Consider the following 57,671-nt stretch of genomic DNA (forward strand, 5'->3'; position numbering starts at 1 on the left):
CTCAGTACACAAATAGCAGCACTACCTTTTATGATGAATACAGCTTTGAAAGCACACTTGATGCAGAGGCAATGTATTTATTTAACGAAGGCAGCCTTGAACATGCGTACTCTCATTTTGGTGCACATTTTAGCACTCAACAAAATGTAGAGGGTGTGCGCTTTTGTGTATGGGCGCCTAATGCTGCAAGTGTCTCTATTATTGGTGAGTTTAATTTTTGGCAAGCTAATCGCCACTTTATGCGTTTTCATCCTGCAAGTGGTGTATGGGAGTTATTCGTACCAGGCCTTAAAGCCGACATGTGCTACAAATTTGCTATTACCGCTCAAAGTGGAGAAGTACTCGAAAAAGCCGACCCCTATGCATTTAAAATGCAACAAGCCCCGGGTACTGCAAGTGTACTGCAGTATAAACCAGAACCTATAACGCTCGGCGCTCAGGCACTTCAAAACCGACAAAAGCGTAATCATATTGATGCGCCAATTAGTATTTATGAAGTGCATTTAGGCTCATGGCAACGCGCTGAAAACAACCGCTATTTAAGTTACACAGAGCTTGCCGACAAACTCGTTAGCTACGCCCTTGAAATGAATTTTACTCACCTGCAACTTATGCCAATAAGTGAATACCCGTTTGATGGTTCGTGGGGCTATCAGCCTGTTGGATTATTTGCACCTACCAGCCGCTTTGGCGACTACAACAGCTTTAAATACTTTGTAGAGCAGTGCCACAAAGCTAATTTAGGTATTTTACTTGATTGGGTACCAGGGCATTTTCCAAGCGATCCGCATGGCTTACATCGATTCGATGGCACTCATTTATATGAGCATGCCGATAAGCGCCAAGGTTTTCATCCTGATTGGAATACCTACATTTATAACTACGACCGCCCTGAAGTTAAAAGCTTTTTGATTTCAAATGCTATGTATTGGTTACATCAATTTGGTTTAGATGGTCTGCGTGTAGATGCCGTAGCTTCTATGTTGTATTTAGATTACAGCCGAAAAGAAGGCGAGTGGATTGCTAATTGTTACGGCGGGCGCGAAAACTTAGGTGCGATTGAGTGCCTAAAGCAAGTCAATATGCGCAGCTATAAAAACAACCCAGGCATTATGATGGTGGCAGAGGAGTCAACAGCGTGGCCGGGTGTCACCCAAAGTGTTGAGCACAACGGTTTAGGTTTTGGTTATAAGTGGAATATGGGTTGGATGAACGATAGTTTGCATTACATGCAGCACGACCCGCTTTATCGTCAGCATCATCATCATGAAATGACATTTTCGATGGTATACGCTTTTAGTGAAAACTATATATTGCCATTAAGCCACGATGAAGTAGTACACGGTAAAGGATCGTTAATTGAAAAAATGCCAGGCGATGATTGGCAGAAATTTGCAAATTTACGCGCTTACTACGCATTTATGTGGGCACACCCGGGTAAAAAACTCTTGTTTATGGGCGGTGAAATTGCACAGCGAAAAGAGTGGGGACATGATCATTCTATCGATTGGCATTTACTTGAGCACCAAAGCCATAACGGTATAAAGCACACCGTAAAAGCGCTCAATACTGTTTATAAAAACCAACCCGCGTTGTATGAGTTAGATTCGAGCGCGGCTGGTTTTACCTGGATAGATAACAATAATAATCAGCAGAGCATTTTAAGCTTTGTTCGCTATGCTAAAAACGCAAAAGACTTTGTGGTTGTTATTGCTAATTTTACCCCCGCGTCATATGAAAACTACGTTATTGGCGTACCGAGTAAAGGGCGTTATAAAGTTGTTTTAAATACAGACGATACTCAGTTTTTTGGCTCTGGCGTTGAAGTAACTAAAGATTCATCGCAGATAGTTCAGGCAATAAATGAATCAAATCATGGCTTTAAACACAGTATTTCAATTGCCATTGGTGGCTTAACAACTATTTACTTACAAAAGGTTGATGATGAGTAACCAATTTGATGTAGCCCCCGGTAATGTAGAACCGCTAGGTTCTAGTGTTATTAATAATGGGGTTAACTTCGCGCTTTATGCGCCAGGTGCAAGCCAAGCCTATGTGTGTTTGTTTGATAAAAGTGGCCATTCAGAAATTCTAAAAATGGCGATGAATATTAACGAAGGGGGTATTTGGAGTATTCATATTTCGCCATTAAGCGCCGGCGCACTTTATGGCTTTAGAGTTGAGGGTGAATATAACCCTAAAAATGGTCAACTATTTAACGAAAATAAACTACTGATAGACCCATACGCAAAAGACTTGTTTGGTGAGTTTACATGGAGCGAACGCCATTATGGGCAAATGCCAATTGGCACTAAAAGCACCGTAAATAATGCGATTGATATACCTAAGTCAAAAGTAGCACCCCCTACGTTGTATGCGCATAAAAAGCCAAACCACCGTTGGTCAAACACGGTTATTTACGAGTGCCATGTTAAAGGCACAACGTGTCGTCATCCTAAAATACCTAAATCTCTACAAGGAAAGTTTTTAGGGTTAAGCCACCCAAGCTTTATTGAGCATTTACAAAGCTTTGGCATTACAGCAGTTGAGCTTTTACCTGTTCATTCTTTTATTAGTGAGCAATTTTTAACAGGAAAAGGGCTGCAAAACTATTGGGGTTATAACACGCTTAACTTTTTTACCCCCCATAAAGACTATTTAGTAAACGACGATATAAACGAATTTAAGCAAATGGTGCGCGAGCTTCATGCTGCCGACATAGAAGTTATTTTAGATGTTGTCTATAACCATACCGCAGAGGCGGGGGCCGATGGCCCTATATTATCGCTAAGAGGCTTTGATAACTTAGCGTATTACCGCACAGTAGAGGGTCAGCCTAATGTATATATAAACGATACCGGCTGTGGAAATACCATAAATATTGATCACCCTAAAACGCTGCAACTTGTACTTGATAGCCTTCGTTATTGGGTTGAGGTAATGGGAGTTGATGGTTTTAGGTTTGATTTAGCGACCATTTTAGGGCGCTCAAAAGCAGGCTTTAGCTCTGCACATACTTTTTTACAAGCAGTAGCCCAAGACCCTGTGCTGAATAAGGTTAAGCTAATAAGTGAGCCTTGGGATATAGGTCCTGGTGGCTATCAGCTTGGGGCATTTCCGCCGCCATGGCGAGAATGGAACGATCAATACCGCGATGTAATTAGACGTTTTTGGCAAAGTGAAACGGGCATTATTGCCAACGTTGCAAAACGTTTGCATGGATCGTTTGATATTTTTGAGCATAGCCAACGTGGTCCACTTAATAGCATTAACTTTATAACGAGTCATGATGGTTTCACGCTTGCCGATTTAGTGAGTTATGAAGAAAAGCATAACGAAGCTAATGGTGAGCAAAACAGAGATGGGCACAGTGCAAATCATTCGTTCAACTGTGGAGTAGAAGGCTTTACCAGTGACTCAAAAATAAACGCACTGCGTTTGCAACAACAAAAGAACTTTTTACTTACTTTAATACTCTCAAAAGGTGTACCCATGATTGCCGCTGGCAGCGAAATGGCGCACTCTCAAGGGGGTAATAACAATGCTTATTGCCAAAATAATCGCACTAGCTGGCTTGCCTGGAAAGATTCTCAGCTTAATCATTCGCTAACACGATTTATTGACGATGCTTTAAAAATTAGACGCGCGCACAGTGCGTTCAAACACAGTGTATTTTTAGATGATATAGACGAGCGTTTTACCGTTAAGTGGTTTACTGAACAAGGTAAAACCATGACCGACGCTCATTGGCATGAAGATACCAGACAGTTTTTAATGTATAGCTTACTTGATAAGCAAAACAATCGTGCATTACTGATGGTATTTAATGCCAGTAAAAAAACAGTTTTTTGCCAAATGCCGCCTTCGCCTATTAATGCGCCGTGGCAAATGGTTTTATCAAGTGTAAATAATGCATCTGTGAGTAGTAATGAAGATGCGATGGTTGAAATTTCAGCACAAAGTAGTTGGGTTTTTAGTGCTAATTTAGAGGATGTAAGTCATGGCTAAGCAAAGTGAACAAGTGTGTGTAGTAAAGGGCTGGCAAGAAGGTCCTGTTATAGATGAAAGTACGCTTAAAGATGACTTAACACGGCATTTTTATTATACCCTAGGTCGCGATAAGGTCGGCGAATCAAGACTGTATTTATACCATGCTTTAGCGCTGACTATTCGCGACAGACTTGTTGCCCGCTGCAGAGAAACGAATCAACAAATTAAGCAAGAGAAACGCCGCAAAACGGCTTACCTTTCTCTTGAGTTTTTAATGGGACGTGCGCTGGGTAATGCAATACTAAACCTAGATTTAGACGACCAAGTTGCTGCTGCATTACAAGAATACTGCACAACAGTAGAAACGCTTGAAGATGCCGAGCACGACGCAGGTTTAGGTAACGGTGGTTTAGGCCGCCTAGCTGCTTGTTTTTTAGATAGCTGTGCAAGTCTAGCGTTACCTGTCATTGGTTATGGCCTTCGTTACGAATACGGGATGTTTAACCAATCAATTAAAGATGGTAACCAAATTGAGCAACCAGATAACTGGCTGCGCGAAGGGCACCCATGGGAGCTAAGCGCGCCAGAGCATGCAAAACGTGTGAAATTTGGCGGCTACGTGCAAAGTTACACAGATAAATTCGGCCGAGAGCATCGTCAATGGATGAGTTCACAAGATGTATTAGCTGTACCTTACGATGTACCTGTCCCAGGTTATAAAAACAATGTTGTAAATACGCTACGCTTATGGAAATCAGAAGCGACAGATGAATTTAATTTGACCGAATTTAATGCAGGCAGTTACTCAGAAGCCGTCGCACAAAAAAACCTAGCTGAACAAATTACCATGGTGCTGTATCCAAACGACAGCAGCGAAAATGGTAAAGAGCTTAGATTGCGCCAACAATACTTTTTATCATCTGCGAGTATTCAGGACGTAGTTGATCAGTGGGTTTCCCAACATGGCGAGAACTTTAGCGACTTTGCTGATTTTCATGTTTTTCAGTTAAACGACACGCACCCAAGTATTGCTGTTGCAGAGCTGATGCGTATTTTAATTGATGATTACGAACTTGATTGGAACGATGCTTGGCAAATCACCACCAAAACGATGGCCTACACAAATCATACGCTACTTCCTGAAGCGCTTGAAAAGTGGTCTGTTTCGTTGTTTTCAAAATTATTACCACGCATTTTAGAAATAGTTTACGAGATAAATGCACGCTTTTTAGCACAAGTTGCACAGCAATGGCCGGGTGATGTTAATAAACAGCGTGCATTGTCGTTGATTGAAGAGGGCGATGAGCCGCAAATTCGTATGGCTTACTTAGCCATTGTAGGTAGTTACTCTGTAAATGGCGTAGCAGCACTGCATACCGAACTGTTAAAAGCGGGTTTATTTAAAGAGTTTTACGCGCTTTGGCCAGATAAGTTTAATAACAAAACAAATGGTGTTACACCAAGACGTTGGCTTGCACATTGTAATCCCGTCTTAAGTAAATTAATCAGCGAAAAAATTGGTCATGACTGGGTTAAAAACTTTTCAACAATTAGCGATCTACGTCGCTTTTACGACGACAAAGCATTTCATGGGCAATGGCAAAATGCTAAACGCGAAAACAAACAGCGTTTAGTTGATTTAGTTAAGGCGCGCTGCGATGTTGATTTTGACGTATCGATGATGTTTGACGTACAAGTAAAACGTATTCACGAATACAAACGTCAGCTATTAAACATACTTCATGTGATTCATTTATATGACCGTATTCGCCGTGGTGATACCCAAGGGCTTGTTCCTCGCTGTGTTTTATTAGGTGGTAAAGCAGCACCGGGTTATTACATGGCTAAAAAAATTATTAAGCTTATTAATAACGTGGCAGAGGTTATAAATAAAGACCCGTTAGCAGCCCCGTATTTACGCGTCGCCTTTTTACCTAATTACAACGTAACCGCTATGGAAGTTATTTGTCCTGCAACCGATTTGTCAGAGCAAGTATCTACCGCAGGCAAAGAAGCGTCTGGTACTGGCAACATGAAGTTTATGATGAATGGTGCATTGACGATCGGCACGCTGGATGGTGCAAACATTGAAATTAGAGACGCCGTTGGTGCAGACAACTTCTTTTTGTTTGGGGCACAAGCGCATCAAATTGATGATATTAAATCGCGTTACAATCCTGAGCATTTAATCGCGCAAAATAGCGATTTAAATAATGTAATGCAACTACTCGAAAGCGGCCATTTTAACTTGTTTGAACCATGCTTATTTGACGATATTACAAATGCAATTAAGAGCCCGCACGATCCATGGCTTGTTGCGCACGATTTTGAAAGTTATGTAGCAGCTCAAAAAGAAGTTGATAAAGCTTACGCAGATCAAACCTACTGGACACAAATGAGTATTTTAAATACGGCAGCCAGTGGAATGTTTTCAAGTGATAGAACCATAAGCCAATACAGTGAAGACATTTGGCATTTAGAACCCCTCAATATTAGTGAAACAGACTTAACGACAACTAAAAGCCATGCCACTAACAGCCTAGACTAAATGGAGAGAGTATTATGCCCAATTATGCAAATCGCTACATAAGTAGCCTAACCAGAGAAACTTACGCGTTAATACTGGCAGGCGGACGCGGTTCTCGCCTGCATGAGCTAACCGATTGGCGAGCAAAGCCAGCAGTTTACTTTGGTGGTAAACATCGAATTATCGATTTTCCACTATCAAACTGCATTAACTCGGGTGTGAGACGTGTTGGTATTGCTACACAATATAAATCACATTCATTAATACGTCATGTAAACCGCGCGTGGGGGCACTTTAAAAAAGAGCTAGGAGAGTCGGTTGAAATACTACCTGCATCTCAGCGCCAAGGTGATGATTGGTATTGTGGAACCGCAGATGCTGTTTTTCAAAACATAGATATTATTCGTCACGAGCTTCCTAAATATGTGATGATTTTGTCTGGAGATCATGTGTACCGTATGGACTATGGTGCTTTATTGGCTGAACATGTGCAAAAAGGCGCAGATATGACTGTGTGTTGTATTGAAGTCCCAGTAGAGGAAGCCGCAGACACGTTTGGTGTAATGACCGTTGATGAAGAAAACAGAGTGTGTCGTTTTGATGAAAAACCAGCAATGCCTAGCTCCGTACCCGGCAAGCCAGGTACATGTTTAGCATCAATGGGGAATTACATTTTTAATACTGAATTTTTGTTTGAGCAACTTAAAAAAGATTCTGAAAACGAAGGCTCTGGCCGAGATTTTGGTCACGATATTATTCCAGCGATTATAGAAGAGCATAATGTATTTGCTTTCCCATTTAGAGATCCAAATCAAGAAGGGCAGCCTTATTGGCGCGATGTAGGTACGCTAGATTCGTTCTGGGAGGCTAATATGGAATTGGTAATGCCAGAACCACAACTTGATTTATACGACCCAACGTGGCCAATATGGACATATCAAGAGCAACTACCACCTGCTAAGTTTATTTTTGATGACGAAGATAGACGTGGTATGGCTTTAGACTCAACAGTCTCGGGTGGGTGTATTATTTCGGGCTCTGCGGTTAGAAAGTCACTCTTGTTTTCTAATGTCCACGTTCGCTCATTTTGTACCATTGAGCAGTCGGTAATTTTACCCGGTGCGGTTATAAATCGAGGTTGTAAAATTAAGCGTGCGATTATAGATAGGAGCTGTGAAATACCGGCAGGTCTCGAAATCGGTTTTGACAAAAAAACAGATGAAGAAAACGGCTTTAGAGTATCTAAGAAAGGCATCGTTCTTGTTACTCGTGATATGCTCACTGAGCTTGCAAAAAAGTTAGAGCGCCAAGCGCGTGAGAATAAAAAGCTAGCGTAAAACACGTTAAATATTAAGCACGACAACAAAGCTTGCTCATTTATGAGCAAGCCCACACAGGTTAAAGGAAGTAGTAAATTAATGCATGTATTAATGGTTGCAGCAGAAAATGACGCGTTACCAGGCGCAAAAGTAGGCGGTGTGGCAGATGTAGTACGCGATGCCCCAAGGGCGCTCGCAAAGCAAGGTATAACGGTTGACGTTGTTATTCCTGACTACGGGTTTGAGCCGCTTGAGCGTATTTATATAGGTGAAGTAACCGTTGCATTTAATGCTCAACCCCATGTATTAACAGTTTTTCAAGTACAACAAGCCCAAAATAACGTAAGCCAAATTGTTATTAGCCACCCGCTATTTAGTGAATCAGGCAGTGTATATTGTAACGATGCACCGGGGAGGCCTTTTGCAACTGATGCGACAAAATTTGCTTTATTTAATGCAGCTGTCTGCGAAGCATTATTACAAGGTGTATTAAAGCGCCCTACAGCGCTACATTTGCATGATTGGCACAGCGCCTGCGTTGCAGTTTTACTTAAGTTTGAGCCACGTTATAGCTCACTTAATACCTTACCCATTGCCTACACAGTGCATAATATTGCACTGCAAGGTATAAGACCTTTTAAACACGACGACTCAAGCTTAGAGGCATGGTTTCCGTCACTTAGTTATAATGGCCAGCAACTATGCGACCCGCGTTACCCTCATTGCTTTAATCCTATGCGCAGTGCAATAAATCTTTGCGATAAAATACATGTTGTATCACCAACCTACAGCCAAGAGGTTCTTGAACCTAGTAATTACGAGCATGGTTTTTTTGGTGGCGAAGGGCTTGAGCAAGATCTGCAAAATGCAGCAAGCCAAGGTAAGCTTGTCGGTATTTTAAATGGCTGCGAATATCCAAGCAATGCACTTGAAGGCGCAACTCTCGCTGATTTTTATAGCCAAGCAGAGAACACTTTATTTACTTGGATGGCATATAGCGAGCAGTTACAAAGCGGCTACTATATTGCCCACCAACGACTACAGCAATTTAAAGCAACGGTTAATAATGGCCCATTAATCACAAGCGTTGGCCGACTTACAGAGCAAAAAGTGTTGTTATTGTGCCAGCAGGTTAATGAGGCTTTAGCTATTGATAAAGTGTGCCAAGTCATTAATGAATATAACGGCAGACTTATTATTCTAGGCTCGGGTGATAAAGAGCTCGAAAGCATATTTACCAAAGCAATGGCGCGTAATTCTAATCTTTTATTTTTGAAGGGCTATGGTCAAGGTGTTGGCGATTTAATGTATCAACTAGGTGACTTATTCTTAATGCCAAGTTCGTTTGAACCTTGTGGTATTAGCCAAATGCTAGCAATGCGTGCGGGGCAACCCTGTTTAGTTCACAGTGTTGGCGGATTAAAAGATACAGTTAAACACCACGAAAATGGTTTTAGCTTTAATGGAGATACGTTAGTAACGCAAACGAGTAATTTAATTAGCTGTTTAGACGAAACTCTCTTAATTAAAAAGCAAAATCCTAAAAAGTGGCATAAAATTAAGCACAGCGCAGAGCAAATGCGTTTTTCGTGGCCACAAGTGGCAACTGATTATATAACAACCTTATACCGGTAAATCGTTGCTGTACTTTAAAGTTTAGTGACAAATGTACCTGCTTAGGGTTTAATTACTTAGTATTATATAAAAACTAAGAAGTAGGTAATGTGTCTGTATTTGTTGCAAGGCAAGCAATATTCAATCGAAGTAAAAAAGTAGTAGCCTATGAGCTACTTTTTCGTGATAGTCCAAAAAATTATTTTCCAGATATTGCAGAAGGCCAAGCAACAGCAAGGCTTATTATGGAAAATCAATTAAATTTAGGTACACGCCATATTACATCAGGCAAAAAAGCACTTATTAATATAGGACCTGAATCATTAAAACTCGATTTATGTGCTTTCCTACCTTGCCAAGACGTTGTGATTGAGTTACTCGAAACCATAGAACCCACCGACGATAACTATGAACTATGCCGAGGTTTATTTCATAGTAACTACAAACTCGCACTCGATGACTTTGTATATAAACCACAGTGGGATCGTTTTTTAAAGCTTGTGAAGCTCATTAAATTTGATATTGCAATTACACCTCTTAGCGAAATACAGCCAATAATTAATAAGTTACAAGCGCATAAACAAATAAAAATACTAGCCGAAAAAATAGAAACACAAGAAGACTATAAGCTCGCCTTTGATATGGGGTTTGATTATTTTCAAGGCTATTTTTTTGCAAAACCTACCATGATCAAACAAAATGACATTGATTATAATTATGGTTTAGTCGTCGCTATTTACGCCGAAATAATGAAAAACAGTCCAGATATAAAAGCTATATCTGGACTGTTTGAGCTTGATGCTGCACTTGCATATAAATTACTGCGTTTAATTAACAGCGGTGTTTTTCCTATACAAAGCCAAATATCGTCATTAAAGCAAGCGCTTGTGTATTTAGGCCATGAACGCCTTAAAAAGTTTGTGAGCCTTATTGTTACTGCTCATACAGCGGGTAAAAAGCCTGCAGAGCTAATGCAAGTGTGTGTTGTACGTGCTCGTTTTTGTGAGTTGTTAGCAAAAAAGGTTAATAAGAGCCAGTCAGGCGAAGCATTTTTAACTGGGTTATTTTCACTGCTAGATGCAATCCTTGATCAACCAATGAGCTTACTTGTTGAAAAACTACCTTTCCCTGATGAAATAAAAACGGCATTATTAGGGGATAAAAACACACTTTATTATATTTTAAACGTTGTTAAAGCATACGAAACAGGAAGCTGGTGGGCACTTGAACAAGCTGTACTTTTGCTAAATATAGACAGTGCTATACTTCCTCCACTTTACCAGCAGTCAGTCGATTGGGCTGACAGTTATAAGAATAATATTTAACGGATACAGCTTTAATGCGCAATTATAATATGGACTTTATTCGCGGCGTTGCCGTGCTTGGCCTAGTTTACATGAATGCTTACGCCTTCGGCCTTTTTGAATACGGGTATACCTCTTTAACTAATCCTCCTGTTAGCGACTCAATTATTCACACCTTTAGCAGTTTGTTTGTAGACGGGCGTTTTAGAACACTGTTTAGTTTGCTTTTTGGTGCCGGGCTTTATATTCAGTGGCAACGTTATAAGTCTGAATTGCAGTTAAAAAGCAGGCTCTATTGGTTAATCCTCTTTGGTTTAGCGCATGGTTTTTTACTTTGGGCAGGTGATATTTTATTTGTTTACGGTGTATCTGGCTGGTTTGTTATTAAATATTTAGAGAGTGATAGCGCTGTTCTTTTAAAAAGAGGACTTGAGTTTATTTTGTTATCGGGTGTAGCTACTGTGCTTATTGTATCTAGCGTACCCGATGAAGTGATTTACCGCGATTCAGCACAGTTTATAGATTTATATAACCCACACTATATTGATTACTTTATTAGTAACCTCGCCATGAACACATTGATGCTTGTTATGGTGCCAATAATGACAATGTGGATGTGCGTGGGCCTTATGCTCATTGGCATTTATTTATATAAACAAGGCGTTTTTAGTAAAGGCTTAACGACTCAGCAATTAATAGTTTGCGGTGCAATGCCCCTTGTTTTTTGTGGAATCAGGCTTTATGCATCACAGCTTAATGGCAGCTTAGGATATGGGGTGCAAGAATTTGTAAATATGTTTGCGGCCCTAGGTATGGCTACGCTGTATATTCATTTAATTGTTAAATTTTGCAATAACAGCGCACACGTCGGCACGCTTATTCAACAAGCAGGGCGCTTAGCATTTACTTTATATATTAGCCAAACACTCATACAACTGTTGTTATATAAAGTGCTATTTACCCACTGGGTGCTCAGTTTTGATCGTATTGACTACTGGTTAGTTGCAACGGCATTAGTTGCGCTGCAGCTTATATTTACCTTTTTATACAGTCGCTATTTTAATCAAGGTCCGCTTGAATGTGTATGGCGTAAATTAACTAAAGTAAAAATTAGTGCTTAAACGCCTATAAATAGTAAATTAGGGGCGAAAAAATAGTGTGGGTGGTTTACACTACTCGCCTTAAAAATTACTACGCTATAAGTGCCATGACCGAATTAAAACGTTTAAATAAATTTATTAGTGAAACAGGATTTTGTTCACGCCGCGAAGCCGATAAATATATTGAGCAAGGTCGTGTCAGCGTTAATGGCTACTCACCAGAAATGGGCGTAAAAGTAGCCGCTACCGATGTTGTATTAATTGATGGTAAGCCGCTTAAAGCCACGCCAAAGCGCGTTTACATTGCCTACAATAAACCCGTTGGTATAACGTGTACTACCGAAAGTAAAATTCAAAGTAATATTATTCGCGCGGTAAATTATCCTACGCGTATATTCCCAATAGGGCGCTTAGATAGACCGTCTGAAGGGCTTATATTTTTAACTAACGAAGGCGATATCGTTAATAAAATTTTACGTGCGGGCAATAATCACGAAAAAGAATACGTTGTTACGGTAGATAAACCGCTTAATCGTCAGTTTGTTACAAAAATGGCGAATGGCGTGCCTATTTTAGATACCGTTACTAAAGAATGTAAAGTAACGCAAAGTGGCCCCAAAGAATTTAAAATAGTACTTACTCAAGGTTTAAACCGTCAAATACGCCGCATGTGTGAATACTTAGGCTACGAAGTTGTAACCTTAAAACGTACGCGCATAATGAACGTAACACTTAAAGGTTTAAAAGTAGGGCAGTGGCGTCACTTGTCAGATATTGAAATGGCGCAAATAAACGATTCGATTTCTGATTCTGGCAAAACCCAAGAGCACTCGCTTGATACTAATAAGCAATCAGAAAATAATGCACCTTTAGCACCTAAAAAACGTGATTTTCAGGGCGAAAACCCACGACGCTTTAATAATGGTGATCGAAATAATGAGCGTAGTACTGAGCGAAATACAAATCGTAACTCTGAGCGCAGCAACGCTAACACAGAGCGCAAAAATGAGCGCAGTAATACTCCTTACCAAAAGCGTTCTACAACGTATGTGGGTAAGCCAAAAAGCATTAAAGAGAACAAGTCGTCTAATGCTAAATCAGACTCAAAACCAAGCTCGGACCGCATTCTCAGTCTAAAAAAATAATGTGCAGCTAAGTGGTATTCTACTACCACTGTATTTCTTGTACTATATGACCAAGTGGGCTTTTAACGCCCACTAAGTTTACGTTGTTATTTCGTAAACCCACCAATCTACCTTTATCTAAATACCATCTAAAAGTGTGCTTTTTATAGCTTTTTAAATCTAGTACAGTCAGTTTTGCGCAACTGTATTCATAATCAGTTGGACAAGTACCTACTTCGAGTAACTGATATTCTTGCTGCCATATATTATCGCTGTATTTATTAGCCAGTAACTTTACTGAAATACATACTGACGTCCACAACCATAAGTAAATTAAAATAGGTAAACCGATTGGTATAAATACTGAACGGAATTTCCCGTGCTCAACAATATAATCTTTAACCGTATGTTTAAATTCAAAGTTATTATTGTATTTTTTATATAGGTGCTTAAATAAAGCAACCGATAACACGATCGTCATTATTGGAAATAACGTAAATGTTAAAGTGTCGTATATACCGTTGGGGATAAAAGCGGGATCGGCTTGTTCATCCCATGCAAGTAAAACCAGTGGAGGTGCTGTTACTAAAAGTAATAAGGCGCTGTTGAATAGTTGTTTAAAGGTCACAGGGGATTCACTTATAAAATGCTGCTTGTATAAAGCCCAAATTAGCGCTTAATGTTTAGCTATTGAATGCTAAAGCCAATATAAAATAAGAGTATACCTAAATAAATTGCAATCGCCGATAATGCGTTTTTAGAGCGCAGGCGTTTAGCTATATCGCGTGTGCCATCAACCATACCGGAAATAACCAGTAGTATGCCCCCTGTAAAACGGTAGTTGTTTAAGTTCACGTTACCACTATCGTCAGTTATAAAGCGTAAATAACCAAAAAGTATAAAAAGACTGCCTGCTATTAGTACTGCAATTTTAAAGTTTTCCAAGGCTTTTCCATAATATTGAGTTAGATATTAAAACGCCACTGAGTCTAGTCAGTGGCATTTAACTATATTACGAATTTAGTATTTATCCATATTTACTTTGCAAAACCACCTAGAGGCTTTAATAGAAGTGGTGACAGTGCAGCATGTTTATCGGTTAGTTCTTTAGGTAAATCACCCAAATGAACCATACGTGTTGGTGTTGCTGCAGCAATCCAGCGCTCTGCATGATCATCCCAGTTTTGGATGTGTATGTGCGAGGCTTCTAAATCTCTAAAGCGCTCATAAACCATAATATCGCCATCGTCAGACATGTAATATTGGTAATTTAGTGTACCAGGCTCTGTTTTTGCACGTTCTACTTGTGAATTCATTACTTCACGAAAGGCATCTAACTGGCCAGGGTTTAGCTTGGCTTCAACAATCCAGCCAAAATTATCAAATGTCGTATCACCGTTTTTGTTAATTTGACTCGTTTGTTCTTCTTCGCGAGAAAAGCCACCAAATGGTTTTAGCCAAAGAGGGCTTAAAGCCGCATGACGCTCACGAACATCATCAGGTAATTCGCCTAAATGCACCATGCGTGTAGGTGCAGCAGCCGCCATCCAACGTGCTGAATGATCGTCCCAATTTTCAATATGTTCGTGTGAAGAGTCTGCATCAGCAAAGCGTTCGTAAACTAAAACATCGCCAGCATCAGACATATAATATTGATAATTTTTAGTGCCAACTTCATTAAGTGCGCGATTAACTTGTGAATTCATCACCGCTTTAAAGTTTTCAAGTTCACCAGCATTAAGTTTAGCTTCTACTATCCATCCAAAATTTTTAAACATGACTTTCTCTACTTAAATAAATTGCCTCTGTATAAGTGAGGCTAAAAAGTTAAAGGCAATTTCTATCGCCCTAGTTAGCATACCTATCGCTTAATTGGTAAGTGCTTAGATAACGAAGCTAAGTGTACAGAGTATTTAAATATTGATAATAGTCGCATTTATTTAATCAGTTTATAGTAAATATATATAATAGTGGTTAGCCTATTTTGCAGGCCATTTAAATTTTTAAGTTAAAATTGCTTTATAGACGTGTTGTTAAGCTATTTACAAGTACACTTAGTTATATGAAGGGTAAGCTGTTAAGATGCGCCGTCTTAATAATGTAGAAAGGTTATAGAAGTAACATGTCAAAATTTTTCTTTATGGGTAAGCCCGACATAATGGGTAAAAATAACAGTAATGGATTTGCGCCAAATCGTACCGCAAAGGTAGGCACAGAGTTGCACCCGTTAACGCTAATTGTAAACTCAGCTGAACGACAATCAGAAATAGAAGCAATACTAGAAGAGCATTCGCTGTTTGCTTCAATTGAAGTTAAAGCAGACGTACCAGAAGATATTCGCGAACTAGACTTTGCGCTTAGCAAGTCAACACCACAAGTATTTGATAAAGTACCAGAGCGTAACGCACCTTGTGTATGTGGTAGCGGCAAAAAATATAAAAAGTGTTGCGGTTAGTTTCTTAACAACTAAATATGTAGCCTTTCTTTTTTAATCGGTATTAAATAAAAATGCCACAGGATTTTGAGCCTGTGGCATTTTTTAATGTTAACCAATTATATGTTTAACTACTTACGTGGCTCGTAATCAATTCTAAATATAACCGTGTACAGTACCGGCACTACAATTAGAGTCAAAATTGTAGCAAAGCCCAAACCAAACATAATAGTGACCGCCATTGACTGAAAAAACACGTCAAATAGCAGCGGGATCATACCCAAAATAGTGGTTATAGCTGCCATTGCAACCGGTCGTACACGGCTCACACCAGAGTCAAACACGGCTTCATAGGGCGATTTACCTTCCCTTAATTCAAGATTTATTTGATCAACTAATACAATACCGTTTTTAATTAGCATACCGCTTAAGCTTAACAAACCAAGTAGCCCCATAAAGCTAAACGGCGCATTCATCGCTAACAAGCCGGCGCTTACACCAATAATAGCCAACGGCACAGTTGCCCAAATAACAAGTGGCTGTTTAAGTGAGTTAAAAAGTAATACGGTTACTGCAAACATAGCTAAATAACCCAGCGGTAATGAGCCAAATATTGCTTTTTGCGCCTTGCTTGATGACTCAAACTCGCCGCCCCATTCTAGTTGGTAACCACGTGGTAGTTCCATGTTCTCTATTGGGCCGCGAATACGCGCAAATAATTTAGCGGGCGTTTCGTCTCCTAATACATTGTGATCGGCCATTACTGTAATAGTACGTTTGCGATCGCGGCGCATTATTAGGCTGTCTTCCCACTGCACATCAAATTCGTCTACAACTTGAGTCACTGGAACAAATACACCAAGAACTGGGCTGTATATTTGAAGGTCGTGTACGCTTTCTACGTTTAAGCGCTCGTTAGCAGGAGAGCGAGCAATAATGGGTAGCAATTGCGTACCATCGCGATATACGCCCACTTGTTTACCCGATAAGCTCGTTAGTAATACATTGTCTAAGTCTGATTTACTAATACCTAATCGACGTGCTTTTTGCTCGTTAAATTGCGGGCGAATCATTTTGGTACGTGCGCGCCAGTCATCACGAATATTATATGCACCATCGTCGCTACCAATCAATTCTTCGGCTGTAGCAGCGAGTTGTCTTAAAATAACAGGATCAGGGCCCGAAAAACGTGCTTCTATTTTTGCATCAGTAGAGGGGCCAATTTCCATCGGTTTAATTTTAAGCTGTGCAGAGAGTGCATGATTGCTTGAGTAATCACGCACTGTTTGCATTACAGTTGCTACGGCTTCTCTGTCGGCAACACGAATAATTAATTGCCCGTACGCGGGATATGATTTTTCTGGCGCGTAGGTAAGCATAAAGCGCGGTGCACCTTGGCCTGTTGTACTTGTTACTTCTTCAACAAGGTCTTCTTTTTGCAAAAACTCTTCGAGCTTTTTAACGCCCTCAAGGGTTGATCGAATATCAGAGCCTTGCTCTTGCCAATAATCTACATAAAACATAGGTGTATTAGAGGCAGGAAAAAACGACTGTTTTACAGAGCCAAAACCAACAACCGCCGTACACAGTAAAACAACCATTAATATAAGCGTGGTTTTTCTAAAGTGCAGCGCTAAATCTAAAATCGCTTTGTAACCGTTAAAAATAAAACCTTTGTATGGGTCTTCATCTTCTTGGCCTTCTTCGTTTTTAAATTCGTTTTCTTTAAACATTAAATTGGCAAAAAATGGCGTTAGCGTAATGGCTGTTATCCAGCTTAATAAAAGCGAAATAAACAACACCCAAAACAAGCTACCGGCAAATTCACCACTGGCATCAGAGCTTAAACCAATTGGCGCAAAGGCAGTGACTGCAATTACTGTTGCACCTAGTAAAGGCCATTTTGTTTGCTCAACAATATTAACAGCCGCTTTGAGTTTTGTTTGGCCACGTTTGAGGTTTATCAGTATGCCTTCAGTGACGACTATTGCGTTATCAACCAGCATACCAAGAGCAATAATAAGTGCCCCAAGCGATATGCGTTGCAAGTCGATGGCAAACAACTTCATAAATATAAACGTACCCAGTACAGTAAGCAGTAAAATACCACCAATTAAAATGCCGCTTTTTAAACCCATAAATAACAGCAGTACAACAATAACAATCGCAATGGCTTCAAGTAAGCTGATAATAAAACCATCAACCGATTTTTGAACCTCTTGTGGTTGGTTGTATACCGAATTTATGTGAATACCATGAGGGCGTTGATATTCAAGTGATGCTAAATGCTCGTCTATGTTTTTACCCACATCAACCACGTTAACACCCGACATAAACGACACGCCAATAAGTAAAGCTTGCTGAGAGTTATAACGAATAATGTTATTTGGTACTTCTGCGTACTCTCTGTAAACCTTTGCTACATCGCCTAAGTAAATAAGCTCATTGGCACCTGATTTTGAAATTAATAAGGTTTCGAGCTCTTTTACATCTTTAAATTCGCCAGTAGGATGTAAGCGAATTGATTCATCGCCCACGCGAATTTTACCCGCGTTAGATACCGTGTTTTGCGATTGCAATAACTGGAATATATGGCTTGGCGCAATACCTAATTGAGCAAGTTTACGCGTAGAAACTTCAACCATTACTTGCGCTTGTTGTTCACCCGCTATTGTTACTTTACTTACGCCTTTAACCAATACCAGTTCACGTTTTAAAAAATCGACGTAATCTTTAAGCTCGTCATACGAATAACCATCGCCGGTTACCGAGTACATAACACCGTAAACATCGGCAAAGTCGTCCAAAATAGTGCTTGGGTAAACACCACTGGGTAATGACGGAGAAAGGTCGTTAATTTTACGACGCATTTCATCCCAAATTTGGCGAAGCTGTTCTTTACGATAATTGCTTTTCATTTCTACAGAAATCTGTGATTTACCGTTAGATGAAATAGACGTAACGTAGTCAACATAAGGCAATTGCTGAATCGCGTTTTCAATCGGAAAAGTGACTTCTTCTTCAACTTGCTGCGGCGAAGCGCCAGGGTACATGGTAATAACCATGGCTTTTTTAAGCGTAAACTCAGGGTCTTCTAGTTGCCCTAAATCAAAGTACGACACACTACCGCCAATTAATAGCAGCAGTGTAAACATCCAACTGATTACTTTTTTCTCTATGGAGAGTTGTGCAAAGCTCATAATTATAAGCCTCGCTCTTTATTCCATGCTCTTACTTTCATGCCTTCTTTTAGTGAATGCACACCGGCTGAAACCACAATTTGGCCTTCTTCAATACCACTTAATACTTCAATACCATCGCGGTGCAACTGGCCAACCTTTACAGCTTGTTTATGCACTTGGCTAGTTTTTGAATCAAAAAGCCATACGTAGGCGTTATCTTCAATTGATTCTTGCGGCTCAGAGAACACCGACTCGATTGGTAAGATTGTATAAGCAACTTGCGAGCGCGTTACTTTACTTAAATCAATAAGCACGCTACCCGTCATACCGGCTAGTAAATTAAAGTCCTCAGGTACTGGTAGCGAAAATACAACTTTATAAGTAAGTGTTGCTGGATCTGCTTGGGTATCCCACTCTTTAATATCAAGTATGTATTCTTTGTCGTCAAAGCCATCAAACTTTACAGTAGGGTGGTAATCGGTGCCTTTTTTAAAGCGAGCGACTATTTTTTCAGGAACCTGAATTTCTACGTCCATTAAATCGCGTGTTTCTAAGCGTAATATATTTTGCTTTGCTTGAATATTTTCAAAGTTTTTAACAAACACCTTAGCGACCGTGCCTGAAAATGGTGCGCGTAGTTCACTGTATTCAAGGTTCGTTTGTGCAATTCTAAATGCAGATTCAGCAATTTGCATATTAGCAGTGGCTTGATCTAATTCTGATTGGCTGGTGATTTTTTTCTCAAACAATTGCTCAATACGGCCAAGTTGTGACTTTGCCAATTCAAAGCGTGCTTTACGTTCGTCAAACTGTAATTGAAAATCTTCTGGATCCAGTTTTGCTAATAAATCACCTTTTTCAACATGTTCACCAGCGAGAACCGGAAACTTAATAAGTTCGCCGTTTACCCTAAAAGCAAGGTACGAGCCTTGGTTTGCAACAACTTCAGCAGGAAAACTACGAATGTTAATTTGCGTATCATGACCTATGTTGAATAATTTAACAGGGCGAATAGGCTCTTCTTTAACTTGTTGTTCTGGCTCAGAACAGGCTATTAAGCTAAGTAAGGTCGTTGTTAATAAACATAGACGAAAGAGTTTCATGTCTTCTCCGTTGCAATGATGGCAAAATAATTAAGTGCAGCATACGCTGCAAACATATAAAATAAAAATCATTAAATTTTAGAAACTCAATAAGTTTTATTTATGATGTTGCAGGGAGGTATATGAAGCTGAATCAATTAATAATTTTAGATGCCATAGTGCAAAGCGCAAGCTTAAGCGGAGCAGCACTAAAGCTACATAAAACGCAGCCAGCGCTTACACTCGCCATTAAAAACTTAGAAGCCAAAATAGGATTTGAGTTACTAGACAGAAGTAAGTACCGATTACAGCTTACTGAAAAAGGGCGTGTTTTTCACCGCGAAGCGCAGCAACTACTGCATGCCAACGACGAGCTAGCACAGCTCGCTAAAGAATTGGCATTAGGTAATGAACCCCAATTTAGAGTTTGTTACGAACAACTTTGTCATATGCAGAGTTATAACGAGATCATAAGTAATACTTTTAGGTTATTTACCAGTACAGAATTTAGCTTAACAAGCGGGAAGCGCTTTATTTCATTAGAGCAAGTAAACAGTGGGCAAGCCGAATTAGGTATTGGCCCGTGGTTTGATTTATTTCATGCGACAGGCGATTTAGAAAGCGTACCCATAGGCAGGCTCGATATTGGTATTGTGAGCGCTAAAGGCGTACTCCCTCAAAAACTCACCTATAGCGAACTGCAAACGTATCCGTGTTTAGCCATGTTTGAAAGTGACTTGAGTATCGACAGCGACAGGCTATCGTACTCAAAAGGCTCCGCCATGATGAAAATTGATGATGTATCGACCCTAAAATCGTTTTTACTCTCAGGCGCGGGTTGGGCAATGATGAGCCTAGAGCACTGCGACCCTGAAATAAAAGCAGGCTTACTTCAAGAAATACACATCACTGACCGAGAGCATAAATTTAGCGCGCAAATTAGAGCTTTTAGGCAGCATGCAATGCACCACGGCCCTGTAGCGCGTACTATCTGGGAGCAATTTAAAACTCTTAGTGAGGAATATTCTAACAACAATGGATATTGATAAAGAAACACTTATTTATACTGTTATCGCAGGCATACCAGTAGGCAAAGTAGCAAGTTACGGGCAAGTTGCAGCTCTTGCGGGCTATCCGCAAAACTCACGGTTGGTCGGGCGCTTATTAAAAATGATGCCAAACGACTCGGTTATACCTTGGCACAGGGTAGTGAATAGCCAAGGTAAAATATCATTCCCTGAAGGTAGCGAAAAATATCAAGAACAACGCGAAAAGTTATTATCAGAAGGCGTACTGTTTAAAAGCGACAAAGTAAATATGCGCGAGTGCAGGTGGGAGTGATATGACTATTATTGGCAGGTAAGTGCCATAGCTGACCTCTAGGCGTGAATTGATACTCTGTTGGGTGGCGCCTTCGGCTTAAGCAATCTACCTTTTGACGTAGGTCGGATAAGTGGCTTCGCCATGCCATCCGACACAGTAAAATACCTTGCCAATTATTATCAATATTTTATGTTGTCGACTGGCTGGAGAGTGCCAATTGCGGACTGACGTGGCCTTAGACTCTTGTTAGCACTCTATTCAAATACCAAACTGTTTAACAACTTCATCAAATGCATACAACTCTTGCTTAGTTACACTTTTTATCTTATTAGTTCGACTAACTGAGCCGAAATGTACAGTACTATTTCTTAGCTTATTGACCTCTTTAAAACACTGAGTACTAAAGACTAAATTTTTATCTAATTTTAGAAGTTCAACATAATTAACAAGTTTTCCAAGCCCTAAACCATTATCTTTATCTAAAAGTGATTTTTTCACATCATTTTCTATTAAAAGTTGGTACAAAATTGCTTCACAGATAACACCAGCTAATATCGCACAAGTGTTATATTGTTCATGCTTGTAATTAAACCTAAACTGCTCATAAAAACCTTTTACATAATTTTTAAAAGGACTTTCAATCGGAATCTCGCATTTAACATCACCAATAATTTTGTTTTTTGGTAACGGGATTGGCGTATTAAGCAAAATTTTCCTAGGGATTCTTCTGATTACACCGCCAACAGCAACTTCATTCCAGAAATTATGTAAGGACTCATGAGTAAAAAACCACTGCAAATACTCTGCACTGATCCCACTTTCAACTCCAATTTCAGATATTACAAATGGTATAAATCCAAACTTTGCTAACTTTGCTAACTTTGGTTTATCCAACCGTTTGAAAATTAGAGAACCATGAACAGCAGGAACTAAAGTTAAAGTCCCCTTTGGGATTTCTGTATCACCTCGAGGGATATCATTGATCAGTGTTGAAAGTAGTTTAGTTTTACTGCCTTTGAAATTTTTATTAACAAGCCCTCGCAGATTTTTAACTAAACTTTCCATTGGAACTCCCCTTGAGTGCTAACGCCCATATTAACGGGCTAAAATACGATCGAAGCGAGAAGCTCACTGTTTTTAGTCCTGTTAAATTGGGTTGTTATGTCCATTCGGCATAAATAAACTAGGTTTAAAGCTTTTATTTAAAAGATAATTTTTATCTTGGTTAGGCTTTAATACTCCGTCAATCTCAACAAGCCTTACTAAAGAATGCTCAATAGATTTTTGAAGAGTAATATTTAGCATGTCATCAGAAGAACGTCTATGACCATTATAACTCCCAAAAAAATCATTTTCAGAAAACTCAGACAAATCTGTATAATCTAAAATTCGAGCTAACTCTTTCGCACATTTACTTTTGTCCGAAAGGTTTTCTATATGATCATCAACTCTATTTTTTATATTTGTACAAGAGAACTGACAAAAAGCAGCAATAGCCCCTAAGCTAAAAGCGACCATACCAAATGCTTCTTTAATATTAGGGTCTATGGCCACGGGTAATAAATTGGTTTTGATTAAAGCTAATACACCAGAAAAAAGCCCCATAACTAATGTTATATCTCTCATCATTCGAACTTGAGATGTGCATTTTCTCTTAATTTTATCAACCAACAAATTTGTTTTAATATTTTCTTGTTGAACTACTAGCGCTCTATTTGCAACTTCTAAAGCATTAGAGGTTTCTATTATTAACAATGATGTCCCTGATTTTGCTGCTTGCTTCGCCATCTCATAAGCTTTATTTAAAGCTTTTTGCTCTTCAGTCTGCCCATCAGGTTTATCTGGATGTTCCTGATGAGATAATTTTCTATAGGCCGCTTTAACCTCTTCTTCAGAAGAATCAATTGGGATATTTAATTTTTTAAAGGAATCCATTAATGTTGACATACTCACCACACCTCCTTATGAACATAACAGCTTATTGAGCACCATTTCGGTGGTTTATAACACACCAAAACGGCATATCTTATATACTCTGATAGTTTCACCAATAATTACCCTTGTAAACAAGTAATTAGAATAGTGAGAGGTTAAGTTTGTTACTTTGCATCAAAATGACGGTTAATAATGTTATTGGGAAAAATTAGGAACCTACTCATCAAGACAAGAATAACTTTAACTTTTTCAGTGTCCGGTTATCGCTCTAAGCGGACTAGAAAAAATTTCACAAAATTTATTAATTAAATTTAGATTAGATCTATTTAAGATAAAGTTAGAGGGCTAGTGCTTTTTTAAATCATGCAATTGATAAAAAACTTTAGTCTCGTTGTAACTTCAAGATACCTTAGTGAAGCCAGAGCAAATTGATGGGGTTTTAAGTTCAGGTAGAACCAGACTCAACTACTGAGTCTGGTTCGTGCTATAAATAAGCTCGTCATCATATTTTTAAATTAAAGCTGTTATTTACCTAACAAACATCCAAATACCGGCAGCTATCATAAATAAGTTTTCTGTTAGGGAGATAAACCCTAGTGGTACGTTACTGTCACCGCCTACACACGCACATTTTAACTCTCGTTTATCTATATAGACTGCTTTTATCACTGAAACAGCACCAACCCCACCTATGAATAATGAAATAGGGGCAATAATATAGGCTGGTAATCCGGCTATCATTCCAATGCCAACAAATGCTTCTAAAAATGGGTAAACATAAGCGTACCTGACTATTTTCATAGCGACTAAGTCATAGGTTATAAATGAATTAGTAAAGCTAAATAAGTCTTGAAGCTTTTGTATTGCTAACACTGCCATTGTTAGGGCTACAAACAGTTCAGCGGTTTGCATTGATAATAAGCTATTAGCCGATGCAAAACTAAATGCCACACTAAGCAAAAAACTAACCGAAAAAATCGCAATCACGGGCGTGTAAGTTGTACCTTCTTGGGCTGCTTGTGGCTTATTAAAGTAATTACGTAAATCGTCGTAGCCACCTATACGTTTATTATCAATAAATGTTTGAGGTGTAGTTTCTACACTGTGTTGTTTTTTTAATTCATCTGTTTGCTCTCGAGAAGTTAAAAGCTGATCATCAACTGTATATCCCTCTCGCTCTAGTAGGTCTTTTGATTTTAAACCAAACGGACAAATATGCTCATCTGTTGCCATTCTAAAAAGCTGGGCTGATTTACTCATGCTTTACTCCTTATGTTATGCGGTTTATTTATTTGAATTGAAATCTGGAACAGCTCTTAATTGTGCTTGAGCATTGGTTTGTGTAATGCCGTTTTGCTCTATATCTTTTAGGAGCCATTGCATTTCTTTTATTTCTCGCTCTTGGGCTTCAATTATATTTGTAGCTAGCTTTTGAACGCGTTTATCTTTGATTTTTGCCCTGTCACTGGTGAGTATGGCAATTGAATGATGTGGGATCATCGCCGACATCCATGAGCTATCATCAACAGTCGCTTGTGAGCGAACTAAAAATAAACTACCTGCAAATACGGCAACACTAGCAATGAGTACTGTTATATTTTTCTTTTTATCTTTATACATATTAAGCATGAAAAGTAGCATTATCACTGCCATCGTGGCTCCCATATAAAGCGCCATATAAGTACGAGTTTCACTAAAATAAACATGACTAAGTTGATAGGTGTTCAAATACATCAATACAAACATGGTTATTGTGGATGTTGCTATCATTAAAAAAAATTTTGAATAGTGTGACATTGTATTGCTCCTTAAAAGTTTTGTATTTTGTTTTTACACGTGAGTAATATTTACACTATTAAGCTCACAAATCAGTGTTTCCTGTTGTGTAAAATGGGTATTTAACAATTAACTCAAGAATTATGCCGTTAGGCTAAAATTGCTCGCTGGATTTACTTATGTATCTGTAGGTTTCTTCATTTGAGTTGTCAGTGAGTAGTTCAATATTATATTTGTGAAATATACCCTCCATTTCCATTCCGGGAGTGCCAATAGGCATGGCTGGTACACTTAAGCCTGTAATGTGCGGAGCGTGTTGCCCAGATAAAAACTGTTTTATATGTTTAGCGGGAACATGACCTTCAAATACAAATCCATCGGCTGACACGGCTGTATGGCATGAGCGCATATTAGGTTTTATTTGATACTGAGATTTAATCGACCCCATGTCATTAACGTTAATTGCTTTTGTTTGAATATTGTTTTCACTCAAATGAGCAATCCACTTATTACAACATCCACAATTTTTACTTTTATAAACGGTAAGCTCAATTTCAGGTTTTTCTGAATTTTCATAGATTATTGATGTTTTATGCTGTTTTTCGATACTCATTGTAGAAAATGACATAGTTAATGATAAAAAAAACGCTGAGGTAATGTAGATTACTCGCATTGTTAACTCCTTAATTAGACCAGTGAATATGAGTGATTTTCCAACCTTTATCGGTGTTTTTTAATGTGATTGATTCCATTCCCGTAGACTTAATATCTTTCCCTTTATACTTTCCTTGAGTTTTACTTCTTGAAATTGAGTAAGCTATGTTTCCATTTGTGTGAACTTGATGCTCTAGCAGTTCACTATCAACTGCACTTAAGAATTTCATATCCGCTATCATATGATGGTTCGCGTATTCATCTGCAGAACGCTCAACAATTCCGCCTTCAAAAATGACGACATCGTCGGCCAGTAATTTACGGGCACCTTTGGCATCGCCTTGTTTTAGGGATGCATGAAATAAGCTAACTGCCTTTGCAGCTTCGCTATCAACATTAACAAAGACCCAGCCTTTTTTTGTGTGCTCTTCATGGATGTGTGCGTTCACAGCAAAAGAACTAACAGCGCTAAAAATTAGTAGCAATAAAATTTTTAAATTAGAGGATTTAATTAACATACATTTTCCTTTTTTATTAATCGTTAAATAGGCGGACCAACAAGTGTTGTAAATACACTTGTGGTAATAAGTACAAATAGGGCAATTACTATTTCAACAGTGATCGAGCGTTTTAATATACTTATATGGTGTTGTTGAGTGATTTGCGGGACTAAAAAAAGCTTATGCCATGCACCTAGTAATAGCATCGCGCAGACGAGTAGCAGCTTTAATAAAATTAGTTGCCCATAATTTGATGTAAACAATGCAGAAAATGACTCTAGGTACTGCAGGAGCAGAGTTAAGCCCGAAATAAGTAGTACAAATACAATAACAATAGCGAGTTGACCAAAGTAATGCATTAACCGCTTTACTTCACTGGTAGGTAGTAAAGTGCAGCTTTTGTAAAGCGGCCACAATGACCCTAACCAGCTCGCAATGGCAATAAGGTGAAAGGTTAAAATACTTTTCACTAACCCATTTTCATTTGCACTGTGCCCAGTAAAAGTGAAACTATAAGCGATAAACCCAAGCATGATTAGTATAACGGCAGCGTTTTTATAACCTGCTACGTTATCATCTGATTTCACATTCCACATACATGCGCTAATTAGAGCAATAATAAGCGCTGGTATTCTAAACGTTGCTTGGTCACCTATGACTGATTGCCAAACAATTTCAAGCATAAAGGGGTCAAACATTCCCATAAAGCCTGATTCAGCCATTGCTCCAGCTTCTATTGGTACTTGTAAAAGTGCAGCAATACTACCTGTAACTACACACGTAATTTGCCAACGTTTTAATAACTGATAAAAGCTAATTAAATGATGCCCTGCAACATTGCTGTTGCCACACATAAAGCGTATTAATAAAGTGCCCGCAAGCCCTGCAATTGCGATATAGCTTGCTAGTTTTAATAATAGTAAGAGTACTGACCATTCACTTAATTGCATTATGTTGCTACTTAATGGTTATGTTTGCTGTGGGTATTAGATTGTTCTTGCATCATCTTGTGCGATTCACTTTTGTGTACCATAAATCTAAACGTGTCGGTCATTTTATGTCCATCACCACCGAGTGCTGTCCATTTAACCGTGTAAGTGCCTTGGGCTAGGCTCGGTAATGACCAACTAAAGTCTGTGCTTGGGGTAGAGCTTGGTTTGAAATCAAAGTTTATTGATTTATTTTTTTCATCTTTGATGATGACTTTTGCTAGCCTTACTTCACCACCAAAAGTTAACGAAAGTTGCTCTGGGCTTTTCATTAACATGGCTTCTTGCGCAGGTGTTGATTGCTTGAGTGATATATGCGCTGATGCGGAAAATGTAAGTACTAAACCTAAAATCGCTACTGCAGAATTAAAAAACTTCATAATTACCTCTTATTTAAAATGATTAAAACCAAAATTTAATACCCGCAACAAATGCGGTGTTGTTGCTACTTTGTCCACTTGATGTGGCATAGTCGGCGGTATTGCCAAATTTATTGCTCCATTCAACGCCAATATAGGGCGCAAACTGGCGTGTAAATTCATAACGAACCCTAAAGCCAATCGCGCTGCTTGATAGGCCACTTCCAAGTTCGTTTTGTTTATCGTTTTTGCCATAAAGTGTAATTTCGGCTCGCGGTTGTATAATTAGCTTTTGCGTGAGTAATAGTTCGTACTCTGCCTCTAACGTAAATGCGGTATTGCCTCGCTCACCTACGTATGCTGTCATATCAAGTTCAAACCAATAAGGGGCTAAACCTTGTAAGCCAAAAGCCAACCATTGCCGATTTTCACCTTCTTTATTGTAATCAAGACGAACACCTGCTTGAGTATCCCAATATGCTGATACGGCGTGACCCCATAAAATATCGGTTTGGTTTTCTTCAATACTTCCTTCGCTGAAATCACCCTCGGTTTTAATTACCAATCGATCAAAGGTAGTGCCGTACCATGCTTGTAAGTCAAATACACCTGCGTTTGCTTGCTCGTTATATTCAAGACGATCGCCTAGTAATGCGTAAAATGGATGCTCATCAGCGAGTGTTAATCGCTCATTGCCCTCAAGCGCATATGGGCCTTCTGTTAAAGTTGTTCCCGCAGAGTAAGCATGGGGGTCTCTTGCATCTTTAGGTGCACTTCCTCCTTGTGGTTGCATCTTAGCGCTATTCATTTGTGCCATTTCACTTTGCGCTAATAAAGGGAAACTAATTAATGAAGCCCCTGTTAACATTAATAAACCTAATGATTTAGATAGTTTTAATTGTTTCATGATACGACTACCTCTCTAAACATACCGGCATCCATATGGAATAATAAATGGCAATGCCAAGCCCAGCGACCTACATCGTGAGGGGTGGTTAAAAAGCTGATTCTTTGTGCGGGTTGAACAGGTATCGTATGACGTCGCACTTGCACATCACCTTGCTCGTTTTCTAAATCACTCCACATACCATGCAAATGCATAGGGTGTGTCATCATGGTATCGTTTTGTAAAATAACTCTTAAACGTTGGTTATGCTTCATATGCACTGGCGTGCTTTTACCAAATTCTAAGCCATCAAATGACCAGCTATAACGCTCCATGTTTCCGGTTAAATGCAGCTCAATTTCAGCTTCTGGCTTTTGCTGGTTAGTGATCCCTTCAAGTGAGTGTAAATCTGCAAGTGTTAAAACACGGCGACCATTTTTACGTAAACCAATACCAGGATCATCAAGATTTGTTCTAGGCATATCAACGCGCATATCAACTGAAGCTCCATACTCCGTTTTTGCATGACGCACTTTAGAGCTGGCAACCGCCAATGGGTTTTCAGACATACCATGTTTGCTATGATCCATCGCCATTGCACCGTGCCCCATAGCGCTATGATCCATTTCTTTAGAGTTCATACCTGACATGCCTGCCATACCAGCCATTGCAGAATGCTCACCGCCGTGGGTCATATTGCCCATCATATCGGTCATCGTTAACCATTCAACAGGGTCAAGTGCAGGTACTGGCGCATCAATATTAGGCGAGCTTGATAAAGTTCCTTTTGCGTAACCAGAGCGATCCATACTTTGAGCAAAAATCGTATAGGCATCATTTTTAGGCTCAACAATTACGTCGTAGGTTTCACCAGGGCCGAATCTAAATTCATCAACTGTCACTGGTTCAACGTTTTGCCCATCTGCTTGTACAACCGTTAGTTTTAACTCGGGGATACGCACGTCAAAAAAGCTATTACTAGAGCCATTAATAAACCTTAACCTAAGCTTTTCACCGACTTTAAATAATCCACGCCAGTTTGCCATTGGAGTACTACCGTTCATTAAAAAAGTCATTGCTGATGCAGATAAATCAGCTAAATCTGTAGGATTCATTCGCATCTGATTCCACATTTTTCGGCGCTGTAGAGCATTTGAAATACTGCTGCTTGAAACGTCATCGAAAAACTCTGGGACAGTGGGTTGATTGAAGTTAAATACATCACTCTGTACTTTTAATTTACGGAACAGCGCCATAGGGTCATCATCAGTCCAATCAGATAATTGAATAACATGCTCGTTATCTGCACTAATAATATCGTTTTCTCGCGGTTCAATAATTAATGCACCGTACATGCCTGTCATTTCTTGAAAGCCACTATGTGAGTGATACCAATATGTACCGCTTTGTTGTAGTTTAAATTTATAAACAAAGGTTTCGCCCGGCATAATGCCTTTAAAGCTGATACCTGGTACGCCATCCATTTGATACGGTAAAATAATGCCATGCCAATGAATTGAACTCGGTACTGATAACTTATTTGTTACTCTAATAGTAACGTCATCGCCTTCTTTGAGGCGCAAGGTAGGAGCGGGTATAGATCCATTGATAGTTGTCGCCATACGTACTACACCAGTAAAGTTAACCGGCGATTCATCTATAACCAGATCAATTACTTCGCCGCTAAGTTCGGGTACAGTGCCTGTTATTGTTCCTGCTACTAAAGATGATGCAGCATGTAATACACTCGGAAAAGCAGCAAGTACACCTCCTGCAATTAAGCCTTGAACAAATCGTCTTCGTGGTGTGCTAACCTGTTGTGATGACTTTTTAAACCCCATTTCCTTACTCCTTCATAGCAGAATATGTATTGAGTATAGAAAATAGACCTGTCTTCAACATGACGCGAACATTACAAAGTTGTAATCTTGGTGTCATGTTACTGTAGTGACAGATACTGCATAATATTTGCAGAGGTAGTTGTTAGGACTTTAATGAAGGAATTGTATGCGCTTATTAGTTGTTGAAGATGAAGCAAAAACGGGAGATTATTTAAAACAGGGACTAAGTGAAGCTGGTTTTCAGGTTTCTTTGGCGCGCAATGGTCTTGACGGCCATCACCTAGCAATGACCGAATTATTTGATGTAATAATACTTGATGTCATGTTACCTGACGTATCCGGTTGGAAAATTTTACAGTCGCTACGTGAAGCAGATAACAAAACCTCAGTACTATTTTTATCTGCTCGCGATAGCATAGGCGATAGAGTAAAGGGGCTCGAACTTGGTGCTGATGACTATTTAATAAAGCCTTTTGCTTTTGCTGAAGTTTTAGCAAGAGTACGCACTCTTATTCGCCGTGGTGCAGTACAAACAGTTGACGATATACTGATAGTTGCTGATTTAGAAATGGATATTCCAAAGCGAAAAATACAACGTGCAGGCAAGCGTATTTTATTGAGTAATAAAGAATTTAGCTTACTTGAACTATTGTTACGGCGCGAAGGTGAAGTACTGCCACGTTCGTTAATTGCTTCTCAAGTATGGGATATGAATTTTGATAGCGACACCAATGTGATTGATGTTGCCATTCGTAGGCTAAGAGCAAAAGTTGATGATGACTTTACTGTTAAATTAATTCATACAGTTCGTGGTATGGGCTATAAATTAGAGGTTGAAACTGATGGCTATTAAGTCACGGCCTTTATCACTTACGATGCGTGTTGTGTTGTTTGTTGCTGTAACCGTTATTGCGTGCTTAACTTTAGTTGCCACCTTAATAAATAGTTCGATAAAACATCATTTTTTCCAGCAAGATAGTAGTGAACTGCATGTTATTAATCAATCTATTGAACTAGTTTTAACACAACACTATAAATCAAACCTGAAACTTAAAAATGAATTATCTAACGCTGTAGCGGGTCATCACGGTGTTTACTATCAGGTAAATACCGCAAAAGGAAAGCTGATTTTTCAAAGCTCTGAACGAGATTTTAGTGATTTTGTAATGAGTGCTAAGGCTTCAACTGGCTTTAACCGTAACAATATTGTCTCATGGCAAAATGATACCCACACCTACCGAGCTCTGGTGAGTAATTTCAGCACTGGGCAACAGCAATACAAAATTACTACAGCGATAGACATGAGCTTTCATTTACACTTTCTCAATCAATTTCAGCAAAGCCTTTGGGCCATTATGTTTGGCTCAGCGGTACTCATTTTATTGGTGGCTTGGTTTGCTATACATCAAGGATTAAACCCTTTACGAGGTTTAAGTCAGAAAATACACGATATCCAAACTAATAAAATGGATGTAAGGCTCGATGAAAATAAAGTGCCTATTGAGCTTGTTAATATGGTTCAGTCGTTTAACTCAATGCTCGACAGGCTCCAAGGTGAATTTATTCGCTTATCAAATTTTTCTAGTGATATTGCTCATGAACTACGAACTCCACTCACAAATATAATTACTCAAACACAGGTTGGATTATCTAAAAAAAGGCAGTTGGAAGAGTATCAAGAATTATTGTTTTCTAACTTAGAAGAACTCGAGCGATTAACTAAAATGGTTAGTGATATGCTTTGGCTCGCCAAAACTCAAAACGGGCTAATTAAACCCGTTCAAAACACTCTAAAAAGCCATGATGAAATTGAAGTGTTATTTGAGTATTTTGACGCTTTGGCTGAAGACTCATTGATTGCATTTAATAAAAAGGGTCAAAACCTTTGTTTTTATTGTGACAAATTACACTTTCGCCAATTATTATCAAACTTACTATCCAATGCAATTAGGTACGCCCCAAAAGGCTCATCAATCACTGTAAACAGTGAAATGACCACCGCTGAAAAAATATGCATTTCAGTGATTAATACAGGGGAGAGAATACCTTCTGAGCATTTACCTTATTTATTTGACCGCTTTTATCGACCTGATAAGTCGCGGCAACGACACAGCGACGGAGCTGGTTTAGGGCTTGCAATAGTTAAAGCTCTAGCGCAAGCAAACGGTGGAGATATAGAGGTCAGTTCAAATAATCAAACTACCAGCTTTAAAGTTTATTTAAATTTAGTTAAAAGCTAATTATTAAAACCAATAACTCAATGTTTGCTTGTAGCTCTTTGGCGAAGTTCAGCTAAGTGCCAAAAGCGGACACTCCACATCCTAAATGTCAGCCCCTTATTGTTAGTATTTAGTTTAATACCTCAAAATGACCCAAGCAGTTCTAACTGTTTTATTTGCTAATAGAATACAGGCTCTCTTAATTGTATTAACCACTACAGTTAGAATTAAAATAGGTCTAGTTGTTTATTTGACATTGTACGTGTTCAAGAAGCTAAAATTGGGCTGTATACTTTGAAATATAAAGTCGAGAGAACGTTGGCAGAGAAGTTGGAGAGGTAGCAAAGGCTAGTAATTATAATAAGGCGGATACTTTGTTAAAAACAGCTGAAAGATTAAAAAACTAGGGTAAGAATTTAATTTTGAAGATTAAACTATAGATACATCAATTCATAGGTTGGTAATTAATAAAGCGGCAATTTGTATTTAATATAAACTATACTAGCTTGCATCTTCATGTCTTTCCAAGTATCAAACGCTGTATTATCTTTGACAAAGTAATCCCATTCACTACTAGAAAATAGCTCCTTTTCAGTTGAGTACTTTGCGATTAAGCCACTTGCTAACTTCATGCATTCCAACGTTTTGAAGTAAGAGTGACATTTAATAAAATCTGGAACCATTAAAAAATCTAATGAGGTGCTATATTCGGAAATCTGAAGGTGTACGTCCTCAATTAAGCTATTTAATACCCGAAAATCACTTACCAAATCTAAAGCTCCATTTATGCATAAACCTGCGCATCAGGCACTAATCTCTAGTTAATCCATTATTTCACACATAACACCACCCCAATATGGCATTTTAAATATAATTAAACCTATTGGTAAGGTAAATTAAATTAAATACTAGCGCTTGTAAATCCTGCCTAGTAGCTAAATTTATTTCTTCCTGATTGCTTTGACATATACAACTTGTCATCTGCTATTTGGAATGTGTCAGCATGATCTTCTGAGCTTTTCAACGTTGCTACTCCTCCACTAACACTCAGATGTTTAAATAGTGAGGCACTATTTTCTATATTCAATGCAGCTATATTTTTTATTATATTCTCAGTTACTAATATTGCGCCTTTCAGATCAGTGTATGGCAGAACTACAGCGAATTCTTCACCGCCATAACGAGCAACAAAATCTTGAGGTCTTTTTAAGGTATCTTTAATGGTTTGTGCGACGATTTTTAGTGCGCGATCACCTTCTAAATGGCCATATATGTCATTAAACTGTTTAAACAGATCAATATCGATAACGATAAGAGCGTAATCACTTTTATTTCGCTTGGCATTTAAATCAATCTTCTCGTAGTGAATATCAAAATAACGACGATTATAAATCTCAGTCAAACTATCTAAGAAAACTAATTCCAGCAACCTATCCCTTTGTGCCTTAAGCGTTAAATGCGCTTTAACTCTGTTAAACACGGTTTTATTCGTGAAAGGCTTTCTAATAAAATCAACCCCACCAACTTCCCAGCAAAAATCTTCATGTTCAAAAAAAGAAGTGATAAAAATAACGGGTATATCTTTGAGATGGGGTAAGCTTTTAAGGTGCTTACAAGTTTCAATTCCGTCAATACCGCCCATTTGTATATCTAGTAAAATCAAGTCAGGAGTAGTATTTTGGCAATATGCAATTGCTTCTTCTCCACTCATTGCAACTTGAGTCATAAAGTGCGTGGAAAGTATAGCTTCGAGCAAGTGAATGTTTAGCAGTTGGTCTTCAATAATTAATACATTCATTCTAGATAGATCATCGTCTAGAGTATCATTATTAATATCAGAAAATTCCACTGTACTTAGGTTCAACATTTATTTCCTTTGCAATAAGCGTTCTACAGCAATATTAAGTAAGCTTATTATTTGCATCACTGCTTTATTTGTTTAATTGATTGGCACTTTAATGTAAAAATCAAAATTATGCTAGAATGTGATGATAAATAAAGTTTGGTCATAATTAGTTGACCACTACAATCTAATCTCAGATTCACTTGGAGCATGAGACGAGCTTTTTCATCGTCCCACTACACAGTCCGCTGATCAGATATCCCAATCAAAGATTGTATTTTAATTGTGTTAGAGAAGCTAAATATTGAATGGAGTTAGACCAGAGCATTCATTTAGTATGAAAACCTAATAAGTGGAAATCTCGCTTTTACTGAATAAGCTTTAGCTGAAGATATTCCGCTTTGAGCTTAAAACAGCATATCGCAGAGATTGATAGTCCGCTCCTCGCTCAAACCAGACCATTTTAATTGGCTATACCAGCTCAATAAACGTAATTGCTAATTGAAATATAATGACAAACACACCCAGCAATAACAAATAAGTGCCAAATAGCGTGGCTAAATTGGGTGCTTTTAGCACTGTAAAAAAAAGTGCCTAAACTATAAAAAATACCGCCGGCAAGTAGCCAGTAAAGTGCTTTTACATCAACACTTGAATAAAGCGGATAAACAATAGCCAGTGCAAACCAACCCATGAGTAAGTAGGTGGCGAGTGATATTTTTTTATTACCGTTTTTTACAAATACTTTGTACGCAACGCCCGCCAGTGCCACAGTCCATATAAATGTAAGTGTTGCCCATGACCAAGCACCGGTTAATGAGATTAATAAAAAGGGAGTGTAGGTGCCGGCAATTAATAAGTATATGGCGCAGTGATCGCACTTTTTATAAAAGGCTCTTAAGCGCGGTTGAATACTGGCATGGTACAAAGTGGACGACAAAAACAGTACAAATAGACTGCTGCCATAAATTACAGTACTTACATACGCTTTAGTGCTGGTGGCTTGGCTAAATAAATCCCACATAACAAATGCGGCAAATACAATACCAAGTGCATGGCTAATTACGTTTAGTTGTTCTTCTTTTTTAGAATAGGGCGCTTCTAACGACATAACAGATCCTACCACTATTTGAATGAATTTTAGTGTACAAGTGTACGCTGAGTTTTTCAATATTATAATTTTTATATGAATACAATAATTTATTGTTTTTCATAAAGTTGAAACATCAATTTAACCAACGCGTAATTAATAAGACGTAAAAAAGTCGTAATAGTTCGTTAGATTACTGGTAATTCCTAAAAACAATTAACCGGACGAACAGTGAAAAACATGAAAAATAAATTAACAACACGGCCTTTTCTTAAACTTACTAAATTGTCTGTGGCGATGATTTGCGTTACATCAACAAATAGTTTTGCAGATCAAACCATAAATAAAGAACTTGATGAAATCGTGGTTGTTGCTCAAAAGCGTGCGCAATCAATACAAGATGTGCCCGTAACAATAAGCGCCTACGATGGCGACTTTTTAGAAAGCTTGGGTATAGGTGAACTAGATACTTTATCTGAAATAACACCAGGGCTTGTTATTCAAGAGCAAAGCCCTAACAACCCGGGCTTTGTAATTCGTGGTATTACGTCTGATAGTGGGTCGTCTCAATCATCCCCTCGTGTGTCTATTTATTATAACGGAGCAGATGTATCACGCTCTCGTGGCTCATACTTTGAGCTTTTTGATGTAGAGGGGATTGAAGTTGTTAAGGGACCACAAGCGACACTGTTTGGAACAGCAGCTTCTGTAGGTGCTATTAGTGTAGCAACACGTAAACCAGAAAAAGATTTTTCGGCTCAATTAAAAGCATCCGTTGGTAATTACTCGGCCAAAGGTGCTAGTGGCTTTGTAACGGGTGGCAATGATTTATTGCAAGGCCGTGTTGCTTTTACTTATCGTGAACGTGATGGGTTTATAAAAAATATTGCAGGAGATAGTAACTCCCAAAATCCGGCTGGGTTTAAGCAAGATGATATGCATGCTATTGAGCGTTTTTCTTATCGTCCGTCTTTACGTATTACACCTAGTGACGATGTAACGATTGATTTGGTGTATACGTATGAAAAAAATGATGACTCGGGTACATCTTTTAAAAATGGGCTTTATGCACCAACCGGTGGTGATATAAGTCCATATAGCTTTGTTGAAATGCCAGGTAGTCCGTATGCAGAGTCTGTGTTTGGAAAAAAAGACTTAGGTGTGGATCGCACAGTTAACGATTTAAATTTGACTGTAAATTGGGATGTAAGTAACGATTTAACAATCACCTCAATTACTGCAGGGCGTAACTTTGACTCTTTAGAAGTGTTTGATGCTGATGGTACGCAAGCATGGTTTTTAGAATTTGCAGAAGCTGCTGAGGGCGATCAATTTAGCCAAGAATTACGCGCTGTTTATACGCAAAATAAGTTTACTAGTATTTTTGGTGTGAGTTACTTTGAAGAAGATGGTAGCCAGCGTATTCCATTTAGTACAGAGGAGTCTATATTTTTAAATTGCTTAGGCGTATTGGGTTCAGGTGTTCCTTGTATTAATAATGATGGTAGCGTTAATATTTTAACGCCAGCATTAACAGGTGGTGTAGTAAACGAGTTGCCATATTCACTAGAGTTTACAAACTATGGTGAAAACAAAGCGTACTCAGCGTTTGCTGATGTAACTTATGCTGCAACTGAGGCACTAGAGTTAACAGCGGGTCTTCGTTATATAAAAGAAGAAAAGCGTAGTGGTTATAGCTCTGCAGCACCCAATAGTGTTTTAACACAAGCGCCATTGTTTACGGTTGATACAAATGGTGAAACATTCTATGGCGATGCTGATTATGATGATTGGCTGCCACGTTTTAATGCGCTTTATATAATAAACCCTACTACAAATATGTATGCGACTGTTTCAAAAGGGCGTCGTTCGGAAGTGCTTGAAGTAAGTTCGGCTAACGATGAACAAGGGAATGTCGAAGCTTCTATATCAGAAGTCCCAGCGGAAATTATTTGGAACTACGAAACCGGTATTAAAGGCAAAGCGCTTGACGGGCGTTTAGATTACTCTGTCGCTGTATTTTATCAAGATTACTCTAACTTTCAGGTTACGTTACAGGATGATGAAGGCGTTGCGTTTTCTGCAGATGCGGGCTCTGCCACTAATGTTGGCGCAGAGGCTGAAGTAAGGGCGTTAATTAATAATGAGTTTGAGGTATTTGCCAATACGGCTTACCTTGATGCTGAAATAGATGATGATAGTAATAACGGTAACCTCGCAGGCAATAAATTTAGACTACAACCAGAGTGGACGTTTAGTACGGGGCTGTTTTATTCAACAGAATTGTCGAACTCACTTAATTTAACGAGCTCTTTAATATATAGCTACCGCTCTGAAGTGTTTTTTGAGCCAGCAAATGCGCCAATATCAGGCTTAGATATTAGCCAACCAGCGCTTGGATTAGTCAGTGCGCGCTTAGGTATCGCAAATGGTGATGATTGGGCTGTTAGTGTATTTGCTAGTAACTTATTAGATAAAGAGTATTTAGTTGATGCAGGTAATACTGGAGGGGGATTTGGCAACCCAACATTTGTTGCAGGGGCACCTCGCTTTGTTGGTATTGAGTTAACTCTCGGGTTTGGTGGACAATAATACATTTAACTACTTGATATTTTAATTGAGCCACTGCAAAGTGGCTTTTTTATGTGATCACGTTAAAGTGAATTTATATTAGGTAAAAATGAAACAAGATCTAAAAGCTGCTTTACTTACCGCCATTGTTTATCCTGGAGCGGGGCATTTTTCTTTAAAAAAACACCTTATAGGCGCTATTTTTGCGGGTGTATTTTCTGTTCTTTTAATTTTAACCCTACAAGATATATTTGCGATTGCACAGTGTACTGCAAATGAAATTGTACACGGAAAAATCCCCATGTCGGTTACGGCCATTTTAAAAGCCGCGCAACAACCATCTGACGCCTGCGCTAAACTCGCTGAATATAAGTATTTACCTTTAATGATTATAATTTGGGTGCTGAGCATGATGGATGCATACCGTTTGGGCAGAAAAGCGCTGCCTACTAAAAAATAAGCCACTTAATTAGAACTCGGTTTGGTTGGCTTATTAATTTTCTTTCCGCATATTTATCCCTGATATTTAGCTATTATTGATGGCGGTAATAATTATTATTACCGCCTTTTCATTTTTATACATATTTTTTGTAACCGAGATTTTTTGCCTGCATCATGTAAATGTCGTGTAAATTCCTGTATATACCCAGTAAAATCCTCAAACCTCGTTAAATTGCTCACTTGTTGATATTTAGTTAATTAAATTCCTTCTCCTTGTACCTTTTTATTCATTTAATGTTAATAAATAAATGGTACTTTCTGCTCGCCAAATTAACTTTATTTAACTATTAAGTATTGGTTTGCTATCAATTTATTACGTCAAGCAATGACGACTGATAATTTCAATTTAAGGAAATACGATGAATAACAGTTCAAATAATCACAAAAGAAAGGATTTTAAAGTGGCGAGCTTATCGTTAGCTTTATTATTAGGATGCTCAACAATGGCCAATGCCGCTGTTGAAAAGTTAACGGTGAGTGGGAATCAAATTCTTGCGGGCGGAGAAAACACAAGCTTTGCAGGACCTAGCCTATTTTGGAGTAACACGGGTTGGGGCGCTGAAAAGTTTTATACAGCAGAAACAGTAGCAAAGGCAAAAACTGAATTTAATGCAACATTAATTCGTGCAGCTATTGGTCATGGTACGAGTACTGGTGGTAGTTTGAACTTTGATTGGGAGGGCAATATGAGCCGTCTTGATACTGTTGTAAACGCAGCTATTAGCGAAGATATGTACGTTATTATTGATTTTCATAGCCATGAAGCACATACCGATCAAGCAACTGCAGTTCGCTTTTTTGAAGACGTAGCTACCAAATATGGGCAGTACGACAATGTTATTTATGAAATTTATAACGAGCCGTTACAAATTTCGTGGGTTAACGATATTAAGCCTTACGCAGAAACAGTTATTGATAAAATTAGAGCAATCGATCCTGATAACTTAATTGTGGTTGGAACGCCTACGTGGTCGCAAGATGTTGATGTGGCATCACAAAACCCAATTGATCGTGCCAATATTGCTTACACTCTGCATTTTTATGCTGGCACGCATGGTCAATCGTATCGAAATAAAGCACAAACAGCACTCGATAACGGCATTGCACTATTCGCCACAGAGTGGGGAACAGTTAATGCTGATGGTAATGGTGGTGTTAATATCAATGAAACCGATGCATGGATGGCACTTTTTAAAACAAACAATATTAGCCACGCTAACTGGGCTTTAAACGATAAAAACGAAGGTGCTTCGTTATTTACTCCAGGCGGTAGTTGGAATTCACTAACATCGTCAGGCTCTAAAGTTAAAGAGATCATTCAAGGTTGGGGTGGTGGTAGTAGCAATGTTGATTTAGATAGCGACGGGGATGGCGTAAGTGACAGCCTTGATCAGTGCGATAATACTCCCGCAGGTACAACGGTTGATAGTATTGGCTGCGCGGTAACCGATAGCGATGCCGATGGTATAAGCGATAATGTTGATCAATGTCCTAATACACCAGTAGGTGAAGCTGTTAATAATGTAGGTTGCGTTGTCGAAGTAGTTGAGCCACAAAGCGATGCGGATAACGATGGTGTGAATGATGATATTGATCAGTGCCCAGATACACCCGCTGGTACAAGTGTTGATACAAATGGATGCAGTGTTGTAAGTTCAACAGATTGTAACGGTATTAATGCATACCCTAATTGGGTGAACAAAGATTACTCAGGTGGTCCGTTTACTCACAATAACACCGACGATAAAATGCAATATCAAGGTAATGCATACAGCGCAAATTGGTATACAAACAGCCTTCCAGGAAGTGATGCTTCGTGGACGCTTATCTATAGCTGTAATTAAACGCGTTTAATAAAATATGAGAAGAAGGTAAATAATACATTTACCTTCTTTTTAAAAGTATTAGCCTTTATAAACACTTTGGTGTTGAGCAGCAATGTTGTAGCTTGGGGAGTTTATGTTATCTATATAGCGCCAATCGGTTGTGATTTGTTCTTTAGTAATAGTCAGTAGCATATACCCACGGTGTGATAAGTCACAATAGTTTAAGTCGTTTATTAACAATGAAAGCGAGTCAGCCATCTGCTTTGCTTGTGCTGTATTAAGCGCTAAATAATGCTCCATACCCGGGGATGTAACACCAGGTGTTGCAAACTCTACTCCTACGCTTTCGCCTTGTGCATTTTTTAATGTGCCATGCCACGCATTGTGCGTATCACCTGCAACCACTACTAACTTTTTATTTAATGCGGTAACGCTTTTGTATAATGCTTCGCGCTCGCTTGGGTAACCATCCCACGCATCTAAATTATAAGGCATTAAAGTATTTACGCGTGCGAGTTGCGCGGGTGTTACCGCTTTATTAGCTAACACGGCTTTTTTAATGGCAACAAGCTCTTTTAACACCTGAGGTATTTTAGTGCGATCGGATTGCGAGAATATTTCAGTAGGTAGCCACATTTTAGTCATCAATACTTGCTGGCCCAATACTTGCCATTTTGCATTTGATTTAGTTATTGCACTGGTGAGCCAGTTTAGTTGTGTGTTACCTAGTAACTGCCTATTTGGATTATTTAAATCACTGACAAAGCGCGCAACATCCATTTGTTTGGTCTTTAGGTTTTTATAGTCGCTGTAAGCGAGTTGTTTATCGCGTGCTATTACGCGCGTATCTAGCATGTGCAAGCTTATTAAATTACCAAAATCGAAGGTGCGATATATTTGCGGGCTTTGTTCGCCCATAGGCGGTCTAATTGGCAGCCATTCGTAATAGGCTTGAATAGCTGCTGCACGGCGCTTAAAAAAGTCACCTTCATCAGGGGTATGATTTTCAGCACCACTTTTATAGGTATCGTTGGTAACTTCGTGATCATCCCATATTGCGATAAAAGGCGCTGCAGCGTGAAGTGCTTGTAAGCCTTTGTCTGTTCTGTAAATAGCATAGCGCTTACGATAGTCGCTAAGGGTAATAATTTCACCGCTGTTATCGGCTGCTAATTGGCGGCCAATGTTTTCAGCATTTTCGGTAGCGTATCCGCCCATTGGGTATTCGTAAATGTAATCTCCCAAATGCAGGACCACATCTAAATCTTTTTGCTTAGCGGCATCAGTGTAGGCATTAAAGTACCCAGCAGGGTAGTTTGAGCACGACACAACAGCCATTTTAATTTGTTCAACATTGTTTATTGGTAGTGTTTTAGCCCGGCCAATTGGGCTTTGTGTATTCACACCCATAAAACGATAAAAGTACTCTGTGTTTGGAGCAAGTTCTTGCACATCTATTTTTATTGTAAAGTCTCGGCTTTTATCTGTTTGTTCGCGCCCGCTGCGAATGATGTTTTTAAATTGAGAATCACTTGCCAGTTCCCAAGCAACAGTAACTTCAAAATTTGATTGAGAAGTGGTTGCACGTGTCCAAATTATTAAAGCATGACTAAGCGGGTCGCCACTCGCTACACCGTGTTTAAATTCAATAGCCGATAGAGGTTTGTTTATTAATGTTTGAGCACAACCTGTAATGGCACTCGATACAGCGACGGTAAATATGCTTGCTGCTGAGGTTTTTAAAAAATTTCGACGTGATGAAAGAGTCATACTGCACTTTTTAAATTATTTATAGTGGTGCGTATTTTAACGATTAAATATGACGTTTTTATAAACGCTAAATGTATTTACTGTGACGGTATTAATACCTTTAAACCCTTTTATTTATTAACTAAAAAGTAGTCAAAAAATTAAATTTAATGGTTAAATTAACGAGAGATGAATTTTCTAAATTAAAGTAATGCGTGTAAAGTTGTTTAATTACAATTGGTTAAGGTTTATTTTTATGTTGGCACAACCCTTGAGTATATAACTACGTCTAAACAATACACAAACAAGGAATACCATTATGAAACATTCAATTAAAATCGCTATGGCAAGTTTATTATTATTAGGTTCTGCGCAAGTACACGCAACAGAGGTGGACCTAGATGTAACTGATATATTAACTCAAAGTGTAGCAAGCTATGTTAAGCAAACCACAATCGAGCTTGAAAAATCACTAAAGGAAACGCTTTATTTTGATGCTAAAACTGTTTTAGAGGGTTTATTAGATGAGCCCGTTTTAACAGATAGCACAACGCTTAAAAATACTGATACTAGTATAAAAAACGTAAAATAAATCATTTAAAGGATTAAAACGATGAGCAGTGAACTTGGATTATTTGCATTAATGTTAGCACCCGTAGTCAGTATGATTAGCGCTTATTACTCGGTTCAAGTGTTTAAAGCTATGGGAGGTTGGTTTAATCTTTAGCCAATTATATAGCTGGTAATTAATTCGATTCATACAAAGCTGATCGACTTAGCAAAAGCGCACGTAAATAAAGGCAGAGTGTTTGAAATAAGTAGACTTTATGAAACGTGCGATTTTTCCATTACCCATTTTTATGTTACCTGAAGGTTATACGCGATTACGCATATTTGAGCCTCGCTACTTAAATATGGTTAAAACCGCATTAAAAAATAATACAGGGTTTGTGCTTTGTACTTTTGAGCATGACACGCCTTTTAATATAAGCGCGCAAGGTTGCCTTGTTGATATTATTGATTTTGACCAAGACGATAACGATGTATTATTAATTGATGTATTTGCATCGCAAAATGTGCAAATTAATGATGTTTATCAAGACGAAGACGAATTACGTCATGGCTTGGTATCGCCTTGTAATACGCCGTATTGGTACAAAGATTCTAACAATCAAATTGGTGAACATTACCTACTACACGACGCGCTTAAAAACGTGTTTCAAGGTAATCCGGAACTTAATTTGTTGTACAAGAAAACTCATTTTGACAAGCTTCCATGGATTGCAGCACGTTGGCTTGAACTCCTACCTGTTTCTATTGAGAAAAAACAGCAACTTGCGTTTGAAACGAATTTTGATAACTTACTGAATTTCCTCCATACTGTGATTAATAACGAATTTGCCTAAATTTTATGATCCTAAATTAATTATTGCCCGTATTACTTAATACAAAAGCAATAACGGGATAAATTATTATGGTAAGTCAACAACAGTCACCACGTTGTGAACCTAATACAGGTAAGTACACTGCCATGCCAGAAACGCCGAGTAAAGAGCTCATGCAAGCGCTTATAGATGTTGCGCAATCACGCGATAAAAAAGCGTTTTCATATTTATTTGAATACTTTGCGCCAAAAATTAAACGCTTTGGAATTAAGCAGTTTGGTGTTGAAGCCCAAGCCATGGAGCTTGTGCAAGAGACGTTAACATCTGTTTGGCGTAAAGCACATTTGTATCATAGTGAAAAAGGCGCTGCGACTACGTGGGTTTATACCGTTATGCGTAACGCTTCGTTCGATATGCTTCGTAAAATGAAAAGTAATAAAGAAGAAAATATAAGCGAAGATATTTGGCCGTTATTAAACGACTCACAAGATACGCATCACGAATACAGTGATCATTTAGAAGATAAACAAATTAAGCGTTATTTAGACAAATTACCAATTGCTCAACGCGAAGTGGTAAGAGGCGTTTATTTTCAAGATATGTCGCAAGAGCAACTTGCACATCAACTTAATATTCCAGTAGGCACGGTAAAATCACGGTTACGTTTGGCCTTGCAAAAATTACGTAATGAAATGGGAGATCAGCATGATTAAACATCACCCGAGTGAAACTTTACTGACACAGTATTGCGATGCATCACTTGCTACATCATTGAGTTTAGCCGTTTCTATTCACGTAGACATGTGCCCTGTGTGCCAAGCTAAAGTAGCTAAAATTGAAGTAAGTAATGCAAATGCACTATTTAGTGAAGAGCCTGGTCAATTTGAGAAACCTCAAACTGAGAAATCTGATTTACTTGAAGAATTTGAACTAAACGTACTTGATATGATCATGTCTGATGATTCTATCGATGAAGTTTACGAAGTAGAGCCTGTATCTATTAAAGTGAATGATCATGACTACCAACTTCCACGTGCTTTAACACGTATTTGTCACAGTAAATTTACCCAAGTGGGTAAGCTTGCGAGATCTCGCATTGCACTTGATGATGGTGCGCTGCGTTCTAGCTTGCTACATATTGATGCTGGTGGCGAAATTCCTGAGCATACACATACCGGATTTGAAGTTACTTTACTACTAGACGGTGAGTTTAGTGATGAAGATGGTAATTACGTACCAGGCGACTTTATTTGGCAAGATGGTAGTCATCAACATACACCTTTAACGAAAGATGGATGTTTATGCTTTACAGTTGTCAGTAGTGCGCTACATTTTAATAAGGGCTTCAGCAAGTTACTAAATCCAATAGGTAATTTGATTTACTAAGAGAATATATGCACACAGATATAATAAAAATAGGTATAAGCGCCTGCTTAGCAGGCGAAAAAGTTAGATTTGACACAGGACATAAAAAGTCAAATTTTTGTATGGATGAGCTAGGTAAACATGTTGAATACACACGGTTTTGTCCGGAAGTAGCTGTTGGTTTACCGATACCTCGTCCAACTATTCGCCAAGTTAAAGTGGGCGATACTATTAAAGTATGCCGCCCAGATGGCACTGGCGAAGTAGGCCAACAACTTACTGAATATGGTAAAAAAGTTGCAACTGAACAAGCTAAAGAATTAAGCGGATTTGTATTTTGTGCAAAAAGCCCAAGCTGCGGCATGGAGCGCATTAAAATATACAACGAAGCAGGCACGGGTAATACCTCTGAAGGCGTTGGTTTTTTTGCTGAGCAAATAATGAAGCACAACCCATTATTGCCATGTGAAGAAAACGGACGTTTAAACGACATGCATTTACGTGAAAACTTTGTAATGAGAATTTACGTATTTAAAAACTGGCAAAAGTTAGTACAAGAGCCGCTTACGGTTCATAAGCTTACTCAATTTCACTCTCAGTATAAGTACTTGTTGATGGCTCATAACTATCAAGCTTATCGTGATTTGGGTAACCTGCTGGGAACTTATGTAGGTGATGATATAAATGCAGTTGCTGATGAATATATTCTAGGTTTGATGACGGGTCTTAAAAAGCCAGCTTCTCGCAGAAATAACTGCAACACGCTAATGCATTTACAAGGTTACTTTAAAACTGATTTATCGAAGGTTGAAAAACAAGAACTTCGTGATGCGATAGATGAATACCGCGAAGGTTTGGTGCCATTGTATGTACCACTTACCTTGTTAAAACATCATTTGAAGGTTCACCCAAATGAGTACCTTGAAAAACAAGTGTTTTTTAACCCTTACCCTCACGATTTAAAACTACGATTTGGTATTTAATGGATACATTATTTTGGTTTAGGCGCGATTTGCGCCTTTTTTCTAACGAAGCGTTAATTCAAGCGCTAAACAATGGCGCTAAACACGCCATTTTTTTTGTGTCTGAAAAACAGTGGCAACAACACCAAACTGCGCCTATTCAGATTGACTTACTCAAGCGCCGAGTTACTTATCTTCAATCTCAGCTTGCTGATTACGGCATTACTTTACATGTTATTGAAGCGCCTAGCTTTTCTGATTGTACGCGTGAGCTTATTGATTTTTGTAAAGCAAACGATGTAAAACACGTAATTGCTAATACAGAATATGAGCTTAATGAAGTAAACCGCGATAAAGCAATTTTGCACGAATGCGATGAGCTTTCAATTACTTTTACTTTGTACGAAGGTGATTTAATTGCACCTGTTGGAACGGTTAAAAATCAAAGTAATGAAATGTATAAAGTGTTTACTCCATTTAAGCGAGCATGGTTAAAGCAGTATCAAGATACACACTTTAGTTTGCCACAATGGCCTTTAACTTCTGACCCTATTGAGTTTGACGAGAGTGATTTACTAAAAAGTGATGGATGCTCAGATAAGTGGCCGGTTGACGACGAAACACTATCTACCGTGGTCGATAACTTTATATGTGACAAACTTACAAGCTACGACGATCAGCGTGATATACCCAGCGTAAAAGGCACGTCAGGTTTAAGCCCGTATTTAGCACTTGGTATTGTAAGCACAAAACAGCTTCTTGTTAATATTCAGCAGCGTTATCCTGATATTTTAACTACGTCAAAAAGTAAAACGTTTACGTGGATTAACGAGCTTGTTTGGCGCGAATTTTACAGGCATTTAATTGCTGAATTTCCGAAGCTTTCGCGCGGTGATAACTTTAACGAAAAGTACAACGCCGTAGTCTGGCGTAAAAGCGAAAATGAATTTACAGCATGGTGTGAAGGGCGTACAGGTTACCCGTTAGTAGATGCTGCAATGCTACAACTAAAGCAAACCGGTTGGATGCACAATCGTTTACGTATGGTTGTTGCGAGCTTTTTAACTAAGCATTTATTAATAGACTGGCGCGAAGGTGAGCGCTTTTTTATGCAGCACCTAATTGATGGCGATTTAGCCTCAAATAATGGTGGCTGGCAGTGGGCTGCAAGTACCGGGTGTGATGCTCAGCCTTACTTTAGAGTTTTTAACCCTATCAGACAAAGCGAGCGCTTTGATCCAACTGGCAAGTTTATCCGTAAGTATTTGCCAGAGCTTGAAAACGTGCCAGATAAACACATTCATTTTCCACACACTTATTTAGCCGCAATAGGTAAAGATAAGGAATGTTACTGGCCAGCAATAGTTGATCATAAAGCGGCACGAGAACGTGCACTTGCTGCATTTAAGGTGTGATATGGATAACCAGTTACCAGTAGATAAATTTGTTGAAATATACCAACAGCTTGATAGCACTAATCTTGATTTATTGAGTGATATTTACTGTGACAACATACAGTTTATAGACCCGATGCATGAAATTAATGGCATTGTAGAATTGCGCAGGTACTTTGCTAACTTATATAGCAATGTTAAGCATTGTCAGTTTGATATTAGCGATTCGTTTAATAGTGGAAACAATGCTTTTATTTATTGGACTATGCACTATGCACATCCAAAGCTTTCATCAGGTAAAACTATTTCGGTAGAAGGTCATAGCAAGCTTATTTTTGAAAATGGCAAAATTATCAAGCACAGAGACTACTTTAATGTGGGCGAGTTGCTGTACAAACATATTCCTTTACTTGGTAGTGTTATAAAGCTAATTGATAAAAGGGCAGGTTAATTATGATCACACTTATAACGGGTGCTACTTCTGGTATTGGTGAGCAGTTAGCAATTAAATATGCGCAGTTGGGAGACACTGTTATAGCTTGTGGCCGTAATAGTGAAAAGCTCGCTGAGCTTGCTAAATACGACAATATTCAAGCATGCAAATTTGATGCAACTAATCTACAAGACATTAAAGAGTCGACAGTTGGCTTTCCTCATTTTGACCGTGTTATTTTAAACGCGGGTAACTGTGAATATATAGATGACGCGCGAAATTTTGATAGTGCATTGTTTGAGCGTGTAATAAACGTAAATTTACTCTCTATGGGGTATTGCCTTGAGGCGCTACTTCCTAAAATAAATTCAGGTGGTCAGCTTGTTTTAGTCAGCTCAAGTGTTACCTACCTTGCGCTACCTCGTTCAGAAGCTTATGGTGCATCAAAAGCGGGTGTAAGTTACTTAGCAAAAAGCTTAGCTGTTGATTTAGATGATGTTGATGTGACTTTAGTTCACCCTGGCTTTGTGAAAACTCCGCTTACTAATAAAAATGATTTCCCGATGCCTATGGCCGTTACTGCTGAAAAAGCCGCAGATTATATGATTAAGGGAATACATAAGCGCCGAAAAGATGTTCACTTTCCGTACCGTTTTACACTTATATTAAAAGCATTACGTATTTTACCACTCCCAATTTGGCTTAAAATCGCAAAAGGATTAGCCCGTTGAAAAAAATAGCAATAATAGGAACTGGTGTATCTGGTTTAACATGTGGGCATTTGCTTCATAAACATTACGATGTAACCGTATTTGAAAAAAATGATTATATAGGTGGTCACACTGCAACGGTTGATGTTGATGTGTGCGGCATAAAATACGCAATAGATACTGGCTTTATTGTATTTAATGACAGAACATACCCATATTTTGAAAAGTTACTATCGCGTATTGGTGTAGATAAACAAACAACGCAAATGAGCTTTAGTGTTCATAACGAAGCCACTGGCTTTGAATACAATGGCCATACGTTTACAAGCCTGTTTGCACAGCGTCGTAATATTTTTAGACCTAAGTTTTGGCGATTATTGTACGACATTGTTAGGTTTAATAAGCTATGTAAAGCATTACATGAAAAAGATGATTACCAATCTGATCAATCATTAGGGCAACTGCTTAGTGACAATCACTTTAATGACTTTTTTAAATACCATTATATCCTTCCGATGGGCGCGGCTATTTGGTCTACCAGTATTAAAGAAATGGAAAATGTAGGCGTAGAGTTTTTTGTTAAGTTCTTCTTTAATCATGGCCTTTTAGATGTAACAAACAGACCACAGTGGTATGTAGTACCAGGTGGCTCTCGTCAGTATATTAAGCCACTGATCAGAGGTTTTGCTGATAAAATTAAGCTTAATACAGATATTAAATCTGTTACGCGTCAAAATGATGAAGTAACAATAGAGTTTGCCAGTGGTGAGCAAAGTAAGTTTGATAAAGTAATATTTGCTTGTCATTCAGATCAGGCGCTTGCACTACTTGGTGATGCGACTGAGCAAGAAAAGTCAGTATTGGGTGCAATAGCTTACACTGAGAATTCAGTTGTGCTGCACACCGATACAAATCTTTTACCAGATAGAAAAGCGGCATGGGCAAGTTGGAACTACCTACTTAATAACAACACTGATAAAGCAGCTGTTGTTACTTACCAAATGAATATTTTGCAAGGTATACAATCGGATACACAGTTTTGTGTAACGCTTAATCACCTTGAAGGAATAAGCCAAAGTAAAATTTTGCGCGAGTTTACTTATCATCACCCTGTATTTAACCAAGAGTCAATTGCTGCTCAAAAGCTTAAACACAGTATTGATGGACAAAACAATAGTTATTTTTGTGGTGCTTATTGGTACAATGGTTTTCATGAAGATGGCGTACACAGTGGTGTAGATGTAGCCAAGCAACTTGGGGTCGAATTTGACTAGTGCAGTGTATTTAGGCGATGTAAAACATCGCCGTTTTGCTGTTAAAGAACATCGTTTTAGTTACCCTTTGTATATGATGTGGGTAGATTTAAATAATCCTCAACAACTAAATGGTGTGCATAAGCACATAGGTACGTCAGGCTTAAAAGCGTTAAAATTTAATGAAGCTGATTATCTTAAAGATACCTCAGAACTTGCTAAACGACCTCTTATTGAGCGTGCGCATGATCAACTTGCCAATTTAGGTATTACTGAAACCTTTTCTCATATTTACATGCTAGGGCAGCTTCGTTGTTTTGGTGTGTATTTTAGCCCTGTTAATTTTTACTTTTTTGGCCACAACGACACCCGTTTTAAGTACATGATAGCTGAAGTGAGTAATACACCATGGAACGAACGTCATTATTATTTAGTCCCTTTAGAAAAAAAAGTGAACTTTAAGAAGGTTTTTTCCGTATCACCTTTTATGAATCTGGATATGAACTATCATTGGCATGTTAAACAATCGCCTGATAAAACATTGATACACATTGAAAATAAGCGAAATGAAGAGTTATTATTTGATGCAACACTTCGCTTGAAACGTAAAGAACTCACTAACGAAGAGATTAATAAGTTGTTTAAACGTTTTCCGGCCATGACATGGTCTATTTTCAAAGGTATTTATTATCAAGCATTAAAGTTGTTTATAAAGCGAGTGCCTTTTTTAGGTCACTCAGGTAAGCCATAAAGCACATAGGTAGTCAGGACAATTAATAGGTATTTTAATGGATAAAGTGTCGAGCTTAAATTGCGAACAAAGCACTAGTTGGTTAACTAATATATATAAAAAATTAGTGACTAAAGCCTTTTCGTCAATTGAAACAGGTCAAGTTGTTTTAATTGAAGGAAATGAGCGTACAGTTTTTGGTGATGTATCGTCTGCGTTAAAAGCAACAGTAACAGTTAATGATAAAGCTATGTATAAAGCGTTTGCGTTATCTGGGAGCGTTGGCGCTGGTGAAGCGTATATTTTGGGACATTGGTCTTGTGACAACTTAACTTCATTCATTGAGATATTTGCTATAAACGAAAAGCAACTCGATGAGTTTGAAAAAAAATTCGCATTTTTTAGTAATATCGCACACCGATTTAATCACATAAAAAACAAAAATTCAGAATCGGGTTCTAAGAAAAATATTGTTGCTCATTACGACTTAGGTAATGATTTGTACGAATCATTTTTAAGTAAAGAAATGCTTTATTCAAGTGCTGTGTATCCTACAAAAGAAGCGACACTTGAAGAGGCTCAACAATACAAGCTTAAACGCATTTGTGAGCAAGTTGAGCTTCAAAAAAATGATTCAGTAATTGAAATTGGTACAGGGTGGGGGGCATTTGCTATATATGCAGCCACACATTACGATTGCCATGTAACAACAACAACCATATCTGATGAGCAACATGATTATGTAGCTAACAAGATTGTTGAGCTTGGTCTTGAAAGTAAAATAACATTACTTAAGCTCGACTACAGACTACTAAAAGGTAAATACGACAAGCTTGTTTCTATTGAAATGATAGAAGCGGTTGGTCATGATTATTTGCCGAGCTTTTTCACTCAGTGTGGTGAGCTCCTAAAAGACGATGGTGCCATGCTTATTCAAGCAATTACTATTGGCGATCAGCGTTATAAGCATTATTTAAAAAACTCTGACTTTATCCAGCAGTATATTTTTCCGGGCGGATGTTTACCATCGCTTAACGAAATGAGTGAGCAGATTAAAAATAATACCGATATGGTTATTCATACTGTTAATGATATTGGTGCTCACTACGCAAGAACATTAGCAGACTGGCGAACTCGTTTTATAAAAAGTTGGCCTGATTTAGACCGCTCTAAATTTGATGAACGCTTTTATCGTTTATGGTTATTTTATTTTGCTTATTGTGAAGGTGCGTTTAGAGCCAGAGCAACAAGTACGGTACATTTAATGGCGCGTAAACCTCGTTTTACTAGTGATAACGATGATATTGCGTTCGGTTACTAATTTTGTTTTATTTCAAGCAGTGTGGTTTTTATCACTGCTGCTTGAAGCCAATTCGCTACTTTTTAGTGGCTTGATTATTGTTTTAATGTTTTGTTTGTCAAAGCAGAAAAAACAAGACTCCTTACTGTTAATTAAAGCCCTACCTTTAGCACTATTGTTAGAATTTATAGCGGTAAAGTTAGGCTTGTTAGAATTTAAAGTTTATCCCTTCCCTCTATGGCTCGTCTTTTTATGGGCTGCATTATTACTTTCTTTGAATACCTCTATGGTTTTTTTGAGTAAATTAAAGCTTTGGCAGGCCTTTTTGGTATGTATGGCATTTGCACCAGCAAGTTATTGGGCTGGTGCGCGCTTTGAAGTAATAAGTTTAGGTTTACCTTTATGGCAATTCTGGCTCGTTTACGGGGCGCTTTGGTCTACAGTGTTTACTGTTATTCTTTTTATAAACCAAAAAATCAAGTTATTCATCAATCGCTGATCTTCCACAATTTCTATTTCGTAACATTACCCATTGACTCAAAGGGAGCTTATTTTGAAATTTTTACTAAAGGCAGTTACTTTTTATTTGCTTACAACTTCAATTGTTTTAGCTAACACACAATTTAATAAAGTAGGCGAAGCACGAATGGAGTATTTATTTTGGGATGTATATGACGCCGTGCTATTTACCCCTTCAGGTAATTACAGCGCAGGAACACATCCTGTTAAGTTTAAGCTTACCTATTTACGTGACTTTGACGCTAAAGAAATAGTAAAAGCAACAAATGAGCAGTGGCAACATCTTGGAAAAGCAGGGCTGGCAGATAAATACGACCGTAAATTGTTGTCTATTTGGCCTGATATAAAAAAGGGTGACTCACTAACATTGGTGACAAATGAGCAAGGTATGAGCACTTTTTATCATAATGATGAAAAAATGGGTGAAATTGATGAACCTCAATTTTCGAGTGACTTTTTAGCTATTTGGCTTGATGAAAAAACCTCTGAGCCAAAACTACGAAAGCAATTATTAGGGAATTAATATGAACATATTAAACACGTTAAAAGCAGCTGTTATGAGCCTATCGGCTCTATTTTTAATTAGCTGTTCGGCACCAAATGTTGAACATTATAAAAATACATCGCCAAATTTCGACTTTAAAACGTTTTTTAGCGGAAATTTGAAAGCCTATGGTGTTGTACAAGACTTTAAAGGCGAATTGACCCGAAAGCTTGTCGTAGATATGAATGCGACTTGGGACGGTAACCAGGGCGTTATTGAAGAAGACTTTATTTATGATGATGGCGAAACCCAAAAGCGAATCTGGAAAATAACGTTAAATGAAGACAATAGTTTAACGGGGACAGCAGCTGATGTTATAGGTACAGCAAAAGGCAAAAGTGACGGCAGCGTATTTCATTGGAATTATGATGTAGAGCTTCCATACGATGGCAGTACTTTAGAAGTGAATTTTGACGATTGGATGTACTTGGTTACACAATCGCGCTTGATAAACCGCACATCTATTGTTAAGTTTGGAATCGAGGTCGGGGAAGTGACCTTAGTTATCGAAAAAATATAGCTTATTTGCCCAGTTGCTTAACTTGCGCCAAAATTGTACTCAAATTAAGTCTTTGTTAACCCAACACGCTGTATTCTACCGAGAATTATTTAAATTTTACTCATTTTTTAAGAATTTAAGCAAAAAATGCAATTTGCTGTTGCTAACTCTTTAAAAATGCATAAAGATAGGTTTTGCGAAGGCAAAATAATAACGAATAGGAATCTAACAATGAATAAAGCTCAATTAGTTGAAAAAATTGCTACTGATGCAGAAATCTCTAAAGCCGCTGCTACTCGTGCTCTTGACGCGTTTACAGGTGCTGTAACTTCTTCTTTAAAAGAAGGTGATTCAGTAGCATTAGTTGGTTTTGGTACTTTCTCAGTAAAAGAACGTGCAGCTCGCACTGGCCGTAACCCACAAACGGGTGCTGAGATCCAAATCGCAGCGGCAACTATCCCAAGCTTTAAAGCAGGTAAAGGTCTTAAAGACCAAGTAAACCCTTAATAGGTTTAACGAATTAAAATAAAAAAAGAGCTATTTAGCTCTTTTTTTTTATGTTTAATAAAGACATCAACTGATGCCTTTATATTATAAATTTATGCTTTTAAGGCTTTATCGCCTCGGCCAATGCCAACAGCACCAGAACGTACAACTTCAATAATATCGGTTTCATGACGAAGTGTGTCTAAAAACGATTCTATTTTGTCTGTACTACTCACTAGTTGCAGGCTATAGCTTTGTCGGCCCATATCTAAAATAACACCCTGGAACACATCAACTACGCGGGTAACCGCTGCACGAGTCGTCTCGTCTTGAGCAAATACCTTAACAAGCAATAACTCTCGCTCAATGTGACTCATTTCTGTTAAATCGATAATTTTAAGCACGTCGACTAATTTGTTAACTTGTTTTGTGATCTGCTCAACCACTCTTTCATCACCCATGGTGGTAATGGTAATACGTGATAACGACTGATCATCAGTTGTACCAACAGTTAGGCTGTCAATGTTGTATGCACGTTGTGAAAAAAGCCCAACAATCCGCGACAGTGCACCTGGTTCGTTTTCTAATAAAATAGATAAAATACGACGCATTATGCTTTTACTCCTTTACGTAACCACATCTCATCAATGCCACCTAACTTGATTTGCATTGGGTATACATGTTCTTTCTCGTCTACAAGAATATCTAAAAAGACTAAACGATCGTTTATGCTCATAGCTTTATCGATTGCAGGTTGTAACTCATCAAGTGTGTTTACTTTAATACCCACATGCCCGTAGCTTTCAACCAACTTAACAAAATCAGGCAGTGAGTCCATGTAAGATGATGAATGACGACCGCCGTAAACCATATCTTGCCATTGGCGTACCATACCTAAAGAGCGGTTATTGAGTGATACAACTTTTACAGCTAGGTTGTACTGCAAGCAGGTAGATAGCTCTTGAATATTCATTTGAATAGAGCCATCACCCGTAATACATACAGATTCTTTATCAGGAAAGGCTAATTTTACGCCCATAGCAGCAGGTAAGCCAAAGCCCATAGTGCCTAGGCCGCCTGAATTTATCCACTGACGAGGATGCTTAAATGGGTAATATTGCGCTGCAAACATTTGGTGCTGACCAACGTCAGAACTTACGTAAGCATCGCCATTAGTGGCTTTATAAACAGCTTCAATTACGGCTTGTGGCTTAATTTTGTCGCCATCTGTGTTGTAGCTTAAACATTTTTGTTCACGCCAGCTGATAATTTGGCGCCACCAATCTTCTTGCGCGCTGCGATCTATTTTAATTGGGCTTTTATCAATACCCGTTTGTAGTTGTTCTAGTACTGTTGCTAAGCAACCTACAACCGGTATATGTGCTTTGATTGTTTTTGAAATTGAAGTTGGATCTACATCTACATGTACAATTGTGGCATTAGGACAAAACTTTTTAACGTTATTAGTTACCCTGTCATCAAATCGTGCACCAAGCGCTAAAATCACATCGGCGTTTGCCATTGCTTTGTTAGCCTCAAGCGTGCCGTGCATGCCTAGCATACCTACAAAATTTGGATGTACACCTGATATACCGCCAAGCCCCATTAGTGTATTGGTAATGGGTGCATTTAACGATTCAACTAAATGCGTTAATTGCTCTGACGTATTTGAAATAACAATACCACCGCCAGAGTAGATAACCAGTTTTTTGGCCTCTAGAATAGTTGTTACCGCTTTACGAATTTGTTTTGAATGCCCTTTAGTATTGGGGCTGTATGTTCTTAGCTCTGTTGTTTTAGGAAATTCGTATTCAAACTTTATAGCAGGGTTAAGCATATCTTTAGGAAGCTCAACTACAACAGGTCCAGGACGACCTGTACTGGCTATATAAAAGGCTTTAGCTAAGATTGTTGGGATTTCTTTAGCACTTCTACAGTTAAAGCTGTGTTTAACTATAGGGCGAGAACAGCCAACAATATCAGTTTCTTGGAATGCATCGTCGCCAATTAAACTTGTAGGCACTTGGCCTGACAATACAACCATAGGAATTGAATCCATGTAGGCCGTTGCAATACCCGTTATACAGTTTGTAGCGCCAGGGCCTGAGGTTGCAAGTACAACACCAACGTCTCCAGTAGCACGAGCATAACCATCAGCCATATGTGTGGCAGCTTGTTCATGACGTACTAATATATGCTCAATATCATCTTGCTGAAAAAGTGCATCATATAAGTCTAAAACCGAACCACCGGGGTAGCCAAATATGTATTTTACCTTTAACTCTTTTAATGCCTGAACTACTAGTTCAGAGCCATTATATTCTTGTTTGCTCATCCTCATTCCTCTGTGCGCTTTTTTTATGCATAAAAAAACCCCCGCGTAGTGCGAGGGTTTTTAAAAAGCAGTATCACCTTTTAATACATCCCCGCTGGGCTTATAACTAAGACCAGTACGAGTACGACTAAAAGGTTAATTTGTGTGTTCATAGTTTTTACTCTACTTAGCAAAACACTGCTTTTAAATTAAAAATTCTGTATAGGTTTATTTTTAAGGGTTTTGAACCCTTATGTCAACCTTGAAAGTGTTTTTTTGCATTTTAAATTCGTTTTGTAGCTTTTTTTAATTTAAATCTGCAGAAATACTGTATTTAACTGAGTTAACTAGCAGAAATTATGCGTTTTAGGTTGTGTGTTTGATTTTAGTTATAAAAAAGTGTGAAAGACCATTAACTTTTATTGCACATGTTAACTATATGTTTTTATCGCATGTTTAAATTTTTATTATTAGGTATGATTACTACATAATTATGTTTGAGGAAAACACAGTGAAAAAAGTGACGTTAATTGCACTTTTAACTACGCTATTAAGCCCTATAGTAGCGGCTAATAATTTAAGCCCGCATGATGTTGGTATAACTAACGAAGAACGTATTTTATATTGGTTTAAAAAAAGAGACCAAATATCCTCTAGTGAGTTAGATAGTTCATTTAAGTCATATATGAGTAACAAAAACGCTGCCAATCACTCAATTAAAAATGGCTTTAGGCGATTTAAATCTTCCTCTACGGATTTTTCAAACACAAATAAACAACAAGCCGCTTTTTCAACGTCGCTAGTGCCTGATCAAAGCGTTAATGATGTAAAAGTGTTAGCTATCTTAATTGATTTTCCTGACCTCAAACATGACGATAATCGACTTGTAGAGCAAGACACAGATATGTTTTACGCTGATTATTCAACTGAACACTATCAGCAAATGCTTTTTAATACTCAAGGTTATGCGGGCCCTGATGGACAAAGCTTATCAACGGCTGCAGATTATTATAAAGCAGCGTCTGGTAATAGCTTAAATTTTAACGGGCAAGTATATGGCTGGTTAACCGCTGATAGTAATGCAAAAATATATGGTGAACGCCAAGGCAGTACGCGTGATAAAAATGCGCCCGCTTTAGTCAAAGAGGCTGTGGAGAAGGCAGTTGCAAAGTTTAATATTAATTTAGCGGACTACGATTTAACTGATTTAGATGATGTTGATGGCGATGGAATTATTAATGAACCCAATGGCATTATTGACCATGTAATGATTTTTCATTCAAGTATTGGCGAGGAAGCGGGTGGTGGTTACCTAAGCACCGATGCTATTTGGTCGCACCGCTATTATGTATTTGATGAAAATAGCGGGCCGAGCGAGATTGCAGGCAGCAGTATTAAACTCTTTGGTTACACAATTAATCCAATTGATGCTGGGATTGGCGTGGTGGTGCATGAGTTTGGGCATGACTTGGGATTATTAGATGAATACGACTTACAATCTAACACGGTAGGTGAGCCTGTCGCGTCTTGGTCAGTTATGTCAACAGGAAGTTGGGCAGGTTCTCCACGAGGCTCAGAGCCTGTTATGTTTAGCCCTTATGCGCTTGAATATTTACAAAATCGATACCAGGGTAATTGGGTTAATCAGCTCACGCTTGATATGGATGAGATAGATGCTAACGCACAGCAAACATTAATTAATACTGCGAGTACTTCACAACTACAAAGCCAAATAAAAATAACACTGCCATCTCGACTCGAAAAATTTAAAACGCCAGTAGAAGGCGATTTTCAATACTATTCAAATACGGGCGACAATGTTAGTAACAGCTTAGTTAATACAGTAACGCTACCAAACACAACTGAGGCACTTACTTTAAGCTTTATTGCTTATTATAGTATTGAGCGCGACTATGATTTAGTACAGGTAAAAGTAAATGGGGAGCCTATTGCTAGTAATTATACGCAAGCAATAAACCCATACTATGGTGACATTGGTCCGTATATATCAGGTGATTCATTTTTTAATAGTGATGCTA

The 57,671-nt window shown here is 38.4% G+C and carries 52 protein-coding genes (2 of these 52 cut by a window edge); 32 read left to right on the forward strand and 20 right to left on the reverse strand.

The window, feature by feature from the left end:
- The 8 genes from glgB to rluF all read left to right on the forward strand — a co-directional run.
- Nucleotides 1-1,952, forward strand: partial view of a 1,4-alpha-glucan branching protein GlgB gene (gene glgB / locus GQR45_RS06600; RefSeq protein ID WP_165725470.1) — the 3' portion only. Its footprint begins 256 nt before the window's first position; the window shows 1,952 of its 2,208 coding nt (coding positions 257-2,208); its start codon lies off the left edge, out of view; the stop codon is at nucleotides 1,950-1,952.
- Nucleotides 1,945-4,008, forward strand: a complete 2,064-nt coding sequence (glgX, locus tag GQR45_RS06605) for a glycogen debranching protein GlgX (protein ID WP_165725471.1) — start codon at nucleotides 1,945-1,947, stop codon at nucleotides 4,006-4,008. Before glgB ends, glgX begins: the two co-directional genes overlap by 8 nt.
- Nucleotides 4,001-6,538 carry a glycogen/starch/alpha-glucan phosphorylase gene (locus tag GQR45_RS06610; RefSeq protein ID WP_165725472.1) on the forward strand — a complete coding sequence of 846 codons (2,538 nt, stop codon included), beginning with the start codon at nucleotides 4,001-4,003 and terminating at the stop codon, nucleotides 6,536-6,538. The genes glgX and GQR45_RS06610 overlap by 8 nt, the downstream gene beginning before the upstream one ends.
- Nucleotides 6,539-6,552: 14 nt before the next feature.
- Nucleotides 6,553-7,854 carry a glucose-1-phosphate adenylyltransferase gene (glgC, locus tag GQR45_RS06615; RefSeq protein ID WP_002958601.1) on the forward strand — a complete coding sequence of 434 codons (1,302 nt, stop codon included), beginning with the start codon at nucleotides 6,553-6,555 and terminating at the stop codon, nucleotides 7,852-7,854.
- Between the two features lie 81 nt (nucleotides 7,855-7,935).
- On the forward strand, nucleotides 7,936-9,471 hold the full coding sequence (locus GQR45_RS06620) for a glycogen/starch synthase (RefSeq protein ID WP_165725552.1): 1,536 nt from the start codon (nucleotides 7,936-7,938) through the stop codon (nucleotides 9,469-9,471).
- An 89-nt stretch (nucleotides 9,472-9,560) separates the two neighbouring features.
- Nucleotides 9,561-10,775: an HDOD domain-containing protein gene (locus tag GQR45_RS06625; RefSeq protein ID WP_165725473.1), complete on the forward strand. Its 1,215-nt coding sequence runs from the start codon at nucleotides 9,561-9,563 to the stop codon at nucleotides 10,773-10,775.
- Between the two features lie 29 nt (nucleotides 10,776-10,804).
- Nucleotides 10,805-11,875, forward strand: coding sequence for a DUF418 domain-containing protein (locus GQR45_RS06630; RefSeq protein ID WP_165725553.1), 1,071 nt, complete (start codon nucleotides 10,805-10,807; stop codon nucleotides 11,873-11,875).
- A gap of 86 nt (nucleotides 11,876-11,961) precedes the next feature.
- On the forward strand, nucleotides 11,962-12,999 hold the full coding sequence (gene rluF / locus GQR45_RS06635; RefSeq protein ID WP_033012488.1) for a 23S rRNA pseudouridine(2604) synthase RluF: 1,038 nt from the start codon (nucleotides 11,962-11,964) through the stop codon (nucleotides 12,997-12,999).
- Between the two features lie 22 nt (nucleotides 13,000-13,021).
- Here the strand turns inward: rluF and GQR45_RS06640 are convergent, their stop codons facing one another.
- The 3 genes from GQR45_RS06640 to GQR45_RS06650 form a co-directional block, all read right to left on the reverse strand.
- Nucleotides 13,022-13,606 (reverse strand): hypothetical protein, encoded by a 585-nt coding sequence (locus GQR45_RS06640; RefSeq protein ID WP_165725474.1) that lies wholly within the window; start codon nucleotides 13,604-13,606, stop codon nucleotides 13,022-13,024.
- Nucleotides 13,607-13,665: 59 nt separating this feature from the next.
- The gene (locus tag GQR45_RS06645) at nucleotides 13,666-13,923 is read right to left on the reverse strand and encodes a MetJ regulator of methionine regulon (RefSeq protein ID WP_165725475.1); all 258 of its coding nucleotides are present in this window, start codon (nucleotides 13,921-13,923) and stop codon (nucleotides 13,666-13,668) included.
- 92 nt (nucleotides 13,924-14,015) lie between these two features.
- Nucleotides 14,016-14,756, reverse strand: a complete 741-nt coding sequence (locus GQR45_RS06650) for an antibiotic biosynthesis monooxygenase (protein ID WP_149603664.1) — start codon at nucleotides 14,754-14,756, stop codon at nucleotides 14,016-14,018.
- Nucleotides 14,757-15,100: 344 nt separating this feature from the next.
- On the opposite strand from GQR45_RS06650, the gene GQR45_RS06655 reads away from it, so the two are divergent.
- Complete coding sequence (locus GQR45_RS06655) at nucleotides 15,101-15,433, forward strand: PBPRA1643 family SWIM/SEC-C metal-binding motif protein (RefSeq protein ID WP_010552992.1); 333 nt, start codon at nucleotides 15,101-15,103, stop codon at nucleotides 15,431-15,433.
- A gap of 110 nt (nucleotides 15,434-15,543) precedes the next feature.
- Here GQR45_RS06655 and GQR45_RS06660 read toward each other — a convergent pair whose 3' ends face one another.
- Together GQR45_RS06660 and GQR45_RS06665 are read right to left on the reverse strand one after the other, a co-directional pair.
- Nucleotides 15,544-18,612, reverse strand: coding sequence for an efflux RND transporter permease subunit (locus GQR45_RS06660; protein WP_165725476.1), 3,069 nt, complete (start codon nucleotides 18,610-18,612; stop codon nucleotides 15,544-15,546).
- Between the two features lie 2 nt (nucleotides 18,613-18,614).
- Entirely contained in the window at nucleotides 18,615-19,697 is a 1,083-nt protein-coding gene (locus tag GQR45_RS06665; RefSeq protein ID WP_165725477.1) for an efflux RND transporter periplasmic adaptor subunit, read from the reverse strand.
- A gap of 122 nt (nucleotides 19,698-19,819) precedes the next feature.
- On the opposite strand from GQR45_RS06665, the gene GQR45_RS06670 reads away from it, so the two are divergent.
- A complete protein-coding gene (locus GQR45_RS06670; protein WP_165725478.1) occupies nucleotides 19,820-20,722 on the forward strand; it encodes a LysR family transcriptional regulator in 903 nt (300 codons plus the stop codon).
- Nucleotides 20,712-21,017, forward strand: a complete 306-nt coding sequence (locus tag GQR45_RS06675; RefSeq protein WP_165725479.1) for an MGMT family protein — start codon at nucleotides 20,712-20,714, stop codon at nucleotides 21,015-21,017. Before GQR45_RS06670 ends, GQR45_RS06675 begins: the two co-directional genes overlap by 11 nt.
- A 240-nt stretch (nucleotides 21,018-21,257) precedes the next feature.
- Here GQR45_RS06675 and GQR45_RS06680 read toward each other — a convergent pair whose 3' ends face one another.
- The 10 genes from GQR45_RS06680 to GQR45_RS06725 form a co-directional block, all read right to left on the reverse strand.
- On the reverse strand, nucleotides 21,258-22,064 hold the full coding sequence (locus GQR45_RS06680; protein ID WP_165725480.1) for a hypothetical protein: 807 nt from the start codon (nucleotides 22,062-22,064) through the stop codon (nucleotides 21,258-21,260).
- Nucleotides 22,065-22,145: 81 nt separating this feature from the next.
- Nucleotides 22,146-22,946: a DnaJ domain-containing protein gene (locus tag GQR45_RS06685; protein ID WP_165725481.1), complete on the reverse strand. Its 801-nt coding sequence runs from the start codon at nucleotides 22,944-22,946 to the stop codon at nucleotides 22,146-22,148.
- Between the two features lie 516 nt (nucleotides 22,947-23,462).
- Nucleotides 23,463-24,194, reverse strand: a complete 732-nt coding sequence (locus GQR45_RS06690; protein ID WP_165725482.1) for a MauE/DoxX family redox-associated membrane protein — start codon at nucleotides 24,192-24,194, stop codon at nucleotides 23,463-23,465.
- Nucleotides 24,195-24,218: 24 nt separating this feature from the next.
- Nucleotides 24,219-24,731 carry a DUF305 domain-containing protein gene (locus GQR45_RS06695; RefSeq protein WP_165725483.1) on the reverse strand — a complete coding sequence of 171 codons (513 nt, stop codon included), beginning with the start codon at nucleotides 24,729-24,731 and terminating at the stop codon, nucleotides 24,219-24,221.
- 133 nt (nucleotides 24,732-24,864) lie between these two features.
- The gene (locus tag GQR45_RS06700; RefSeq protein WP_165725484.1) at nucleotides 24,865-25,383 is read right to left on the reverse strand and encodes a DUF411 domain-containing protein; all 519 of its coding nucleotides are present in this window, start codon (nucleotides 25,381-25,383) and stop codon (nucleotides 24,865-24,867) included.
- Nucleotides 25,384-25,393: 10 nt separating this feature from the next.
- Entirely contained in the window at nucleotides 25,394-25,882 is a 489-nt protein-coding gene (locus tag GQR45_RS06705; protein ID WP_165725485.1) for a nuclear transport factor 2 family protein, read from the reverse strand.
- Between the two features lie 23 nt (nucleotides 25,883-25,905).
- Nucleotides 25,906-26,814, reverse strand: a complete 909-nt coding sequence (locus GQR45_RS06710; protein ID WP_165725486.1) for a CopD family protein — start codon at nucleotides 26,812-26,814, stop codon at nucleotides 25,906-25,908.
- 11 nt (nucleotides 26,815-26,825) lie between these two features.
- Nucleotides 26,826-27,233: a copper resistance CopC family protein gene (locus tag GQR45_RS06715; RefSeq protein ID WP_010554094.1), complete on the reverse strand. Its 408-nt coding sequence runs from the start codon at nucleotides 27,231-27,233 to the stop codon at nucleotides 26,826-26,828.
- A 22-nt stretch (nucleotides 27,234-27,255) separates the two neighbouring features.
- Nucleotides 27,256-28,119, reverse strand: coding sequence for a copper resistance protein B (locus tag GQR45_RS06720; RefSeq protein WP_010554095.1), 864 nt, complete (start codon nucleotides 28,117-28,119; stop codon nucleotides 27,256-27,258).
- Nucleotides 28,116-29,939: a copper resistance system multicopper oxidase gene (locus GQR45_RS06725; protein WP_010554096.1), complete on the reverse strand. Its 1,824-nt coding sequence runs from the start codon at nucleotides 29,937-29,939 to the stop codon at nucleotides 28,116-28,118. The genes GQR45_RS06720 and GQR45_RS06725 overlap by 4 nt, the downstream gene beginning before the upstream one ends.
- Nucleotides 29,940-30,105: 166 nt before the next feature.
- On the opposite strand from GQR45_RS06725, the gene GQR45_RS06730 reads away from it, so the two are divergent.
- Together GQR45_RS06730 and GQR45_RS06735 are read left to right on the forward strand one after the other, a co-directional pair.
- The gene (locus GQR45_RS06730) at nucleotides 30,106-30,792 is read left to right on the forward strand and encodes a heavy metal response regulator transcription factor (protein ID WP_024591667.1); all 687 of its coding nucleotides are present in this window, start codon (nucleotides 30,106-30,108) and stop codon (nucleotides 30,790-30,792) included.
- A complete protein-coding gene (locus GQR45_RS06735) occupies nucleotides 30,782-32,179 on the forward strand; it encodes a heavy metal sensor histidine kinase (protein ID WP_165725487.1) in 1,398 nt (465 codons plus the stop codon). The genes GQR45_RS06730 and GQR45_RS06735 overlap by 11 nt, the downstream gene beginning before the upstream one ends.
- A 907-nt stretch (nucleotides 32,180-33,086) precedes the next feature.
- Here GQR45_RS06735 and GQR45_RS06740 read toward each other — a convergent pair.
- A complete protein-coding gene (locus GQR45_RS06740; protein WP_240920171.1) occupies nucleotides 33,087-34,025 on the reverse strand; it encodes a diguanylate cyclase in 939 nt (312 codons plus the stop codon).
- A 457-nt stretch (nucleotides 34,026-34,482) separates the two neighbouring features.
- Nucleotides 34,483-35,112: a hemolysin III family protein gene (locus GQR45_RS06745; protein ID WP_165725488.1), complete on the reverse strand. Its 630-nt coding sequence runs from the start codon at nucleotides 35,110-35,112 to the stop codon at nucleotides 34,483-34,485.
- Nucleotides 35,113-35,331: 219 nt separating this feature from the next.
- Here GQR45_RS06745 and GQR45_RS06750 point away from each other — a divergent pair, with 219 nt between their 5' ends.
- The 3 genes from GQR45_RS06750 to GQR45_RS06760 all read left to right on the forward strand — a co-directional run bounded on the left by GQR45_RS06750 (nucleotide 35,332) and on the right by GQR45_RS06760 (nucleotide 40,007).
- On the forward strand, nucleotides 35,332-37,683 hold the full coding sequence (locus tag GQR45_RS06750; RefSeq protein ID WP_165725489.1) for a TonB-dependent receptor: 2,352 nt from the start codon (nucleotides 35,332-35,334) through the stop codon (nucleotides 37,681-37,683).
- A gap of 88 nt (nucleotides 37,684-37,771) precedes the next feature.
- On the forward strand, nucleotides 37,772-38,122 hold the full coding sequence (locus GQR45_RS06755) for a hypothetical protein (RefSeq protein ID WP_101216961.1): 351 nt from the start codon (nucleotides 37,772-37,774) through the stop codon (nucleotides 38,120-38,122).
- 400 nt (nucleotides 38,123-38,522) lie between these two features.
- Nucleotides 38,523-40,007, forward strand: coding sequence for a cellulase family glycosylhydrolase (locus tag GQR45_RS06760; RefSeq protein ID WP_165725490.1), 1,485 nt, complete (start codon nucleotides 38,523-38,525; stop codon nucleotides 40,005-40,007).
- A gap of 60 nt (nucleotides 40,008-40,067) precedes the next feature.
- Here the strand turns inward: GQR45_RS06760 and GQR45_RS06765 are convergent, their stop codons facing one another.
- Nucleotides 40,068-41,759, reverse strand: a complete 1,692-nt coding sequence (locus GQR45_RS06765) for an alkaline phosphatase D family protein (protein ID WP_165725491.1) — start codon at nucleotides 41,757-41,759, stop codon at nucleotides 40,068-40,070.
- A 298-nt stretch (nucleotides 41,760-42,057) separates the two neighbouring features.
- On the opposite strand from GQR45_RS06765, the gene GQR45_RS06770 reads away from it, so the two are divergent.
- The 15 genes from GQR45_RS06770 to GQR45_RS06840 all read left to right on the forward strand — a co-directional run bounded on the left by GQR45_RS06770 (nucleotide 42,058) and on the right by GQR45_RS06840 (nucleotide 53,339).
- Nucleotides 42,058-42,330, forward strand: coding sequence for a hypothetical protein (locus GQR45_RS06770; RefSeq protein WP_165725492.1), 273 nt, complete (start codon nucleotides 42,058-42,060; stop codon nucleotides 42,328-42,330).
- A 235-nt stretch (nucleotides 42,331-42,565) separates the two neighbouring features.
- Nucleotides 42,566-43,144, forward strand: a complete 579-nt coding sequence (locus GQR45_RS06775; protein ID WP_024591092.1) for an LON peptidase substrate-binding domain-containing protein — start codon at nucleotides 42,566-42,568, stop codon at nucleotides 43,142-43,144.
- Between the two features lie 68 nt (nucleotides 43,145-43,212).
- The gene (locus GQR45_RS06780; protein WP_010552978.1) at nucleotides 43,213-43,836 is read left to right on the forward strand and encodes a sigma-70 family RNA polymerase sigma factor; all 624 of its coding nucleotides are present in this window, start codon (nucleotides 43,213-43,215) and stop codon (nucleotides 43,834-43,836) included.
- Nucleotides 43,829-44,509, forward strand: coding sequence for a ChrR family anti-sigma-E factor (locus GQR45_RS06785; RefSeq protein ID WP_165725493.1), 681 nt, complete (start codon nucleotides 43,829-43,831; stop codon nucleotides 44,507-44,509). The genes GQR45_RS06780 and GQR45_RS06785 overlap by 8 nt, the downstream gene beginning before the upstream one ends.
- 8 nt (nucleotides 44,510-44,517) lie before the next feature.
- Nucleotides 44,518-45,471, forward strand: coding sequence for a DUF523 and DUF1722 domain-containing protein (locus GQR45_RS06790; RefSeq protein ID WP_007580711.1), 954 nt, complete (start codon nucleotides 44,518-44,520; stop codon nucleotides 45,469-45,471).
- The gene (gene phrB / locus GQR45_RS06795) at nucleotides 45,471-46,865 is read left to right on the forward strand and encodes a deoxyribodipyrimidine photo-lyase (protein WP_165725494.1); all 1,395 of its coding nucleotides are present in this window, start codon (nucleotides 45,471-45,473) and stop codon (nucleotides 46,863-46,865) included. Before GQR45_RS06790 ends, phrB begins: the two co-directional genes overlap by 1 nt.
- A 1-nt stretch (nucleotide 46,866) precedes the next feature.
- Nucleotides 46,867-47,295: a nuclear transport factor 2 family protein gene (locus tag GQR45_RS06800; protein WP_007580706.1), complete on the forward strand. Its 429-nt coding sequence runs from the start codon at nucleotides 46,867-46,869 to the stop codon at nucleotides 47,293-47,295.
- A gap of 2 nt (nucleotides 47,296-47,297) precedes the next feature.
- Entirely contained in the window at nucleotides 47,298-48,008 is a 711-nt protein-coding gene (locus GQR45_RS06805) for an SDR family NAD(P)-dependent oxidoreductase (RefSeq protein ID WP_007580704.1), read from the forward strand.
- A complete protein-coding gene (locus GQR45_RS06810) occupies nucleotides 48,005-49,261 on the forward strand; it encodes an FAD-dependent oxidoreductase (RefSeq protein ID WP_165725495.1) in 1,257 nt (418 codons plus the stop codon). Before GQR45_RS06805 ends, GQR45_RS06810 begins: the two co-directional genes overlap by 4 nt.
- Nucleotides 49,254-49,991, forward strand: coding sequence for a DUF1365 domain-containing protein (locus GQR45_RS06815; protein ID WP_007580701.1), 738 nt, complete (start codon nucleotides 49,254-49,256; stop codon nucleotides 49,989-49,991). Before GQR45_RS06810 ends, GQR45_RS06815 begins: the two co-directional genes overlap by 8 nt.
- Nucleotides 49,992-50,028: 37 nt before the next feature.
- Entirely contained in the window at nucleotides 50,029-51,291 is a 1,263-nt protein-coding gene (locus tag GQR45_RS06820; RefSeq protein ID WP_165725496.1) for a cyclopropane-fatty-acyl-phospholipid synthase family protein, read from the forward strand.
- A complete protein-coding gene (locus GQR45_RS06825) occupies nucleotides 51,269-51,769 on the forward strand; it encodes a DUF2878 domain-containing protein (RefSeq protein WP_007580697.1) in 501 nt (166 codons plus the stop codon). Before GQR45_RS06820 ends, GQR45_RS06825 begins: the two co-directional genes overlap by 23 nt.
- 54 nt (nucleotides 51,770-51,823) lie before the next feature.
- Complete coding sequence (locus GQR45_RS06830) at nucleotides 51,824-52,312, forward strand: chalcone isomerase family protein (RefSeq protein WP_165725497.1); 489 nt, start codon at nucleotides 51,824-51,826, stop codon at nucleotides 52,310-52,312.
- 1 nt (nucleotide 52,313) lies between these two features.
- The gene (locus GQR45_RS06835; RefSeq protein WP_165725498.1) at nucleotides 52,314-52,853 is read left to right on the forward strand and encodes a DUF3833 domain-containing protein; all 540 of its coding nucleotides are present in this window, start codon (nucleotides 52,314-52,316) and stop codon (nucleotides 52,851-52,853) included.
- Nucleotides 52,854-53,063: 210 nt separating this feature from the next.
- Nucleotides 53,064-53,339, forward strand: coding sequence for an HU family DNA-binding protein (locus GQR45_RS06840; protein WP_002962474.1), 276 nt, complete (start codon nucleotides 53,064-53,066; stop codon nucleotides 53,337-53,339).
- Nucleotides 53,340-53,431: 92 nt separating this feature from the next.
- Here the strand turns inward: GQR45_RS06840 and ilvN are convergent, their stop codons facing one another.
- A complete protein-coding gene (gene ilvN, locus GQR45_RS06845; RefSeq protein WP_165725499.1) occupies nucleotides 53,432-53,929 on the reverse strand; it encodes an acetolactate synthase small subunit in 498 nt (165 codons plus the stop codon).
- Nucleotides 53,929-55,653, reverse strand: coding sequence for an acetolactate synthase 3 large subunit (locus GQR45_RS06850; protein ID WP_010552970.1), 1,725 nt, complete (start codon nucleotides 55,651-55,653; stop codon nucleotides 53,929-53,931). Before GQR45_RS06850 ends, ilvN begins: the two co-directional genes overlap by 1 nt.
- A 490-nt stretch (nucleotides 55,654-56,143) precedes the next feature.
- On the opposite strand from GQR45_RS06850, the gene GQR45_RS06855 reads away from it, so the two are divergent.
- Nucleotides 56,144-57,671 carry the 5' portion of an immune inhibitor A domain-containing protein gene (locus tag GQR45_RS06855; RefSeq protein WP_165725500.1) on the forward strand. It continues 1,493 nt past the right edge of the window, so 1,528 of the gene's 3,021 nt are visible here — the first part of the coding sequence; the start codon lies at nucleotides 56,144-56,146; the stop codon falls past the right edge of the window.

It is taken from the genome of Pseudoalteromonas sp. SA25 (assembly GCF_011378705.1).
Classification (GTDB): Bacteria; Pseudomonadota; Gammaproteobacteria; order Enterobacterales; family Alteromonadaceae; genus Pseudoalteromonas; species Pseudoalteromonas arctica.

Excerpts from the sequence above, each read along its gene's own strand:
- glgX (WP_165725471.1), top strand. The coding sequence starts at position 1,945 with ATGAGTAACCAATTTGATGTAGCCCCCGGTAATGTAGAACCGCTAGGT.
- GQR45_RS06610 (WP_165725472.1), top strand. The coding sequence starts at position 4,001 with ATGGCTAAGCAAAGTGAACAAGTGTGTGTAGTAAAGGGCTGGCAAGAA.
- glgC (WP_002958601.1), top strand. The coding sequence starts at position 6,553 with ATGCCCAATTATGCAAATCGCTACATAAGTAGCCTAACCAGAGAAACT.
- GQR45_RS06620 (WP_165725552.1), top strand. The coding sequence starts at position 7,936 with ATGCATGTATTAATGGTTGCAGCAGAAAATGACGCGTTACCAGGCGCA.
- GQR45_RS06630 (WP_165725553.1), top strand. The coding sequence starts at position 10,805 with ATGGACTTTATTCGCGGCGTTGCCGTGCTTGGCCTAGTTTACATGAAT.
- rluF (WP_033012488.1), top strand. The coding sequence starts at position 11,962 with ATGACCGAATTAAAACGTTTAAATAAATTTATTAGTGAAACAGGATTT.
- GQR45_RS06650 (WP_149603664.1), bottom strand. The coding sequence starts at position 14,756 with ATGTTTAAAAATTTTGGATGGATAGTAGAAGCTAAACTTAATGCTGGT.
- GQR45_RS06655 (WP_010552992.1), top strand. The coding sequence starts at position 15,101 with ATGTCAAAATTTTTCTTTATGGGTAAGCCCGACATAATGGGTAAAAAT.
- GQR45_RS06660 (WP_165725476.1), bottom strand. The coding sequence starts at position 18,612 with ATGAGCTTTGCACAACTCTCCATAGAGAAAAAAGTAATCAGTTGGATG.
- GQR45_RS06665 (WP_165725477.1), bottom strand. The coding sequence starts at position 19,697 with ATGAAACTCTTTCGTCTATGTTTATTAACAACGACCTTACTTAGCTTA.
- GQR45_RS06670 (WP_165725478.1), top strand. The coding sequence starts at position 19,820 with ATGAAGCTGAATCAATTAATAATTTTAGATGCCATAGTGCAAAGCGCA.
- GQR45_RS06675 (WP_165725479.1), top strand. The coding sequence starts at position 20,712 with ATGGATATTGATAAAGAAACACTTATTTATACTGTTATCGCAGGCATA.
- GQR45_RS06680 (WP_165725480.1), bottom strand. The coding sequence starts at position 22,064 with ATGGAAAGTTTAGTTAAAAATCTGCGAGGGCTTGTTAATAAAAATTTC.
- GQR45_RS06685 (WP_165725481.1), bottom strand. The coding sequence starts at position 22,946 with ATGTCAACATTAATGGATTCCTTTAAAAAATTAAATATCCCAATTGAT.
- GQR45_RS06690 (WP_165725482.1), bottom strand. The coding sequence starts at position 24,194 with ATGAGTAAATCAGCCCAGCTTTTTAGAATGGCAACAGATGAGCATATT.
- GQR45_RS06695 (WP_165725483.1), bottom strand. The coding sequence starts at position 24,731 with ATGTCACACTATTCAAAATTTTTTTTAATGATAGCAACATCCACAATA.
- GQR45_RS06700 (WP_165725484.1), bottom strand. The coding sequence starts at position 25,383 with ATGCGAGTAATCTACATTACCTCAGCGTTTTTTTTATCATTAACTATG.
- GQR45_RS06705 (WP_165725485.1), bottom strand. The coding sequence starts at position 25,882 with ATGTTAATTAAATCCTCTAATTTAAAAATTTTATTGCTACTAATTTTT.
- GQR45_RS06710 (WP_165725486.1), bottom strand. The coding sequence starts at position 26,814 with ATGCAATTAAGTGAATGGTCAGTACTCTTACTATTATTAAAACTAGCA.
- GQR45_RS06715 (WP_010554094.1), bottom strand. The coding sequence starts at position 27,233 with ATGAAGTTTTTTAATTCTGCAGTAGCGATTTTAGGTTTAGTACTTACA.
- GQR45_RS06720 (WP_010554095.1), bottom strand. The coding sequence starts at position 28,119 with ATGAAACAATTAAAACTATCTAAATCATTAGGTTTATTAATGTTAACA.
- GQR45_RS06725 (WP_010554096.1), bottom strand. The coding sequence starts at position 29,939 with ATGGGGTTTAAAAAGTCATCACAACAGGTTAGCACACCACGAAGACGA.
- GQR45_RS06730 (WP_024591667.1), top strand. The coding sequence starts at position 30,106 with ATGCGCTTATTAGTTGTTGAAGATGAAGCAAAAACGGGAGATTATTTA.
- GQR45_RS06735 (WP_165725487.1), top strand. The coding sequence starts at position 30,782 with ATGGCTATTAAGTCACGGCCTTTATCACTTACGATGCGTGTTGTGTTG.
- GQR45_RS06740 (WP_240920171.1), bottom strand. The coding sequence starts at position 34,025 with ATGTTGAACCTAAGTACAGTGGAATTTTCTGATATTAATAATGATACT.
- GQR45_RS06745 (WP_165725488.1), bottom strand. The coding sequence starts at position 35,112 with ATGTCGTTAGAAGCGCCCTATTCTAAAAAAGAAGAACAACTAAACGTA.
- GQR45_RS06750 (WP_165725489.1), top strand. The coding sequence starts at position 35,332 with ATGAAAAATAAATTAACAACACGGCCTTTTCTTAAACTTACTAAATTG.
- GQR45_RS06755 (WP_101216961.1), top strand. The coding sequence starts at position 37,772 with ATGAAACAAGATCTAAAAGCTGCTTTACTTACCGCCATTGTTTATCCT.
- GQR45_RS06760 (WP_165725490.1), top strand. The coding sequence starts at position 38,523 with ATGAATAACAGTTCAAATAATCACAAAAGAAAGGATTTTAAAGTGGCG.
- GQR45_RS06765 (WP_165725491.1), bottom strand. The coding sequence starts at position 41,759 with ATGACTCTTTCATCACGTCGAAATTTTTTAAAAACCTCAGCAGCAAGC.
- GQR45_RS06770 (WP_165725492.1), top strand. The coding sequence starts at position 42,058 with ATGAAACATTCAATTAAAATCGCTATGGCAAGTTTATTATTATTAGGT.
- GQR45_RS06775 (WP_024591092.1), top strand. The coding sequence starts at position 42,566 with ATGAAACGTGCGATTTTTCCATTACCCATTTTTATGTTACCTGAAGGT.
- GQR45_RS06780 (WP_010552978.1), top strand. The coding sequence starts at position 43,213 with ATGGTAAGTCAACAACAGTCACCACGTTGTGAACCTAATACAGGTAAG.
- GQR45_RS06785 (WP_165725493.1), top strand. The coding sequence starts at position 43,829 with ATGATTAAACATCACCCGAGTGAAACTTTACTGACACAGTATTGCGAT.
- GQR45_RS06790 (WP_007580711.1), top strand. The coding sequence starts at position 44,518 with ATGCACACAGATATAATAAAAATAGGTATAAGCGCCTGCTTAGCAGGC.
- phrB (WP_165725494.1), top strand. The coding sequence starts at position 45,471 with ATGGATACATTATTTTGGTTTAGGCGCGATTTGCGCCTTTTTTCTAAC.
- GQR45_RS06800 (WP_007580706.1), top strand. The coding sequence starts at position 46,867 with ATGGATAACCAGTTACCAGTAGATAAATTTGTTGAAATATACCAACAG.
- GQR45_RS06805 (WP_007580704.1), top strand. The coding sequence starts at position 47,298 with ATGATCACACTTATAACGGGTGCTACTTCTGGTATTGGTGAGCAGTTA.
- GQR45_RS06820 (WP_165725496.1), top strand. The coding sequence starts at position 50,029 with ATGGATAAAGTGTCGAGCTTAAATTGCGAACAAAGCACTAGTTGGTTA.
- GQR45_RS06825 (WP_007580697.1), top strand. The coding sequence starts at position 51,269 with ATGATATTGCGTTCGGTTACTAATTTTGTTTTATTTCAAGCAGTGTGG.
- GQR45_RS06835 (WP_165725498.1), top strand. The coding sequence starts at position 52,314 with ATGAACATATTAAACACGTTAAAAGCAGCTGTTATGAGCCTATCGGCT.
- GQR45_RS06840 (WP_002962474.1), top strand. The coding sequence starts at position 53,064 with ATGAATAAAGCTCAATTAGTTGAAAAAATTGCTACTGATGCAGAAATC.
- ilvN (WP_165725499.1), bottom strand. The coding sequence starts at position 53,929 with ATGCGTCGTATTTTATCTATTTTATTAGAAAACGAACCAGGTGCACTG.
- GQR45_RS06850 (WP_010552970.1), bottom strand. The coding sequence starts at position 55,653 with ATGAGCAAACAAGAATATAATGGCTCTGAACTAGTAGTTCAGGCATTA.